The organism is Streptomyces sp. NRRL F-4489 (genome assembly GCF_001509485.1).
Lineage (GTDB): Bacteria > Actinomycetota > Actinomycetes > Streptomycetales > Streptomycetaceae > Streptomyces.
Genome location: NZ_LLZI01000239.1, coordinates 1 through 47771 on the forward strand (window position 1 = coordinate 1; position 47771 = coordinate 47771).

Genomic DNA, 47771 nt, shown 5'->3' on the forward strand with positions numbered 1-47771 from the left:
CCCCGGGGTGGGGCCGGGGGGCGTGGGTGTACGGGGCGGTGGGGTGGCGGGGCGCTATGGGGGTCGTGGCGCGCTACAGGGGCGGCGGGCTCGTAGCCCTACGGACGGCCGGACCGGGGCTGGGGCCGGGGCCGGGCGCGGGCGTCAGCGTCCGGCAACCGCTTCACCCCTCAGAAGCCCCCGCCGAACCCCCCGTCGCCACCCCCGCCCCCGAAGCCGCCGCCGTCACCGAAACCGCCCCCGTCGCCGAAGCCGCCGCCGAACGCGCCGGGGTCGAAGTCCGCGCCGGTGACGTCGCCGCCGTCCGGGGCGCCGTAGCCGCCGAAGTCGGCGCCGTAGGCCGGGGTGGTGAGCATCATGTGGCCGAGCAGGGTGCCGGCCAGGAGGCCGGGGAGCACACCGCCGCCGAAGTAGCCGCCGGCCCAGGGGGCGTAGGCGGGGCCGGCGTCCCAGTAGGGGCGGTCGCCGTAGGGGGTGCGGACCGTACGGGCCAGCGGCTCGCGGCCGTCGTCCAGGCGGGCCTGGTCGGCGGCGCAGACCGGGACGGTGCGCGCGGCGCCGCCGGGCGGGGCCCAGGCCGCGTCGGTGACCGAGGGGCCGTGCCGGGGGTCGAAGAAGCACGGCGGGCGGCGTTCCGGCAGCGGTTGGCCGGTGCGGCGCGCGGCGAGGGTGGCGAGCGCGAAGCGGCCCTCCTCCAGTTGGCTGGTCACGGCCCGTACGTCGCCGGGGTGACGGGCGGCGGCCATCGCGGACTTGGCCTCCTCGTAGGCGTCCAGGGCGCGGGCGTAGTCGGCGCGCATCGCGTCGTCGGCGCCGGGTTCGGCCGGGCTGAAGTCCAGCCGGTCCAGTTCCTCGCCGAAGGCGGTGATGTCCTCGTCGACCACCACCCGCAGCTCCTCCAGGGCGGCGCGCTCCTCCTCGGCGCGGCGGCGGCGGTTGCGGCGGGCGAGGGCGTAGGCGCCGCCGCCCCCGACGACGATCAGCACGCCGACGCCGATGGCGGTGCCGGTGCCGAAGCCGCCGCCGGTGCCGCCCCAGGAGGCCGGGGCGCGGCCGCGGGCCTCGGTGAGCGCGGTGTCGACGAAGCTGTTGAGCCGGGCGGAGACGGTCGGGTACTGCGAGCGTTTGACGGCGCCGACGAGGTTCTGGACGGCGGTGCGCGACATGACGCGCGGGTCGGCGCCGGCGTTGAAGCCGTCGCCGAGTTCGACGGCGTAGACGCCGCTGATGCCGACCTTGGTGCGCAGATCGCGCAGGAGGGTGCTGGGCGGGTAGTCGGGGGTGCGGGGCAGGACGGCGACGAAGACCGGTTTGCCGGCATCCCTGATCTTCCGGGCCAGCGCGTCCGCCTGACTGGCCGAAAACTGACCCGACGCGCGGGGGTCGACGTAGACGGGTCCCTTGCGCAGGGCGGCGGCCGCCTCGTCCAGTCCGCCCACGGCGTGCGCCCGGGGAGCGGCCACCGCGGCCAGCGCGAGGAGGGCCGCCAGGAGCAGCAGCACCGGTCCGATCAGCACACGGCGGGTCGCGGTCGTCATGGCTCCGACGCTACCTGAACCGCACTTTCCGGACACCCTCGGAGCTTTGCGGATTTTTTACCGCCGGTACGGGTGCGGCGCCGAGTATCCGCCCGCGCGGCGGCCCTGTCGCGGCGGGGCTGGCCATGCAGGTGGTCACCGGGCGCGGCTTTTTGATGATCAAGGTCGCCGGGGATGTTCCGGCTCGTCCCTCCCCCGAGGAAAGGAGGACGCGATGGGCAGGGTCGCCGAGACGGCCAACTCCCTCGCCATCGCCGTCGCCGCCACCGCGGTCGGCTGCACGCTGGTCCTCGAACTGGCCCCCACCCACCCCTCCGGCTCCGAGCAGGCCGCCGCGCCCGCCACTTCCCCCGCCGTCGCCGCCGGTCCGGCCGCCGCGGGCCGTCCCGCGGACGCCCGCTCCGGCCCCGGGCGGCCCGCCGGCCCGGCCGCGCGCGCCGCGATCAGCGCGCTGGGCTCCGGCCCGGCCCGCGCCCAGGGGTCACGGCCCGGTGCGGCGCTCCCCCGGCCCGGCGGCCGGACCGCGCCCGGCCGGATCCGGGTCAACGGCCCGGCCGGCCCGGTGAGCCTCCGGGCCAACGGCAGCTTCCCGGTGGCCTGGACCAACACCACCGGCACCGATGTGGACGTCTGGCTGAACGCGGCCGCCGGCCGGGGCCGCATACAGCGGCTGGCGCTGGTCTCCCCGCGGGCCGGCGCCGGGCGGGCCGGTGAGGCGATCGTGACGCTGCCGGCGGTACCGCCCGGCCCCGCGTACGCGCTGGAGGTGGCGGCCGGCGACGGCACCACGCACGCCTTCAGCCGGCCGTTCGCGGTCACCGGCTGAGCCGGGCGGCTCGCCCCCTGCACCCCACCAGTCGGCCCGGCGCGCCACCGGGCCACGGCCCCGTGCCCCGGATCACGGCACCGGGCCGCGCCCCGCCTACGCCCCCGCCGGACCCGCCGAACCGACCGGACCCGCCAGCCCCACCGGCCCCGCCAGCGCCTCCCGGTGGCGGCCCGGCGTACCCAGGGCGAGTTCATCGCTCTTGGCCCGCTTGAGGTAGAGGTGGAGCGGGTGCTCCCAGGTCATGCCGATGCCGCCGTGCAGCTGGAGGCACTCCTCGGCGGCCCGCACCGCCACCGGCGCGCCGTACGCCTGGGCCACCGCGACCGCCACCGGCGCGTCCGGTGAGTCGGCGGCGAGCGCGTCGGCGGCGTTGCGGGCGGTCGCCCGGGCCGAGGCGATGTCCAGCCACAGCGCGGCCATCCGGTGCTTGAGCGCCTGGAACGAGCCGACCGGGCGGCCGAATTGAGTGCGCTCGCGGGTGTACCGCACGGTTTCGGCCAGGCACCATTCGGCGAGGCCGAGCTGTTCGGAGGCGAGCAGTCCGGCGCCGGTGAGCAGGGCGCGGTCCACGGCGGCCAAGGCCCGGTCCCCGACGGCCAGCAGGCGGCCGGGCGCGCCGTCGAGGACGACGTGGGCCAGCGGCCGGGTCAGGTCGAGCGGGGTGACCGGCTCGGTGCGCACCCCGTCCGCCGCGGCGTCCACCGCGTACAGCGCCGGGTCGCCGTCCGGGCCGCGGGCCGGGACGAGCAGCAGACCGGCGCCGGCCGCGTCGGCGACCGAAGTGATCCGGCCGGTGAGCGCGCCTGTGGCGTCCGCGCGGACGGTGGGCGGGGCGGCCGCGCCGGGCGCGGTGGTCAGCGGGACGGCGAGCGCGCCGGTGGTACGGCCGGCGGCGAGCGCGGCCAGCGGTTCGGCGGTCTCGGGCCGGGCGGTGTCGCAGCCGAGCAGCGCGGTGACCGCGAGGACCGCGCTGGTCAGATAGGGCACCGGCGCGACCGCGCGGCCCAGTTCCTCCAGGACGACGGCGGTCTCGCGGGGTCCTGCGCCCTGGCCGCCGAGGCGTTCGGGCACCAGCAGCCCGGCGGCGCCGATCTCCCCGGCCAGCGCCCGCCACAGCTCGGCGTCGTAGGGCCGGCCGGACTCCGCGGACGCGAGGACGGTGGCCGGATCGCAGCGGTCGGCGAGCAGGGAGCGTACGGCGGCGCGCAGGGCCTCCTCGTCGTCGGAGTAGAGGAGGTCGGGTTCGGCGGCCGGGGGTGTGCGGGTCATCGGGGGAGGTCCTTCCAGGCGGCGTCCTTGTCGGTGCGCGGCTCGGACGGCAGGCCCAGGACGCGCTCGGCGACGATGTTGAGCAGCACTTCGGAGGTGCCGCCCTCGATGGAGTTGCCCTTGGCGCGCAGATAGCGGTATCCGGCCTCGCGGCCGGTGAAGTCGACGCCTTCGGGGCGGCGCAGCGTCCAGTCGTCGTAGGTGAGCCCGGCCTCGCCGCGGAACTCCACCTCCCAGCCGCTGATCCGCTGCGCGAGCCGGGCGAACGCCAGCTTCATGCCGCTGCCTTCGGGTCCTGGCTGGCCCTGGGCGAGCTGCTGGCGCAGCCGTTCGCCGGTGAGCCGGGTGGCCTCGGCCTCCACCCAGAGTTTCAGCAGCCGCTGGTGCAGGTCGTGGGTGCGCAGTCCGGGGTGGTCGCGCCAGGCGGCCGCGGCCACGCCGATCATGCCGCCCTCGCGGGGCAGGCGGGCGCCGCCGATGGCGACGCGTTCGTTCATCAGGGTGGTCCGGGCGACCTGCCAGCCGTCGCCGACCGGGCCGAGGCGGTGCGCGTCGGGGATCCGCACGCCGGTCAGGAAGACCTCGTTGAACTCGGCCTCGCCGGTGATCTGGCGCAGCGGCCGCACCTCGACGCCGGGCGCGGTCATATCGCACACGAAGTAGGTCAGTCCGCGGTGCTTGGGGACGTCCGGATCGGTGCGGGCGAGGAGGATCGCCCAGCGCGCCAGGTGGGCGCTGGACGTCCACACCTTCTGCCCGTCCACGGTCCAGTCCCCGTCGCCGTCGCGGGCCGCGCGGGTGGCGAGCGCGGCCAGGTCGGAGCCGGCGCCCGGTTCGCTGAAGAGCTGGCACCAGACCTCCTCGCCGGTCCACAGCGGCCGCAGGAAGCGCCGCTTCTGCGCGTCGGTGCCGTAGCGGAGGACGGTCGGGGCGGCCATGCCGAGGCCGATGCCGATCCGGCCGGGGTCGTTGTCCGGGGCGCCGGCGGCGGCGAGTTCGGCGTCCACGACGGCCTGGAGGGCGCGCGGGGCGTCCAGGCCGCCGAGGCCGGCGGGGAAGTGCACCCAGGCCAGGCCGGCGTCGAAGCGGGCGCGCAGGAAGTCGAGCCGGCCGGTGGTGGCCGGCGGGTGCGCGGCGAGGAGGGCGGCGGTGCGGCGGCGCAGCTCGGCGGCGTCGGTCATCGGGCCTCCCCCGCGCCGGGGAGGACGACGAGGCGCCCGGTGGAGTCGCCGTCGGCGACCCGCTGCACGGCGTCGGCCGCGCCGTCCAGCGGGACCCGGCCGCCGATCAGCGGCTTGATGGCGCCCTGGGCGGCGAGCTTGGTCAGTTCCTCGTGGCAGGCGTCCACGGCGGCCGGGTCGTGGGTGGTGTAGAGGCCCCAGTGGAGGCCGAGGATGGCGTAGTTCTTGACCAGGGCGTGGTTGAGGGCGGGGGTGGGGATGGTCCCGCCGGCGAAGCCGACGACGACGATCCGGCCCTCGAACGCCACGCACTTGGTGGACTTGGTGTACGCGTCGCCGCCCACGGGGTCGTAGACGACATCGGCGCCGCGGCCGCCGGTGGCGTCCTTGACGGCCGCGACGAGGTCGTCGGTGCGCCGGTCCAGGACGAGGTCGCAGCCCAGTTCGCGGGCGGTGCGGGCCTTTTCGGGGCCGCCGACGACGCCGATCACCCGGGCGCCGGCGGCCTTGCCGAGCTGGACGGCGGCGCTGCCGACGCCGCCCGCCGCGGCGTGCACCAGCAGTGTCTCGCCGGGCTGGACGCGGGCCCGGCGGTGCAGGCCGAACCACCCGGTCTGGTAGCCGATGTGGAGCGCGGCGGCCCCGGCGTCGTCCAGCGCCTCGGGGGCCGGGCGGACGGTGTGGGCGTCGGCGAGCGCGAACTCGGCGAAACCGCCGCCCGGCAGCGGCGGTTGGGCCAGGACCCGGGTGCCCGGGACGGCGTCCGTACCCTCCCCACCGGCCACGACCTCACCGCAGATCTCCACGCCGGGGGTGAACGGGAGCGGCGGCCGGACCTGGTACGTGCCGCGGCACAGCAGCGCGTCGGGGAAGTTGACGTTCGCGGCGCGCACCCGCAGCAGCAGCTGGCCGGGCCCTGGCTCCGGGTCCGGGACCTCCTCCAGCCGCATCACCGCGCGCGGTTCGCCGTTCTCGTGTACCCGCCATGCCTTCACCTGGTGCCTCCACGGACTCGCGTCGTACGGGCGGTGCGGGGCCGGTCCCGGCCCTCGCCACGCGGCATACTAAGCGGTCGGTATCCGCCACGGAACAGTTCCGGCCGCCGGGTGTCCCGACCGCCGGCGCACGCTCCGCCCGACAGCCCGCACACAGCCGGGACGCGGCCCCCGCGCACGACCCGGCCGCCGGACCCTGCCACGCCGGCAAGCCGGATCCTGCCAACGCCAGGGACAGGCAACCGGCCCGCCCCATGGCGCACACTGGCAGCCATGGACACCACCGACAACGGCCCCTCCGCACTGGGGGACTTCCTGCGCACCCGCCGCGCCCGGCTCCAGCCGGAGGACGTCGGCCTGGCCTCCTACGGGGCGCGCCGCCGGGTCCCCGGACTGCGGCGCGAGGAGCTCGCGCAGCTCGCCGGCGTCAGCGTCGCCTACTACACCCGCCTGGAGCAGGGCCAGAGCCACAACGCCTCGGAGGGCGTGCTGGACGCGCTGGCCCGGGCGCTCCGGCTCACCCCCGACGAGCAGACCCATCTGCGCCAGCTGGCCCGCCCCACCCGGGCCAGGCGCCGCCCCGCGGTCCGCCCGGAGAAGGCCCGGCCCGGCGTGCGGCAGCTGCTCACCGCCATCGAGGGCGTCCCCGCCCTCGCCCTCGGGCCGCGCTTCGAGATCCTGGCGTGGAACCGCCTCGGCCACGCCCTGGTCGCCGGCCACCTCGACCCCGAGAGTCCGAACCGCCCCCTGGACCGGCCCAACGCCCAGCGGCTGCTCTTCCTCGACCCGCACACCCGCGAGCTGTACCCGGACCGCGACGAGGAGACCCGGCGCGCCGTGGCCGCGCTGCGGGTGGCCGCCGGGCAGCGCCCCGACGATCAGCAACTGGCCGAGCTGATCGGCGAGTTGTCCATGAAGAGCACCGAGTTCAGCGCGCTGTGGTCCCGCCACACGGTCGGCTTCTGCACCTTCGGCACCAAGCGGTTCCACCATCCGCTGGTCGGCGAACTGACCCTGGACTTCGAGATGATGCAGACCCCCGACGGCTCCGGCCAGGGCGTGATGATCTACACCGCACCCGAAGACTCACCCTCCGCCGCCGCCCTCCGCCTGCTCGCCGCCGAACGCACCCCGGACGCCCGGATCCTCGCACCCGAGCGGCCTTAGCCCCGCCCCCGTTCTCCGCCCGCCCGCGCGCTACCCCGCCCCGTCGAGCCGCCGCAGCAGCCGGCGGGCCTGCCGTTCGGCCGTACCGGGCGGATTGCGCGGGTGCGCGGGGTCGTCGCCGGCCAGGAGGGAGAGCCAGACCAGCGCGAGCAGGATCCGGCACTCCCGGAGGCGGGCGGATTCGGCCGGGGTGAGCGGGAAGCGCCGCAGGAACGCGGCCGTGTCGAAGGGGCGCGGCACCCAGGCGGAGACATGCTCGACGATCTCGGCGAGTTCGTAGGCGCGGTCGCTGCGGCCGGATTCCTCCAGATCGACGACGCGGACCCGGTGGCCGTCCCAGAGGTAGTTGGCGGAGTTGCCGTCACCGGCGCCGAACACGGCCGGGACGTCCGGCGGGATGCCGGGCGGGGCGTCCGGCGCGCCGGGCACGGAGGCGTCCAGCCAGTCCATACCGGCCCGCAGGGCGTACCGCACCGCCGGGGCGAGCCGGCGCTCCGCCGTCCGCGCGTACCAGGCGCGCAGCCGCCGCACGGTCTCGGCCTGGTGTCCGTGGCGCAGCGGCAGCCGGGCCAGTCCGGCGGGCGGGAGCGCGGCGTGGACGCGGCGGACGGTGGCCGCCCAGGCGGCCAACTCCCTTTCACCAAGCGGGAGTTCGCATAGCGGCGCGCCAGGGAGTCGGGACATCGCCAAGGTGAGCGGGGCATCCGCCCAGGACCGGGCGGCCGCCGGTCGATGGTCACGGCACGGACCGTGCCACGGGGCGCGGGCGGCGGCAAGTCCCCGCGTCACCCCGGCGCAAGCGCCGCCCCCGGGTGCTCGTCCGGGTCCGTGCGGGCGGCGCGGCCGGCGGTGAGGGCCTCGGTGAGGGTGAGGCGGTCCTCGGCGAGGGCGGTGCAGGTGGCGGTGTCCATGCGCAGGACGGCGTCGGGGTGGGGGGCGGGGCCGTCGGCGTAGTGGGGGTCGGTGGGGTCGAGGACGAGGTGGAAGGTGCCCTCGTCCAGGACGATGTCGAGGACGCGGACCGGTTCGCCGGCGAAGTGGCGGGCCAGCCGGGTCATCAGGGGGACCGCGAACCAGTGGGCGCGTACGGCGTCGGTGGGGCGCCGTTCGGCGAGGGCGGGGGCGCCCCAGTCGGCGAGGGCGGTCAGCGCGGGGAGCAGGGCGCGGCCGCGGGGGGTGAGGTCGTAGACGGAGGCGGCGGGCCGGGCGAGGCGGCGGCGGGTGAGCAGGCCGTCGCGTTCCATGTCCTTCAGGCGGGTGGCGAGCATGTCGGTGCTGACGCCCGGCAGGTCGGCGTGGAGGTCGCTGTAGCGGCGGGGGCCGCCGAGCAGCTCCCGGACGATCAGCAGGGTCCAGCGGTCGCCGACGGCGTCCAGGGCCCGGGCGACGGCGCAGTACTGGTCATAACTTCGGCGCGGCATGACACCAGCATAGATGTGTGGTTGGATTTTCCAAGTAGGAAGTGGGGAAATCCAAGTAGCCTGTTCGGGCGCTGCCGCGGTCCGCGGCGGACGAGTCAAGTGGGAGGTGGCCGCGTGCAGTTCAAGCAGTCCGGCAAGATGGCCGACGTCTGTTACGAGATCCGCGGGCCGGTGATCGAGCACGCGGACGCGCTGGAGGAGGCCGGCCACAGCGTGCTGCGGCTGAACACCGGCAACCCCGCGCTGTTCGGCTTCGAGTGCCCCGAGGACATCCTCCAGGACGTGATGCGCAACCTCTCCCGCGCGCACGGCTACACCGAGTCCCGCGGCATCCTCTCGGCCCGCCGCGCGGTGGCCCAGCGCTATCAGGAGGCCGGTCTGGCGGACGTCGGCGTGGATGACGTCTACCTCGGCAACGGCGTCTCCGAGCTGATCTCCATGGCCGTGCAGGCGCTGCTGGACGACGGGGACGAAGTCCTCATCCCGGCGCCCGACTTCCCGTTGTGGACGGCCGTGACCAGCCTGGCCGGCGGCAAGCCGGTGCACTACCTGTGCGACGAGTCCGCGGACTGGCTGCCGGACCTGGACGACCTCGCCTCTAAGATCACCGACCGGACCCGCGCACTGGTCATCATCAACCCCAACAACCCCACCGGCGCGGTCTACCCGCGCGAACTGCTGGAAGGGATGCTCGACCTCGCCCGCCGCCACCAGCTGATGGTGTTCGCGGACGAGATCTACGACCGGATCCTCTACGACGACGCGGTCCACCACCACGCCGCGGTGCTCGCCCCGGACCTGGTGTGCCTGACGTTCAGCGGGCTGTCCAAGGCGTACCGGGTGGCCGGGTTCCGCTCGGGCTGGCTGGTGGTCTCCGGCCCCAAGGAGCACGCCGCGGACTATCTGGAGGGCCTGGGCACCCTGGCGTCCATGCGGCTGTGCCCCAACGCCCCGGCGCAGTACGCGATCCAGGCGGCGCTCGGCGGCCGGCAGTCCATCACGGACCTGGTGCTGCCCGGCGGCCGGCTGCGCGAGCAGCGCGACCGGGCCTGGGAGCGGCTCAACGAGATCCCGGGCGTCTCGTGTGTCAAGCCCAAGGGCGCGCTGTACGCGTTCCCGCGCCTGGATCCGGCGGTGCACAGGATCCACGACGACGAGAAGTTCGTCCTGGACCTGCTGCTGCGGGAGAAGATCCAGGTGGTGCAGGGCACCGGCTTCAACTGGCCGCGCCCGGACCACTTCCGCATCCTGACCCTGCCGTACGCCGACGACCTCGACGCGGCGATCAGCCGGATCGGGCGCTTCCTGGCCGGTTACCGCCAGTAGGGCCGGCGGCCGGGGCCGGGCCGGACGCCGCCGGGCGGGCCGGACGCGGCCCCGGCCACCCGAACGGGCGTATCGATTTTTCCCGCTCCCCTCCCCCGTCCCACCTGCCCGGTCCCGGCCCCCGGGCACTCCGCCGCGGCCCGGCGCCCTTGAGCCGGGCGCCGGCAGCCGCTTAGGTGGAGGGCGGCCGTTCCAGCCGCCCCGAGGGGAGTGCGCAGCGATGCCCGTACGCCCGCCGATATCAGAAGCCGAACTCGAAGCCCATCTGCGCGGTATCTGCTTCAAGACCGGACCACCGCGCCGGACCGGCGTCGAGATCGAGCTGCTGGTCCACGACGCCCGCAACCCCCGATGTCCGGTCGACGCCGACCGGATGCGGACCGCGGCGGCCGCCCTGCGCGCCCTGCCGCTCACCTCCGCCCTCACCTTCGAACCCGGCGGCCAGCTGGAGCTCAGCTCGCTGCCCGCCCCGACCCTCAACGCCTGCGTGGCGGCCGTCCGCGCCGATCTCGCCCGGGTCCGGCCCGTCCTGCGGGAGCTGGGCCTCGGCCTCGCCGGCCACGGCCACAACCCCTGGCACCCCCCGCGGCGGGTGCTCACCGCCCCGCGCTACGACGCCATGGAGGCGTACTTCGACCGGCGCGGCCCGGACGGCCGGCACATGATGTGCGGTACCGCCTCGGTGCAGGTGTGCCTGGACGCCGGGCACGAGGAGCCGGGTCCGCTGGGGCTGGGCCGGCGCTGGCTGCTGGCGCATCTGCTGGGCGCGGTGCTGGCCGCCGCGTTCGCCAACTCCCCGCTCGCCGAGGGCCGCCCGACCGGCTACCGCACCACCCGCCAGGCGATTTGGACGCGCATCGACCCGGGCCGCACCCTGGCCCCGCCCGCCGGCCCCGATCCGCGCGCCGCCTGGGCCCGCTACGCGCTGGACGCCCCGGTGATGTGCGTGCGGCGCCCCGACGGGCCCTGGGACGCGCCGGAGGGCCTGACGTTCCGGGAGTGGGTGCGTACCGGCGCGCCCCGGCCGCCGGACCGGGCGGACCTGGACTACCACGTGACCACCCTCTTCCCGCCGGTCCGGCCGCGCGGCCATCTGGAGCTGCGGATGATCGACGCGCAGCCGGGCGAGGACGGGTGGATCGTGCCGCTGGCCGTCACGGCCGCGCTCTTCGACGACCCGGAGGCCGCCGAGTACGCCTACCGGGCCGTCAAGCCGCTGGCGGAGACCGCCGGCCGCGACCCCGCGCCGGACAACCCGCTGTGGCGGACCGCGGCCCGCGACGGCCTTGCCGACCCCGAGCTGCGCGCCGCCGCGGCCGCCTGCTTCGCCGCCGCGCGGGAGGCGCTGCCCCGGCTGGGCGCCGCGCCCGCGATCCGGGACGCGGTCGCGGAGTTCACCGCGCGCTACGTGGACCGCGGCCGGTGCCCCGCCGACGACCAGCTCGACGCCCTGCGCGCGGCCCAGCGGGCGGCCGGCCCGCCGCCGGCCCCCGGGCCCGGCACCGCCGCCGGGGGCCCTCTCACCGTTGGGAAGGACGCTTAAGTGACCACCGATCCCGAGCCGGTCCGGGAGCGGGCCGCCGCCGCGCTGCTCGCCGCCCGCGACCGCACCCGCCTGCTGACCACGTGCGTCGAGGAGCCGGACCTGGTCGCCCAGCACTCCCCGCTGATGTCGCCCCTGGTGTGGGACCTGGCGCACATCGGCAACCAGGAGGAGCAGTGGCTGCTGCGCACCGTGGGCGGCCGCGACCCGCTGCGCCCCGATATCGACTCCGTCTACGACGCGTTCGCGCATCCGCGCGCCGCGCGCCCGTCGCTGCCGCTGCTCGGCCCGGCCGAGGCGCACGGCTACGCCGCCGAGGTGCGCGGCCGGGTGCTGGACGTCCTGGAACGCAGTCCGCTGCGCGGCGGGCCGCTGCTGGACGCCGGCTTCGCCTTCGGCATGATCGCCCAGCACGAGCAGCAGCACGACGAGACCATGCTGATCACCCACCAGCTGCGCAAGGGCCCGCCGGTCCTGACCGCGCCCGAGCCGCCGCCCGCGCCGCCCGGCCCGCTGCCGCCCGAAGTGCTGGTGCCCGGCGGGCCGTTCGTGATGGGCACCTCCACCGAGCCGTGGGCGCTGGACAACGAACGGCCCGCGCACCGGCGCACGGTCGCGCCGTTCTTCCTCGACACCACCCCCGTCACCAACGCCGCGTATCAGCGTTTCGTCGACGACGGCGGCTACGAGGAGCCGCGCTGGTGGGCCCCGGAGGGCTGGGCGCAGGTGCGCGAACACCGGCTGCGGGCGCCGCTGTTCTGGCGCCGCGAGGGCGGGCAGTGGCTGCGCCGCCGCTTCGGGGTGGTCGAGCCGGTGCCGCCGGACGAGCCGGTGCTGCACGTCAGCTGGTACGAGGCGGACGCGTACGCGCGCTGGGCCGGGCGCCGGCTGCCCACCGAGGCCGAGTGGGAGAAGGCGGCCCGCCACGACCCGGCGACCGGCCGGGACCGGCGCTACCCGTGGGGTGACGCGGACCCCGGCCCGCACCACGCCAACCTCGGCCAGCGCCATCTGCGCCCGGCGCCGGCCGGCGCCTACCCCGAGGGCGCCTCGCCGCTCGGCATCCGCCAGCTGATCGGCGATGTGTGGGAGTGGACGGCCGACGACTTCCTGCCCTACCCGGGCTTCGCGGCGTTCCCGTACCGCGAATACTCCGAGGTGTTCTTCGGCAGCGCGCACAAGGTGCTGCGCGGCGGCTCGTTCGCCGTGGACCCGGTCGCCTGCCGGGGCACGTTCCGCAACTGGGACCTTCCGGTGCGGCGGCAGATCTTCGCCGGGTTCCGCACCGCCCGGGACGCCGCACCGGACGTGAACTGATGTGCCGTCATCTGGCGTACGTGGGGCCGGAGGTGCCGTTCGGGCAGGTGGTGCTGGCGCCGCCGCACGGTCTGTACCGGCAGTCGTGGGCGCCGCGCCACCAGCGGCACGGCACGGTCAACGCGGACGGTTTCGGCGTCGGCTGGTACGCGCCCGGCGACCCGGTGCCGGCCCGCTACCGCCGGGCCGGGCCGATCTGGGCCGATGAGCAGCTGCCCGACCTGGGCCGGGTGATCCGGACGGGGGCGCTGCTGGCCGCCGTCCGGGACGCCACGGTGTGCGGCGCGGACGCCGAGGCGGCCGCCGCGCCGTTCGCCACCGGGCGGTACCTCTTCAGCCACAACGGCGCGGTGGCCGGCTGGCCGGACAGCATGGCGCCGCTCGCCGCCGCGCTGCCCGCCGGGGAGCTGCTGCGGCTGGCGGCGCGCTCCGACACCGCGTTCCTGTGGGCGCTGGTCCACCACCGGCTGGCGGCCGGCGCCGAACCGGGCGACGCGCTGGCCGGCACCGTCGAGGACGCCGCCGCGGCCGCGCCCGGCTCCCGGCTCAACCTCCTGCTGACCGACGGCACCACCATCGCCGCCACCACCTGGGGCGACACCCTCTACCACCTGGCCGTGCCCGGCGGCGGCCGGGTCGTCGCCTCCGAGCCCTACGACACCTCCCCCCACTGGACCGAGGTGCCCGACCGCACCCTGCTGCGCGCCACCCGCACCGAGGTCACCCTCACCCCGCTCAAGGAGCCCGCCACGTGAGCCCGCTCAGCCTCACCCGCACCCTGCCCGCCGACGCCACCGCCGCCGCCCTGCGCGCCGACGTGGCCGAGGGCCTGTCCCGTACGCCCAAGCAGCTGCCGCCGAAGTGGTTCTACGACGCCCGCGGCAGCGAGCTGTTCGAAGAGATCACCACCCTGCCCGCCTACTACCCCACCCGCGCCGAACGCGAGATCCTGACCGCCACCGCCGGCCGGATCGCCGCCGCCACCGGCGCCCGCACCCTGATCGAGCTGGGCTCGGGGTCGTCCGAGAAGACCCGGCTGCTGCTGCGCGCGCTGACCGGGCTGCGCACCTACGTCCCGGTGGACGTCAGCGAGTCCGCGCTGCGGGCGGCCGGCGAGGCGCTGCTGACCGAGCACCCCGGGCTGACCGTGCACGCCCTGGTCGCCGACTTCCAGCAGGGCCTGACGCTGCCGGAGGCGCCCGGGCCGCGGCTGCTGGCGTTCCTCGGCGGCACCCTCGGCAACCTCCTCCCCGGCGAACGGGCCGCGTTCCTGCGGTCCGTGCACGGTCTGCTGGCGCCCGGGGACGCCCTGCTGCTCGGCACCGACCTGGTCAAGGACGAGGCCACGCTGATCGCCGCGTACGACGACGACCAGGGGGTGACGGCCGCGTTCAACAAGAACGTGCTGGAGGTCATCAACCGCGAGCTGGGCGCCGACTTCGACCCGGCGGACTTCGACCACGTCGCGCGCTGGGACGCCGCCGAGGAGTGGATCGAGATGCGGCTGCGGGCCCGGCGGGAGCTGACCGTGAAGATCCCGGACCTCGATCTGGTGGTGCCGTTCGCGGCCGGCGAGGAGCTGCGCACGGAGGTCTCCGCGAAGTTCCGCGAGGACCGGGTACGGGCCGAACTCGCCGCCGCGGGGCTTGAGTTGGCCGAGTGGTGGACGGACCGCGCCGGGCGGTTCGCGCTGTCGCTGGCCGTGCGGACCTGACCGGCGGCGGGCGCCCCGCGCACACGGGGTGCCCGCCGGCCCGCCGGTGTGGTTCGATGCCCCGGTCGTACACCCGTGCCCGCGGACCGGCGGGCGCGGACGGACCGGAACGGACACGGACAAGGGGCGGGGCATGGGGACGGGTACGGGGACGGCGCTGGACCGGCGGGGGTTCCTCAGGGGCGCGGCGGGGCTGACCGCCGCCGGGGTGCTGACCGGCCTGGGCGGGGCGGGCGCGGCTATCGCCGTACCGCGCCCCCGGACCGCCCGCACGGCGGTCACCACCGCGGACTGGATGGCGGCGCTGGACGACGCCACGCCCGTGCGGCGGCTGACGATCCCCGGCACCCACGACTCCGGCGCGCGGTTCGGCGGGCCCTGGGTGGCCTGCCAGGACACCACCGTGGCCGAGCAGCTGGCGTCCGGTATCCGCTTCCTGGACGTGCGCTGCCGGGCCATCGACGACGTCTTCGCGATCCACCACGGCGCGTTCTACCAGGAGCTGATGTTCGGCGATGTGCTCAACGCCTGCCGCGACTTCCTGCGGGCGCACCCGTCCGAGACCGTGCTGATGCGGGTCAAGCAGGAGTATTCGGAGGTCTCCGCCGAGGAGTTCCGCCGGATCTTCGGCATCTACCTCGACGCCAAGGGCTACCGCCCGCTGTTCCGGCTGGACCCGGGGCTGCCGCGGCTGGGCGAGGCGCGGGGCCGGGTGGTGCTGCTGGCGGACGCGGACGGGCTGGGCGGGGTGCGGTACGCCGATCCGGCGCTGTTCGACATCCAGGACGCCTACATGACCGAACCGCTCGGGAAGTTCCCCAAGGTCGAGGCGCAGTTCCGCAAGGCGGTCGCCGAGCCCGGCAAGCTCTTCGTCAACTACGTCTCGACCGCGGCGCTGCTCCCGCCGCGCTCCAACGCCGACCGGCTCAACCCGCGTGTGAAGAGCCTGCTGGCGGGCGAGGGCGCCGCCTGGCAGGGCCTGGGCATCGTCCCGATGGACTTCCCCAGCGCGTACGGGATGGCGCCGGAGCTGATCCGGCACAACCTCGCCGGGCGCGGTGTCACCCTGGCGGCGCAGCGGGTCAGGTGATCGGCCGCCGGAGCCAACCCCGGCGGGCCGGTGTGCATCAGACTGGTGGGAATGTCTGTTTCCGGCGCCGCCCCGCCCCGTACGCCGCCGTACGGCCGGGCCGGCGCCGGCTGATGCGCGAGGCGGCACCTGGTGGAGACGAGCGAACGCGGCCCCGGGCCGGCGGAGGACGCGCCGGGCGGGCGCGGGACGGCCGGGGCGGCGGGGCCCGGCCCGGCGCCCGGGTGGCCGGAGCCGGGCGGCCCGGTGCGCACCGGCCGGGCCCGCGCCGGGGTGCCGCTGCGGGTGACGCTGGCGCTGGGCGCGCTGACGGTCGTGGTGGGCGGTTCGGCGCTGGTCCTCAAAGCGGCGCGGCAGGACGCGTACGTGGCGCCCGGCGACCCGGTGAACGGAACGTACCGGGCGTCCCGGGCGGCCGGTGACCGGGCGGCCGCGGCGGTGCTGGCCGGCGGGTACCGCGAGCGGCCCGCCCCGCCGGCGGCGGCCGTCCGCCGGGCCGGCGAGGGCACGGCGCCGCTGCCGGAGTCCCGGCCCCTGGTGGCCACCGCCGCACCGCCCTCGCCTCCGGTCGGCGCGCTCTTCTCCCCGGAGGACGACGAGGGCGCCGGCCACTACTGCACCGCGAGCGTGGTGCACTCCCCCGGCGGCAACCTCCTCGCCACCGCCGCGCACTGTGTCCACGACGGCGGCTTCCGCACCCGGCTGGTCTTCGCGCCCGGCCTGCACGACGGGATCGCGCCGTACGGGCTGTGGGTGCCGACCCGGGTCGACGTGGACCCGCGGTGGATCAGCGACCGGGACCCGGACCACGACGTGGCGTTCGTCCGGGTGCGCCGGCACGGCGGCACCGACCAGCGGATCGAGGACGTCACCGGTGCCGAGCGGATCCGGTTCGACGCGCCGCCCGGCCGCCCGGCCCAGCTGACCGGCTATCCGGGTGACAGCGACACCCCGGTGGTGTGCCGGCACACCGCGGACGCCGAGGGTTCCGGCCAGCTGCGCTTCCCGTGCGAGGGCTTCCCGGCCGGGACCAGCGGCGGCCCGATGCTCACCGACGTCGACCCGGCCACCGGCACCGGTTCCCTGATCGGGGTGATCGGCGGGCAGGACGAGGGCGGCGACGACACCACCTCGTACAGCAGCCGGTTCGGGGCGGATATCGCGGCGCTGTACCGGCGGGCCGCGCTGGGCTGACCGGGCGGGCCGGGTGGCCCGGTCAGGTGCCCGGGCGGGCGGCGCCGCGCGGCACCACCGTGCGCAGCACGTCCGGCAGCGGGTACCAGTCGGCGGTGGCGAAGCTGGCGTGCGCGGCGGCCAGCAGACCGACCCGGGCGCGGGCCTCGGCCTCGGTGGGACGGGTGGCGTCCAGGGCCGGCGGGACCTTGTGCGCGTCGGTCATGACGAGCAGGTAGTGGCGGGTGTCGTACCAGGCGGTGTCGATGGCGCCGCCCAGGTAGGTCGCGGCGTCGCCGTCGAAGACGACGAACCACGGGCGCAGGGTGGCGTCGGCGTAGCGCTCGCGGGGGTCGCCGGGCGCGGCGCCGTGCACGGCGGGGAAGGCGGTGGCCCGGCCCAACTGCCCTTGCGCGGCGAGGGACTTGAGGTGGGTGGCGTACTCGACGTCCGTCCACAGCCGGTCGAGCGGGTTGTGCTCCTCGACCGTGCCCGGTATGAGCTCGAAGAGGAACTTCCCGGCCAGGTCGGCGCGGGACGGCCAGCCGCCCGCCCGGACCGCCTCGTCCAGGGTGGCGTGGCCGGCCGCGAGGTCGCCGGGCCCGTAGACCGCGTCGCCGAGCTTCTGCCGTACCAGCGCGTCGAATTCGGCCGGTCCGCGGCCCTTCTTCGCGTTGAAACCGTCCTTCAGCTCGACCTTGACGAGGATCGGGCGGTGCCCGGGGTGCGCGTCGTGCCAGGCCCGCATATCGGCCAGGCAGCCCGCGAAGTCCTGGTTGCGGTCCTTGGCCCGCAGGTCGGCGGCGGTGGCCGCGCCCACGCAATTGCTGTTGTTCCCCAGCGGGTTGCTGTGCGAGACCCGCCAGGAGGCGCCCAGCCCGTTGGTCCACACGTCCACCTCGACCAGCGCGGCCCCGGAGTCCAGGGCGTCGGCGAAGTACGGGTACTTGGCCTTGTCGTACGCGTTGTGGACACCGACCGCGGTGGTGGTGTCGTATGTCGTGGTGGGCGTCGTGGCGGCCGTCCCGGCCTGCGCCGGTCCGGTCGCCGCGATCACCGCCGCCGCCGCGACGGCGACCGTCCCCGCGCACCGCTTGCTCGTCATCTGCCCCGTTGTCCCCTCGTCGGTCCGGCCGGTCGGGCAGCAGCGTACGGGAGTTGGCGTACGGCGGGCGGTGCGGGAACGGGCCGGGCGCGGACGGCGGGATGAACGGTCCGGCTACGGAAGAGGAGTTGGGGTGCGCGGGACGCGGGAGGCGGCGGGCGGCGGACTGTCGTGGGCGGCGGTGGTACTGACCGGGATCGTGGCGCTCTACATGGCGCTGGTCGCGTTCGGCAACATCACCGACTTCGGCACCAACCAGCAGTACGTCCGCCATGTCCTGGCGATGGACACCACCTTCCGCGACCCGGACCTGATGTGGCGGGCCGTCACCTCCCGCCGGGTGCAGGACGCGGCGTATATCGCGGTGATCGCCTGGGAGTCGGTGGCGGCGCTGGTGCTGGTGGCGGCCACGCTGGTGGGCGCGGTGCGCGGGCGGGCCGGGCGCGGGCGCGGGCTGGCGACGGCCGGGCTGGTGATGGTGGTGCTGCTGTTCGGCGCCGGGTTCTGGGCGATCGGCGGCGAGTGGTTCGCGATGTGGCAGTCGAAGCAGTGGAACGGCGTCGAGGCGGCGGTGCGGAACGTCACCGTGGCGGGGCTGGCCCTGGTGGTCGTACGGCTGCCGGGCGCGGCCGGGCGGTCTCCTCGGGGCGCGGACGGCGCGGAGCGGGAGGAGTGGGCGGCGGGCGCGGGCCTGGCGGACGGCTAGCGGCACCGGACCGCACGGAAAGGCGGGCGGCGGGCGCGCTTGTCGTAGCCGCGCCCGCCGCCCGCTTTACGGGCCCGGTCAGCCCGCCGCGTAGACATCCTCCACATAGCGTCCGGACGCGGTCAGTTCGCGCAGCCACGCCTCCGCCTCCTGCTCGGACGCGCCGGTGCAGGTGCGGTGCACCGTACGGAACGCGTCCCGGACGCCCGGCGCCATCCGGCTGCCGTCGCCGCACACATACACCCGGGCCCCGGCCCGCAGCAGCTCCCACACCTCGCGCGCCTCGGCGGCGATGCGGTGCTGGACGAAGCGGTGGCCGTGCTCCGGGCGGGCGCTGAAGACCGGGTGGACGGTGAGCGCGCCGGCCCGTTCGGCGGCGGCGAACTCCGCGGCGTGCAGGAAGTCGCCGTCCGGGTCGTCGCAGCCGAAGTAGAGCCGCGCGGGCGTGGTCGCCCCGGCCGCGACGCGGTCCGCGACGGCGCCGCGGAACGGCGCCAGGCCGGTGCCGGCGGCGACCATGATGACCGGCGCCTCGTCGGCCGGGTCGAGGCGGAACGCCTCCCGGCAGGGCTGCACCCGCGCCAGCACGCTGTCACCGGGCCGCAGGGTGTGCAGATACGTCGAGCCGGTGCCGCCGGGCAGCAGCGAGACCATCAGCTCGGCGTGGCGCGGGTCGGCGGCGGGCGACGAGGAGAGCGAGTAGTGCCGGACGCGCAGCGGCGGCAGCAGCTCCAGCAGCACCGGCCAGGGCAGCGCGCCGCGCAGCGCCGGATGGGCCTCGATCAGCTCCAGGACGGTGCGCGGGTCGTCGTCGGGGAGGTTTTCCAGAGCCTGCCGCTCGGGCGGGCAGGGGTTGTGCGCGGCGAGCAGGGCGCGCTGCTCACGGTCCGGGCGGGCGCCCAGTTCCAGGTGGCGGGTGAGGAGCTGACGCACCGTCAGGGGACGGTCGACGGGGAGGGTGTCGCGGCCCGGGCGGCCGGCCGGCGGGCGCAGCGCCAGCACGGTGTCCAGGTCGACGCCCAGCACTTGGGCGGCGCGGTCCACCGCCTCCGGGGTGTTGGCGGGCAGTACGGCCAGGTGGTCGGCGGTGCGGTAGGTGACGCCGTCGGGCAGGGCCAGGCGCAGGAAGCGCTTGGGGCGCGGCCAGCCCTCGGCGGTCAGGTCGTACGCCTCGGTGACGGTCATCGGGACGAGGCCGTGCCGGTCGGCGAGCGCGTCCAGCGGGCCGCCGGTGAGCGCGGTGACGGTGTAGCCGGTGTCGGCGGGGGCGTCCGGGGCGGCGCCGGCGGTGGCCGGGTCGCCGTAGCGGGTGAGGAGTTCGGTGCGCAGCGCGGCGCCGAACTCCTTGACGGCGGTGGCCAGTTCGCCGGACGCGTCGGCCTCGGCACGGGGCAGCAGCCGCTCGCCGCCGAGCGCGGCCAGCCGGTCGTCGAGCAGGGTGGGGACCTGCTGGTAGGTGGCGGACCAGTTGCGGTCGCCGACGCCGAGCACCGCGTAGCGGACGCCGTGCGCGGCGCCCTCGGGGGCGGTGCCGAGCCAGGCGGTGAAGGCCGCGGCGTCGTCGGTGGGCCGGCCGTTGTAGGAGGCGGCGACGATGACGAGCGGGCGGTCGGTGGGCAGCGCGCCCGTACGGGCGTCGAGCGGGGCGACCTCCGGGGCGAAGCCCAGCGCCGCGGCCTCGTCGGCGAGCCGCTCGGCGAACTCCCGGCAGGTGCCGTAGTTGGAGCCGTGCAGCAGGAGCAGCCCGGTGTCCTGGGGGACGCGGGTGGGCAGCCCCTCGTCGGGCGCGTCGCCGGGGCCGGCGGATCCGGCGGCGGCGCCGGGCAGCACGGCCAGCGCGGCGCGGACCGCGGCCCGGTCGGCGGGGGTGCGCGGGGCCAGCGCCAGGGTGAAGCCGTCCGGCTTGAGGGTGAGGGTCTCCTTGACCCGCAGCCGGTATCCGGCGTGGTCGACCAGCCGGTAGCGGTGCACCAGCAGCGCCAGCAGCATGGTGGCCTCGTGCAGCGCGAACTGCCGCCCGATGCAGGCGCGTTCACCGGTGCCGAAGGGCTTGTAGGCGTGCGGGGAGCGGGCCGCCTCGGCCTCCGGGCTGAAGCGGAACGGATCGAACGCCTCGGGGTTGTCGCCCCACACCGGGTCGCGGTGCAGCATCGGGGTGAGCACGGTGACCAGTTCGCCGGCGGCGACCGGATAGCGGCCGGCGAGCACGGTGTCGGTACGGGCCTGGCGGGAGAAGGCGGCGGCGGTCGGCCACAGCCGCAGCGCCTCGTTGAGCACCTGGCGGGTGAACGGGAGCCGGCCGATGTCCTCGAAGGACGGGTCCGGGTCGGGGTCGTCGCCCCACAGCTCGTCCGCCTCCCGCTGCGCCAGCCGCAGCGCCAGCGGGTCCTTCATCAGGTGGTACAGGGCGAAGGAGAGCGCGCCGGAGGTGGTCTCGTGGCCGGCGATCAGGAAGGTGATGACCTGGTTGCGGATATTGGCGAGGTCCAGCACCGGGCCGGGCCGGGCGGCGTCCTCGCCGGTGGCGGCCAGCATCAGGCCCAGCAGGTCGTCGTCGCGCCGCTCCCCGCTCGCGGTGCGGGCGGCGATCACCTCGTCCACGACCGAGGCGAGGTAGTCGGCGTCCGCGCGGAACGCCGCGTCGGCCGCCGAGTGGTCCGCGCCGGGATCGCGGGCGAACTTCGTCATGCTCCACTGCAGGCAGCGCACCATCGCCTCGACGAACGGGTGCGGGGTGTCCCGGGAGAACGACTCGAAGTCGAAACCGAAACCGGCCAGCCCGATGGTGTCCAGGGTCATCCGGGTCATGTCCTCGGCGACCTCGACCGGGCGGCCCTCGGCCATCCGCCGGTCCCAGGCGGCCATCACCCGGCGGGCGACCTTGAGCATCGCCGGGTGGTACGTACGCATCGAGCCCAGCGCGAAGGCCGGCATCAGCACCTCGTGCGCCGTGGCCCAGTTCGGCTCGTCGTTGTAGGCGGTGAACAGACCGTCACCGGCGAACTCCCGCACGTTCTCCAGGACCACCGACACGCCCTTGGCGAAGCGGGTCTCGTCGGACACCTCGGTGACCAGGTCGACCGAGGACAGGAACAGCGTCTCGCGGTCACCGAACTTCCGCCGGAAGAGCGGGCCGTGGGTGCGGGCCAGGTCCATGGCCTGCTGGATGGGCGTGCCGCTGATCCCGGTCGCCGTGAGATCGGCGACCGGCACACCGGCGTCGGTGGCGCTTCCGCCCTGCTGGGGCGCGATGGTGTCGGTCATGGTTCCAGCGTGACCGGCCCGGTGCCCCGCTCCGGCCCCGGGAACTGCATGATTGTGCAGTGGTTTGTCGCCGGCCGGTCTTGCGCGGACGGCGCGGATGCGGCAGGGGCCGCCGGCGGCACGGGAGAAAGGGCGGAAACGGGGCGATGCGCGAGGCGGCGGACGGCGGCGCGCCGGGCGGAGACCCGGCGGACAGCGGCATGCCGGAGAGCAACGCGGCGGGCGCGGACCGGGAGCGGCCGGGGCCCGCCGGCCTGCCGGGCCCCGCCGGCCTGCCGTCCGGTTGCGCCGTCAGCCCGTACCGTGACTACTTCCTCATGCTGCTCGACCGCATCCCCATCCCGATCGCGGTGTGCCGGGCCGACGGCGAGGTGCTGATCGCCAATCCGGCGATGGCCGCGCAGTGGGGCGCCGTCCCCGGCCAGCTCCGCGGCCGGAATCTGCTGGACCGCTTCCGGCCCCGCGACCCGGCCCAGATCGCCCGCATCATGGACGCGCTGCGGCTGGGCCGCCGCTCCCGCTACCCGGTACGGGTCGACTGGCGGACCGCGCCCGGGGAAGCGGAACGCACCGGCGAGCTGACGATCGATCCGGTCGGCGACCCGTCCGCCTCCCCGCCCGCGCTGCTGGCCCTGCTCCGCGAGGACACTCCGGCGGCACCCGCCGCGCCGCCCGGGCCGCCCGCCGCGAGCCCGGTGGAGGCCCGGATCCTGGCGCTGGCGGCCGGCGGGGCGACCACCGCCGCGATCGGCGGCGCCCTCGGCCTGACCGTCGACGGGGTCAACTACCACCTCACCCGGCTCTCCCGCCGCTGGCGCGTCCAGGGCCGCACCGCCCTGGTCGCCAAGGCGTACGTCCTGGGCGTGCTCGCCCCGGACCGCTGGCCGCCCGCGCCCGCGCTGCACGGGGACGCCGGGGCGCGGTCGCCCGGCCCCTGACCCCACCGGGCACAGATGTGCGGATAACCTCCCTGGTGTGGAGGACTACGGTGTGGAGGACAACGCAGCGGCCGCGCGGTTCGAACGCGGCACGGACGGCCCGAAGGTCATCGTCGTCGGCGTCGACGGCTCCGACTCGTCCTGGCGCGCCGCGGCCTACGCGGCCGGGCTGGCCCGCCGCCAGGGCTCGAAGCTGGTCATGGTCTACGTCCAGCCGGTGCTGGCCACCGGGGCGGCGATGGGCGCGCCGGTGCTCGACACCACCGGCGAGGTCGCCGAGGAGCTGATGGCCGAGATCCGCAAGGCCACCGAGCGGATGGACGGGATATACCACCTGCGCTGGGAGTTCCACACGCTGCGCGGCGACCCGTACAACGGCATGGTGCGGATGGCCGACGAGCTCAAGGCCGACGCGGTGGTGGTCGGCGCCTCGGAGTCCGCCGGACACCGCATCATGGGCTCGGTCGCGGTCCGCCTGGTGAAGGCCGGGCGGTGGCCGGTGACGGTCGTCCCCTGAAGCCGGCACGCCCCTTCACCTCATGGCTGAGGACCAGCCCGCTGCCTAGCCGCTGGATTCCTCCAGGCGGAAGCCGACCTTCAGGCCGACCTGGACGTGGGCGAGGTGTCCGTCCTCGATGTGGCCGCGGATCTCGGTGACCTCGAACCAATCAACCTGGCGGAGGCTTTCGCAGGCACGGTTGATGCCGTTCCGGATAGCCGGGTCGATCCCTTCGGCGGATGATCCAACGATCTCGGTGACCCGGTAGACGTGGTCTCCCATGTCGTCCGCTCCTTCGTTCCGATGCAATCCACGATGCATGGCGGACAGGCCCTACGCGACTCGGCGCACGGCGTTCGGCCCGCCCGCCGGAGCGGAGGTACAGCCCCACCGTGCTCCTGGAGGCCGGCGGGAACGGCACTGTGCTGGCCACCGGGGTCAAGGAGCCGCATGGGCCTCCACCCGCGCGCAGGTGACCACCCTGGGTCCGTCGCCCCCGTACTCGGGGAACGTCAGCACCACTTTGTCCTTGCCGCCGCCGACCTGCATCGTCGAGTAGCCCGCGTCCTGGCCGTCGATGAGTCCCCCCGACAGGGTGTACTCGCCCCCGAGCCTTCCCTCCCTGCCTCTGCCCTGTGTACCGAGTGCCCCCGGGACCGCTCACACCAGCCCTTTGACCTGCGGCTTCAGGCGGGCGGCAACTCACTGATCCACCCCCCGCGCCCACGCTGGTCCGGCATGATCTGGGCATGGACGAATGGAAGTACACACTTCTCAACGGCGTGATATCCACGGTCGGCTCGCTCGTCGTAGGAGCCCTGGCATTCGTCGCGGCATCCCGGGCCGCATCAAAGGGAATCGACGCCGCCGTCACCGCGGCGGTCACGAGCAACGCGGGTCAGCAGGATCTCACCCTGTGGAAGGGGCGACGGGACACCTACGCCGCGCTGCTGTCTGCCGTTGCCGCCTTCGTGGCCCTCATCAAGACGCCGGAGGGCTCCATCCGCGCCCGTACGGTGGAGGAGCTTGAAGCGCCTCTCCACGCGGCCCTCGCCGATGTGGAACAGCACGCCAATCTGGCACGGCTCGAAGGCCCGCGGGACGAGATCGAGATTCCGGTCAGATCCGTCGTTGCGTTCGCCCGTGACGCGGGGGACCACTACTTGTCCTGGGTCCGCGTTCTCCACGATCTTCCAGCCTGGCCGCCGGTCAGTCGTGAATCGCTCCTCCTGACTCAACAGCAACTTGTCGCGACCCAGCGGCAGCTGGTGGACGCCCTGTACGCGGTCCTCCACCCGCAGGCGCCTGCGAGCCGCTTGAGCTGATCGTGAAAAGTCCCGATTTCCTGTGCCCTTCAGATGGCCGGCTTCCGCGCTATGTCGGTCGGGCAGCAGGTAGACCTCACGTGGGAAGCCCCCGGCTGCAAACAAGACGGTTACGACTACCGCGCGGTGAGCATCGTGCCTCTGCCGGCCTGAGTGCCTGGCGCCGCCACCTTGGGACTGACCCCCGGGGGGCCGATCGGGGCCCCGCCGCCGCGCCGCCTTCGCCCGGCGCTCCCCGCGGACCATGATGATCCGCCGTCGCACCACGGCGGCGACGTACCGAGCGTACGGAGGATCATCCATGGCACGCCTGCTGCGCCCCGGCGAGGGCGTCTGGCGCCGCAAGCCCATCGAGCACATCGAGCAGCCGGAGGGCACCGCGGGCCAGCGGCTCACCCGCGAACTGGGCCTGTGGCAGCTGACCGCGATCGGCGTCGGCGGGATCATCGGCGCCGGCATCTTCACACTGGCCGGCACCGTCGCCAACGGGACGGCCGGCCCCGCGGTCCTGGTGTCCTTCCTCATCGCGGGCGTGGCCAGCGCCGCCGCGGCGTTCTCGTACGCGGAGTTCGCCGGGCTGATCCCGAAGGCCGGGTCGGCCTACACCTACGGCTACGCGGTCCTGGGTGAACTGGCCGGCTGGTTCATCGGCTGGGACCTGCTGCTGGAGTACACCGCGATCGTGGCGGTGGTGGCGATCGGCATCTCCGGCTACTTCTCCTTCCTCCTCGGCGAACTGGGCGTGCGGCTGCCGGCCTGGATGCTCGGCGCGCCCGGCACCGGCCCCGGGCACCGGGTGGACCTCTTCGCGGCGGTGCTCTGCCTGCTGATCGCCTATCTGCTCACCCTGGGCATCCGCAACGCGGCCCGCTTCGAGACGCTGGTGGTGGGGCTGAAGGTGCTGGTGGTGCTGGTGGTCGTCGGCGTCGGCTTCTTCCACCTCGACACCGCCAACTACCGGCCCTTCTTCCCGTTCGGGGTGAGCGGCGCGTTCACCGGCGCGGCGACGGTCTTCTTCGCGGTCTTCGGTTACGACGCGATGAGCACCGCCGCCGAGGAGTCCAAGGACGCCCAGCGCCACATGCCCCGGGCGATCCTGTACTCGCTGGCCGTCTCGATGGTGCTGTACGTGCTGGCCTGCCTGGTGCTGACGGGGATGGAGAACTACCGGCGGATCGACCCGGAGAGCGGTTTCTCGTCGGCGTTCAAGTCGGTGGGACTGGACGCGCTGGCGGACGTGATCGCGGTCGGCGCGATCATCGGCATCCTGACGGTGATGTTCACGTTCATGCTGGGTGTGACCCGGGTCTGGTACGCGATGAGCAGGGACGGGCTGCTGCCGCGGTGGTTCGCCAAGACCAGCGCCACCCACCACGTGCCGGTGCGGGTCACCTGGATCGCGGGGTGCGCGTCCGCGCTGATCGCCGGCTTCCTGCCGATCGGCGAGGCGGCCGAACTCACCAATATCGGCATCCTGCTGGCGTTCGTGGTGGTCTGCGTCTCGGTGATCGTGCTGCGCTACAAGCGGCCGGACCTGCCGCGCACCTTCCGCACGCCGGGCATGCCGGTGGTCCCGGCGCTCGGGGTGTGCTTCTCGCTGTGGCTGGTGACGTTCCTGGCCTGGCAGACCTGGGTGCGGTTCGCGGTGTGGTTCGTGGTCGGCCTGGTCGTGTACTTCTCGTACTCCTACCGCCGGTCGGCGCTGGCGGCGGCGGAGGGGACGGGTGCGGGCGACGGGCGGTGACGGGCCCGCGCGCCGATGCCGCGGCAGGGCCGTCTGACGGCTGGCCGGTTCCTTTCCCGCGGTGGTCCGCCCACCGCCGCGTCCTCTTGACGGGTCGTCAGGCCGGGCCAAGAATGACCCCGCCTCCGACAACGTTGTCGGCCCTCTGGAGGTCTTCTCATGCCCTGGACCGGACGTGACCGGCCCCGTCTCGCGGGCGCGGCGCTGGCGGTGGTGCTGCTGGCGGGCGCGCTCACCGTGCCCGCCGCGCAGGCCGCCCCGAACTCGCGGACCGGCCCGGCCGCGCCGGAGCGGGCCGGTGAGCGCCTCACCGATCTGGTCAACCCCTTCATCGGCACGCGCGACGAGGGCAACACCTTCCCCGGGGCGGCGGTGCCGTTCGGCATGGTGCAGCTCTCCCCCGACACCGGGCACAGCACCGGCTACGACTACGACGACCACCGGATCCGCGGGTTCGGGGCGGTGCACCTCTCCGGCGTGGGCTGCGGGCTCGGCGGCGACCTGCCCGTCCTGCCGACCACCGGCCGGATCACCGCGACCGACAACGCCGCCTACGCCGCCGCCTTCACCCATGACGGCGAGCGGGCCCGCCCCGGCTACTACCGGGTGCGGCTGACCTCGTACGGCGGGATCACCGCCGAGCTGACCGCGACCGCCCGCACCGGCCGGCAGCGGTACACCTTCCCGGCCACCGACCAGGCCAATGTGCTGATCAACGCCGGCCAGTCGCTGCACCGGACGGTCTCCACCCGCGTCGAGGTACTGGACAACCGCACCGTCCGCACCGCGCTCACCGGCCGCGGCTTCTGCCAGGACACCCGGCCGTACACCCTCTACACCGTCACCCGCTTCAGCCGCCCGTTCACCGCGTACGGGACCTGGCGCGGTGACACCGTGACGCCCGGGTCGCGGGACTCCACCGCGCCCGGCCGGCACGGCGCGTACGTCCGCTTCGACACCCGCCGGGACCGCGTGGTCGAGGCGACCACCGCGCTGAGCTACGTGGACGCGGCGGGCGCGGCGGGCAACCTCCGGGCGGAGGGCGGGAGTTCGTTCGCCGCGGCCCGGGCGGCGGCGGACGCGGCGTGGGAGCGGCGGCTGCGGCTGGTGCGCGTCAGCGGCGGCGACCGGACGCTGCGGCGGACCTTCTACTCGTCGCTCTACCGCGCGTTCCTGGCGCCCAATATCGGCGGCGACGCGGACGGGCGGTACACCGGCTGGGACGGGCGGCCGCACCGCGCCCAGGGCTTCACCTACTACCAGAACTGGTCGCTGTGGGACACCTACCGCACCCAGACCCAGCTGCTGTCGCTGCTCGCGCCGCGCGAGGCGCGGGACATGGCGCTGTCGGTGCTGCGGATCGACCGGGAGGGCGGCTGGCTGCCCAAATGGGGCTACGGCACGGTCGAGACGAATGTGATGACCGGCGACCCGGTGACGCCGTTCCTCACCAACGCGCTCCGGCAGGGGCTGCTGGCGGGGCACGAGGAGGAGGCGTACGCGGCGCTGCGGAAGAACGCCGACGGGGTGCCGCCCGCGGCGTCCCCGGCGGTCGGCCGGGAGGGCAATCCGGAGTACTTGAAGGGCGGTTACGTCCCGTTCGTGAAGGGAAGGCCGCACCGCAAGCCGGGTGATTCGGACTACGACCACGGGGCCTCGGCGACGCTGGAGTACGCGCTGTCGGACGCGATGCTGGCGCGGGTGGCGGCGGATCTGGGCCATCGCGCGGACGCGGACCGCTATGCCGCGCGGGCGCTGAACTACCGGCGGATCTTCGACCGTTCGACCGGCTTCTTCCGGGCCCGGGACGCGGCGGGCGCGTTCACCGGGCCCGCGGATCCGGCGAAGGGCGAGGGCTTCCACGAGGGCACGGCCTGGCAGTACCAGTGGCTGGTGCCGCAGGACCTGCCCGGGATGCTGGCGCTGCTGGGCGGCAGGGAGAAGGCGGCGGAGCGGCTGGACGCCTTCTTCGCCTATCCGCGGCTGCTGAAGGATCCGGCGCGGACCGCCCGCGAGGTGTGGGTGCACGGGCCGTACGACTACTACAACGCGGACAAGTACAACCCGCAGAACGAGCCGGACCTGATCGCCCCGTACACCTATCTCTCGACCGGCCACCCCTGGAAGACGACGGATGTGGTGCACGCCGCGCTGACGCTCTTCACCGACAGCCCGTCCGGGATGACCGGCAACGACGATCTGGGGACGATGTCGGCGTGGATGGTGCTGTCGTCGATCGGGCTGTTCCCCGTGCAGCCGGGGACCGATACCTGGGGGCTGAGCACACCGGTCTTCGACCGGGTGGAACTGACGCTGGACCGCCGGTACTTCCCGGCGGGCCGTCTCACCGTCACGGCGCCCGGCACCTCGTCCGCCCACCGCTACATCCAAGCGGTGCGGTTCGGCGGCGCCCCGCTGGACCGGACCTACCTCACCACCGCCGACCTGCGCACCGGGCGCCAACTGGCCTTCGCTGTCGGCCCGGAGCCGTCCCGCTGGGGCACCGGCGCGCAGGCGGCCCCGCCCCCGGTGGGCACGCCCGCGTCGCTCGCCCGGGCGGCGCGGCAGCCGGGCGGCGGCGGGCGCTGAGGGCGCGCGGCGGTACGCGGAGTACGCGGGCGGGGCCGGTGGCGGGGCGTGCGCCCGCGGGCGGGGCCGGCGGCTCCGGCCCGCGGGCCGGGCCGCGGCGGGGCTCAGCCCTGGATGGAGCGCCAGAACTCGTCGAAGGACATCAGGCCGTCGCCGTCGGTGTCCTTGGCGTTGATGACCGCCTCGGCCATCGGGCCGGTGACCAGCGGGTCGCCCATCTCGGCCATGGCGCGCTTGAACTCGTCCGGCGTGACCCGGCCGTCGCCGTCCGCGTCGAACCGCGCGAACGTCGCCCTGGCCTGCTCTATGTCTGCCACGGGTGGTGCCCCTTCGTCGTGCCGCGGCCGTCGCGTGCCGGCCGCGGGGTGAACTGACCCGCGTACAGTAGCGGACCGCCGGGGACCGAGCCGTCGTGCGGCTGCCGGGGGCGGCAGCCCCGGGAGCGGGTGCCCCCGGGGCCGGCCGGTCAAGCGCGCCCGCCAGGTGCCCCGGGTCAGGCGGCGGCGGTGGCGGCCTGGACCTTGGCGCGGGCCTCCTCCCAGGGGACGGGCGTGGCGACCACCGCGCGCAGGGCGCGTATCTGACGGGGCGGCAGGGCGGCGGCGAGCACCCCGACCGCCCGGCCGTCGCGGCCGAAGAGGGCCACGGCGCGGCGGGCGTCGCGGTCCAGGACGGTGGTCTCCACCTCGTCGGCGCCGGTGGTCAGGCCGTACGCCTGGAGCTTGAGGGCGTACTGGTCGGACCAGAAGTACGGCACCGGGGCGAACGGCCGGCGCTCCGGGGGCTCCGCGCCCTCGGCGGCGCCCGGCAGGGCCCCCTCGGCGGCGAGCTCGGCGACGAGGTTGCGGGCGGCGGCCATGGCCTGCTCGGTGGCGTTCATCCGGTGCTCGAAGCGGAGCGGGCGGCCGTGCACCGGGTGGTCCCAGCGGGCCACGTCGCCCGCGGCGTAGATGCCGGGGGCGGCGGCGCAGTAGGCGTCGCAGCGCAGGCCGTCGGTGGTGTCCAGGGCCGGGTCGGTCAGCCAGCCCACGGCGGGCGCGGAGCCGATGGCGAGCAGCACCAGGTCGGCGGGCAGCAGTTCGCCGCCGGCCAGCCGGACGCCGCCGACCCGGGCCGGCGCGTCCGCACCGGCCGTCGTGGCGGCCGTCTCGAACCCGGCCACTTCTCCCGTCAGCAGCCGGACGCCGCGCGCCCGGTGCTCCTCGGCGAGCAGTTCCCCGATCCCGCTGCCGACCGCGGCGGCCATCGGGACCGGTTCCCGGCCGACGAGGGTGACGTCGTGGCCCAGCTCCCGGGCCACCGCGGCGGCCTCGCAGCCGAGGACGCCGTTGCCGACCACGACCAGGCGGCGGGGGCCGCCGGCCAGGTCGCCGCGCAGGGCGAGGGCGTCGTCCAGGGTGCGCAGGGTGAAGACGCCGGCCAGGCCGTCGGCGGCGGGCAGGGTGCGGGCCGCCACCCCGGTCGCCACGATCACGCCGGCGCAGGCCAGGCGCTCCCCGCCGTCCAGGGTGAGGGTGCGGGTGGCGACGTCGAGGCCGGTGGCGCGGGTGCCGAGCCGCAGGTCGAGGCCGAGCGGGTCCAGCTGCTCGCCGGTGCGCAGCCGCAGCCGCTCCGGCTCCCAGGCGCCGTGCAGCAGCTGCTTGGACAGCGGCGGCCGGTCGTACGGGAGGTGGGGTTCGTCGCCGATCAGGGTCAGCAGGCCCGTCCAGCCGGCCCGGCGCAGGGCCTCGGCGGCGGTGATACCGGCCGCCGAGGCCCCGACGACGGCGATCGGGAGGGCGGTCATTCCTGGACCTCGATGACGGCGGCCGGGCAGATGGCGGCCGCCTCGCGGACCGCGGCGTGCTGCTCGGCGGGCGGTTCGGCGTCGAGCAGGACGACCACGCCGTCCTCGTCCCGCTGGTCGAAGACCTCGGGGGCGATCAGCACGCACTGACCGGCGGCACAGCACTTGTCGGCGTCAAGGGTGATCTTCATGGTGGTGGCTCCGTGGGGGATGCGAACTGCGGGTTGCGCGTTGCGAGTTGTTGCGGATTGCGGGTAGCGGGTTGGTGCTTCCGTACGGGTCGTTCCGGTGAGGATCATGCCGTACGGGTGGTGGGCGCGGGCGGGCCGGCGGCAAACCGGCCACCGCGGGCCCGGGTCACCAGACGACGGGCAGGGAGTGGCAGCCGTAGATGGCCATGTCCGTGCGGAACGGGATCTCCTCGACGGGCACGGCGGGCCGCATCGCGGGGAAGCGCCGCAGCAGGGTGGCTATGACGACCTGGAGCTCGACCCGGGCCAGGGCCTGGCCGAGGCACTGGTGGATGCCGTAGCCGAAGGCGACGTGGTGCTGGGCGTTGGGCCGGCGGACGTCGAGGCGGTCGGGGTCGGCGAAGACGGTCTCGTCGCGGTTGGCGGACGGGACGGCGACCACCACGCCCTCACCGGCCCTGATGAGCTGCCCGCCGATCTCGATGTCGGCGGTGGCGACCCGGCGGGGGCCGTTGCGGATGATGCTGTGGAAGCGCAGCAGCTCCTCGACGGCGCCGCGGATCAGGGACGGGTCCTGGCGCAGCTGCTCGGCGGCCTCCGGGTCGCGCATCAGCGTCAGGGCGCTCAGGCCGATCATGTTGGCGGTGGTCTCGTGCCCGGCGATCAGCAGCAGGGCGGCGAACGCGGTGACGTCGTCGTGGCCGATCTCGCCGGTGCGCTGCTGCTCGGTGATCAGCCGGCCGAGGATGTCGTCGCCCGGCTCCTTCTCCTTCGCGGTGACCAGCGCGTCGAGGTACTCGCGCAGCTCGACCCGGGCGGCCTCGCGCGCGTCCTCGGCGATGGTGCGGGAGAGCAGCTTGCCGGTGAGGTGCTGGAAGACGTCGTGGTCCTCGTACGGGACGCCGAGCAGCAGGCTGATCACCAGCGAGGGAACGGGCAGCGCCAGCGCCTCGACCAGATCGACCGGCTCGCCGGACCGGCGCTCCATGGCGTCGCACAGCTCGTCGGTCAGGCGCTGGATCTCCGGGCGCAGCGCCTCGACGCGCTTGACCATGAACTCCCGGGTGACCATCCGGCGCAGCCGGGTGTGCTCGGGCGGGTCCATGCGGATGAAGCCGCGGTGCTGGGTGCTGCCGCCGCCGGTCATGCCGCTGAGGGGGTAGCCGGGGACGGTGGTGTCGGAGCTGAAGCGGGTGTCGCCGAGGATCGCGCGGATGTCGGCGTAGCGGGTCGCGAGCCAGGCGCGGCTGCCGTCGGGGAGCGAGATCGGGGAGATCGGCGCCTCGGTGCGCAGGGTGCCGAACTCGGCAGGGGGGTCGAAGGGGCAGCCGGCCGGGGGCTGGACGGGCAGCGGCCCCGGGGCGGCGGGAACTGTCGTGTCGATCATGTCGGTCATCTCGCTCCTCGCGCGCACACCGGTGGGTGTGCGCCATGCGTCGATCCTTCGCCTAACAAGCGTAAACTTACATGCGTAATGAGCGGGTAAACGCCGAGGGTCCCGAGCGGAAAGTGACGGAAGGAACAGACGGGCGGGGGCGGAGGACCCACAGGCCAGGCGCACAGGCCCGGGGCGCAGGTCCCGGCAGCGGGCATGCCGAAGGCCCCGCAACAGGTACGCGAAAGGCCCCGGCCGTATACGAACGACCGGGGCCTTGGGGCGCTCCCGCTCAGCGCTCCAGCAGCAGTTGAAGGATCTCGTCCACGAACCGGTCCAGCCGGCCGGTGTCCTTGCGGCTGGGCATGACCTGCCAGATCATCACCCGGCCGTGCACCGCCGACCACAGCAGGTACGGCGCCTCGGCGCGCGAACCGCGCACCCGCCAGCCCGCCTCCTCGCAGGCGGTCAGCGCGTGGTGCCAGCTGCGCACCAGCAGCCCGGCCGGGTGCCCGGCGAGCCGTTCGGGGTCGACCGGGCTCTGCCGGGTCTCGTAGAGCAGCCGGTAGTTGGCCGGGTGCGCTATGGCGTAGCGGCAGTAGGCGCGGAGCTGGGCGCGCAGCCGCTCCACCGGATCGTCCTCGTCGGCGCGCTCGGCGGCGTCGGTCATGGCGTGCGCCAGCCGCTCGTAGCTGATCTCCAGCGTGGCCCAGACCAGCTCGGTCTTGTCGGCGAAGTGCCGGTAGATGCTCGGCGCGGCGACCCCGGCCTCGCGGGCCACCGCGCGCAGCGACAGCGCGTCCTCGCTGCCGACCTCCTCCAGGAGGCGCTCGGTCGCCCGCAGCAGCTCCTCCCGCAGGCGCTCGCCCTGGCCGCGGGGGTTGCGGGGCCGGACGGCCGCACTCTCGCTCACTGCCCTCCGGCTCCTTTCCTGCCTGGCCGATCCGGTGGTCGGCGGGTCCGCGTCTCCACAAGGGTTTCACATCGCGGCGGCGTTCCGTACGGGAGGACCGCCGCCGGCCCGCGGGCGCCGCCGGTCAGCGCCCCCGTACGAGCCCGTCGTCCGCCGCGCCGCGGCTGAGCACCGCCCGGCGGATCTCGGCCCGTGCGTCCTCGTACCCGGGGGTCCGGCCGAGGTCGAGGACGCGTACGGGCGGGCCGGTGTCGGTCAGCAGCGGTACGTACTCGGCGCGGGCGACCCGCCAGCGCTCCCCGGGGCGCGCGGGCGGCACGAAGCGGAACCGCGCGGCCGTCCCCCAGTCCCCGCGCTCCTGGCTCATCGCCCCGGCGAGCTGGTCGCCGAGCCCGTAGACGACCCAGGTGCCGTTGACCTTCTCGAACGGCTGCGGGGTGTGGGCGCGGCCGCCGCCGACGATCAGGTCGATGGCAGGGCGGCCGCCGGCGCGGGCGGCGGTGAGGGTGCGGGCGAGGCGGAGCTGCCGGGTATCCGGGGCGGTGCGGTACTCGGTGCCCCAGTAGGGGCTGACGACCACCACATCGGCACCGGCGCGGCGGGCCGCCCGGGCGTCGGCGAGGACGCGCCGCGGGTCGAGCGGGGCGATCGCCCAGGGCGCGTCCTCCGGGGGCCGGTCGCCGTCGGTGGCGTAGGCGTAGGCGAGGTGGGCGACCAGGGCGCCGCCGGGGGTGCGCAGCAGGGCCGGGCGGGCGGCCTCGGCGGCGTCCCGGGCGGTGCCGGTGTGCCGCAGGCCCACGGTGTCCAGCGCGTCGAGGGTCCGGCGGACGCCGTCCGGGCCCTGGTCGAGGGCGTGGTGGGAGGCGGTGGCGCAGGAGTCGAAGCCGGTCGCCTTGAGGGCGGCGGCGATCTGCGGCGGGGCCTGGAGCGCCGGGTAGCCGGTGAACGGGCCGTCCAGCGGGCCGAGCGGGGCCTGGAGGTGGCAGAGGGCGAGTCCGGCGCCGGAGATCAGGGGCCGGATGCCGCGCAGCATCGGCCGGAAGTCGTAGCCGCCGGCCACCGGTGCGTCGTCCCGCGCGGTGTCGAGGACGTCGGGGTGGGTGGGGATGACGTCACCGGAGGCGATCAGGGTGAACGGGCGGGCGGCCGGAGCGCCGGCCCGGTGGTGCGGGACGGGCCGGGCGGCGCGCTGCGCGGGGTGCGGCGCGGCGGGCCGCCGGGCGCCGGACCCCGGTGCGTCGGCCGGTGGGGCATCCGGCCCGGCGCCGCAGCCGGTGGCCAGTGCGGCCAGAGCCGCGAGGACGGGGAGCAGGGCGGCCGCTGCGTACCGGGAGAACGCGCTCATATCCGACAGATACCAGTCGTTCGATGACGGAAATCGACCGTATGCGGCGGTGTCCGCCGCTGTCCCCCGGACGGCCCTGGCGCCCCGGGACCGCCCCCGGCCCGCGCCCCCTCAGGCCACCTCGATCCCGAAGTCGGCCACCAGGGCGGCCAGGCCGCCCGGATAGCCCTTGCCGCCCAGGACGAATTCCCAGTCGCCGCCGGCGCGGCGGCGGAACGAGCCGAGGACCAGCGCGCGTTCGCCGGGCCGTCCGTCCGAGACCGGCAGCTGGTCCAGTTCCCCGCCGGCGGCGTCCAGGAGGCGGATCCGGGCGTCGGCGAAGCCGCCGAGGTGGCCGTCCGGGTCGGTCTCCGGGTCCACGGCGGCGACCAGCACCAGCCGGTCGGCGGCCGGCGGCAGTTCGCCGAAGCCGACCCGCAGCGCGGCCCGGTCCTCGGTGACGCCGGGCAGCATCCGCACCGAACCGTCCGGTGTGGCGGGGTTGTTGAAGAAGACGAAGTGGTCCTCGCCGAGGACCGTGCCGCCCGCGCAGACCAGGGCGCAGATGTCCAGGGCGGCCGGGCCCGACCAGTTCAGGGCGAGGACGTTGTGGTCACCACCGGGCGGGCCGGCGGGCGGTGCGGGGGCGTCGCCGCCGGGGCCGAGGCGGCCGCGCAGCCCGTGGCGGCCGAGCAGGTCGACGAGTTCCGGCCCGGCTATCAGGGTGAGCGGCTTCCCCTGGGCGAAGCTGTGCGCGCCCGGCCCGAACTGCGAAGTGGTCACCAGCACGCCCTTGTTGGCGCCCTCGGACTGGACGGTGCCGTACAGGTCGCGGACGGCGGTCGGCGGGACGGTGGCGCGGTAGCGCTTGACCTGGACGACGATCTTGCCGCCGCGGACCGGGTCCGGGTCGAGGGCGTCCACGTCGATCCCGCCGTCGCCGGAGCGCTGGGTGGTGACCGCCTGCATGCCCATGGCGCGGAACAGCTCGGCGATCAGCTGCTCGAAGGCGAGCGGGTCCATGGCGTACAGGTCCGGTTCGCCCTCGGTGCCGTGGGAGACCACCGCGCTGCCGCCCGATATGTCGTCCGGACGGCGGCCGGGGCGTACCGGGGCGCGCTGGTCGGGGCGGGCGGAGAGCTGTCCGCGCAGGCCCTCGGTCAGGCACTCGGGGGCGCTGACCTTGTCCAGGTGGAAGGAGGCGAAGGCGTCGCGGGTGGCGAGCACGGTGGCCAGGACGATCTTCGCGGGGCGGCCGGTGACCGGGTCGACGTCGTCGACGAAGCCGTTGAGGGCCACCGAGTCCAGGGCGCCGTGCGGGTCGGCGGCGAACAGGTCGCGCAGCACCAGCAGGACGCTCTGGGCGAGCACGTCGCGGTACAGGGCGCGGCGCTGGGCGGCCGGGCGGGCGGTCTCCCGCTCCTCGTCGGGGGTGGGGAGGTAGCGGACGGCCTTGGCGGCGGGGACGGTGTCGTAGCCGGGCAGTTCCCAGTCCAGGACGAGCTGGCGGGCGGCGGTGTCATAGCCGGCGCTGAGCTGGCGGGGGAAGCCCTCGGGCCAGGAGGTGCCGGAGTACAGGGCGGCGGAGAAGTATTCGACGACCGCGTCCGGTTCGCCGGCGCGCAGGCCGGCGAGGAGTTCCGCGACACCGGCGTTGTGCTGCCGGATCTCCGCGAGCGCGGCGGCCGCCCACTGGTCGTACTGCTGCCGGTAGGCGGCGAGCCGGGCCTGCCGCTGGGCCTCGGCGGCCTGGGCCGCGTACCAGTCCTGCTCGAAGCGGGCGCGGGCCTCCTGCTGGGCGCGGTCCCGGCGGGCGCCGAACTGCATTCCGCCGGCGTGCGCCTGGTAGCGCGCCGGGTCGGGCATCGCCACCGGGGTGGCCAGGGCGCCGGGGGCGAACGGCTCGACGCGTTCGGGGCGGAGCAGGGCGTCGGCGGTGAAGGCGGGCGCCCGGCAGCCGGCGGCGAGCAGGCCGGTGAGGGCCTCGACCCGGGCGTCGAGCTCCTCGGTGCGGCGCTGGGCGTCGGCCTCGCGCTGCCGGCGGTAGGCGGTCTGCCGTTCGCGGTGCATCCGCGCCATGGCGCGTTCGGCGGCGCGGGCCTGGCGCTCCTGGTCGCGCTGCTGCTGCGCGCGGGCGCGGTGTTCGGCCTCCGCCCGGCGCTGCTGCTGGCGCTGCGCCTCGGCCCAGATGCCGAGTAATCCCTGGGAACGGCGGCTCATCTCGCGGTTCGTCCTCCCCCCGGGGCAGCCCCCGGTTCCCGTGGCAGCCGCGTGTCTGTGCCGGTCTGCCCTGGTCTGCTGTGGTGCCGACTGTATCGGGGGCCATGGCGGCGGTGGACGGGGGCGGCGAACGGAGCGATCGGTTCCGCGTTGCCTTCGTACGGGTGTGCCCGTACGGTGGGCGCCGTGACTACCGGGTCGGCCTTGGGCCACGCACGAGTTGGGCACCCGGTCACTCAGTGACCGCGCGGCGGGTACGCGACCCGCCCCTGCCCCTTCCCCCTCACTTCCTTCCGCTTCTCCGCGCACCCGCACCGCGCCGCCGGCACCGCCGCGCGCGGCCGCCCGGCGCGCCCTCTTCCACCCGCACCACCGACGCCGCCGTGCCGCGCGCCCTGCCGCGCCGCCGCCGTCGGGTGGGCGCTTCACCCTGCCCTGGCGGCGGTCCCGCCCCGGGCTTCTCATCCCTGGAGACGCACCCCTTCATGCCCCTTGACTTCAACCAGCAGGTCATCAACGAGTTCCGGGCCAACAACGGCCGGGTCGGCGGCCCCTTCGAGGGCGGCCGGCTGCTGCTGCTCACCACCACCGGAGCCCGGACCGGCGCCCGGCACACCACGCCGGTCGGCTATCTCCCCGACGGCGAGCGGGTGTTCGTGATCGCCTCGGCCGGCGGCTCCCCGCGCCACCCGCAGTGGTTCCGCAACCTCGTCGCCCATCCCCGGGTGACGGTGGAGAACGGGATCTTCACCTACGAGGCGGAGGCCACCGTCCTGGCCGGCGCGGAGCGCGACGAGGTGTTCGCCCGCGCCGTGGAGGCCGATCCGGGCTGGGCCGCCTGCCAGGAGAAGACCCGGCGGACCATCCCGGTGGTGGCGCTGACCCCGGCGCAGGCCGGTCCGCCGCGGTTCGCCGGGGCGACGCCGGGCGAGACGATGGGCCTCGTGCACGAGGCGCTCCGCCGGGAACTGGCCCTGATCCGCCGGGAACTGACCGCCACCGGGACGGTCCTGGGCGCCCAGCTGCGCGTCAACTGCCTGACGCTGTGCCAGGGCCTGGACAACCACCACAAGGGCGAGGAGCTGATGATGTTCCCGGCGCTCCGCCGCCAGCGGCCGGATCTGGCGCCCGTCCTGGACCGGCTCGACGAGGAGCACCGGAGCATCGCGGCGCTCCTCACCGCGCTGCGGGAGGTGCTGGCCGCGCCGGCCGCGGATCCCGGCGCGGTCCGCGCCGAGGTCGAGCGGCTGACGGATGAGCTGGAGGAGCATCTCACTTATGAGGAGCGGGAGTTGATTCCGGTGCTGGACGCGGCGGTGGGCTGAGCGGGGGACGCGCGGCGGCCGCCGGGGTCATATCCGGCGGCCGTGGCCGTCCCAGTACGGGTCCCGCAGGCGGCGTTTGAAGAGCTTGCCGGACTCGTCCCGGGGGAGCCGCTCCTCGAAGACGACCGTGCGCGGCACCTTGTAGCCGGCCAGCCGCCCGGCGACATGGGCGCGGACCGCGGCGGCGGTGAGCCGCACCCGGGGGTCGGTCTCCAGGTGGGCGGCGAGCGCCTCGCCGTACTCCTCGTCGGGGACGCCGAACACCGCGGCGTCCCGCACCCCGTCCAGGGCGAGCAGGCAGCCCTCGATCTCCGCCGGGTAGATGTTGACGCCGCCGGAGATGACCAGGTCGGCGCGGCGGTCGCTGAGGTAGAGGTAGCCGTCCTCGTCGAGGTGGCCGAGGTCGCCGAGGGTGACGTATCCGGGCAGCCCGGGGGCCTCCATGGCGGCGCGGGCGTCCGGGTGGCCGAGGTAGCTGAAGCGGGGCCAGAGGTCGGCGGGCCGGACGTAGACCTCGCCGGTGGCGCCGGGCGGCAGCACCTGCCCCTCGGGGCCGAGGACGGCGACCGCGCAGGTGCCCTGGGCGCGGCCGACGGTGCCCGGGCGGGCCAGCCACTCGGCGCTGTCGCACCAGGTCACCGCGCCGGTCTCGCTGCCGCCGTAGTACTCCCGCAGGACCGGTCCCAGCCAGTCGATCATGGCGTGTTTGATATGCGGCGGGCAGGGCGCGGCGGCGTGCACCACGGAGGTCAGCGAGGACAGGTCGTAGCGCTCGCGGACCTCCTTGGGCAGCCGCAGCAGCCGGACGAACATGGTGGGGACCATCTGCGTCTGCTGGATGCCGTACCGCTCGACCAGCCGCAGGAACTCCTCGGCGTCGAACCGCGGCATCAGCGTGATGTCCAGTCCGGCCGCCAGCGCCAGCGCCGCGTGCTGGCTGGGCGCGGCGTGGTAGAGGGGCGCCGGGATCAGCGTCCGGCCGCCGGGCGGGACCGCGAAGTATTCGAGGAAGCCCGCGACCGCCTCGGCGAGCCGCTCCGGGCCGACCGGTTCGCGCAGCACCCCTTTGGGGCGGCCGGTGGTGCCGGAGCTGTAGATGACGGTGGGCGGGCGGTCCTCGACGGGGCGGGCCAGCGGCGGATGCTCCGTCAGCCAGGTGTCGAGGAGCGGGTGGCGGCCGGTGGCGGGCGGGGCGGGCAGGCCGCAGGCGACGGCCACCCCGGGCGGTACGGGGACCTCGACGACCGGGACGCCCTCGGGCAGCACGGCGGTCACCGCGGGCAGCAGATCGGTGTGCGCGAAGACCACCGCGCTGCCGCTGTCGGTGAGCACATGGCGCAGGTCGTCCTGGTGGAAGTGCCAGTTGACGGGGACCGCGCAGGCGCCGAGCTGGGCGGCCGCGGCGGTGATCTCCAGGTGCGCGGGTTCGTTGCGCAGCACGACCGCGACCCGGTCGCCGGGCCCGACTCCCAGCTCGGACAGGCCCGTTGCGATCCGGGCGGCGCGGTCGAGGAGTTCCGGATAGCCGCGCTCGTGGCCGGCGCAGCGCACGGCGGGGGCGGCGGCGGGCGGTGCGGCGGGTTCCATGGTGCCTCCAGGGGGAGCGGCCAGGACCGGCGCACACCGGTCCGGCTCATTGAACAGCCAACCGCCGGGCGCCCACCAGAGCGCCCCGCGCCATCCCGCCCCGGTGCTCCGATCGCCCCGCACCGGGCGCCGCCGCCGGTGCCCGCTCCTATTCTCGACACCATGAACGACAACGCGATCCTGCGCGCCCACGGCGAGGCGTTGGCCCTCTTCGGTACCCGGGTGCACGCCGTCCGGGAGGACCAGTGGGAGGCGCCCACCCCGTGCACCGAGTGGTCGGTGTTCGACCTGGTCAACCATCTGACCGCGGAGCAGCTGTGGGTGCCGCGCCTGGTGCGGGACGGCGCCACGATCGCCGAGTTGGACGGGGACTTCGACGGCGACCAGCTGGGCGAGGACCCGGTGGGCGCCTGGGACCGGGCGGCCGCGGCGGCGCACGCGGCGTTCGCCGGGCCGGGCGCGCTGCGCCGCTCCGTCCACCTCTCCTACGGCACGACCCCGGCCGACGCGTACTGCACGCAGATGACCGCGGACGCGGTGGTGCACACCTGGGACCTGTCGCGGGCGATCGGCGCGGACGAGCGGCTGCCGGCGGAGCTGGTGTCGGCCGCGCTGCGGGAGGTCGAGCCGTACGCCGGGGCGCTGGCGGGCACCGGGCTGTTCGCGCCGCCGGTGAAGCCGCCGCGGGGCGCGGACGAGCTGACCCGGCTGCTGTGCCTGCTGGGCCGCCGGCCCTGAAGCCGGGCGCGCGGACCGGATGCTGAACGGCCGCCGGCCCCGGCCCCACCGCGGGGGCCGGGGCCGGCGCCGGCGTTCCGGTCGGCCGGGGTCAGTCGATACCGCGGACGATATGGGTTTCGCCCGGATCCTCCTCGCAGCCCGCCAGGCGCACCGGGGCGCCGCGGTCCCACGCTTCGAGGTTGCGGACTTCCTTGATCCGCCCGGGGCGCTCGCCCTGCTTCAGCCGGGGCTGCTTGGGTTGAGCCTTGTGCACTGCCACCACGCACTCCTTCTTCGAGGTATCGGTCCGACGCGGTGGCGCCATGGGTCACAAACCGGGAGGTCGGCCAGGGTTTGCGGCGTTCCCGCGACGGGCCAATGGTGTTGGCGTCTCCCAGGAGGGTCGTCCGTCACCTGCCAGGATATCGGCGCGACCGGCGGACCGCTCGGCGATTTCCGGTGGCTGCGGCGGGTCGTCGGGGGGCCGGAAAGCCGCCCGGCGCTCCGGCCCGCTCCGGGGCGCTCCCGGGCGCGCCGCCACGCTCCGTCATTCACCCCACCGGCCGTCAGCCCGCCTCGCCGGCCCCCGTCCGCGCGGCGTCCGGGGCACCCCGGTTGCCGCCGCCGGGCCGCTCCGTAGCCTGGGAAGGTAGCGCGTATGCGCGAGCGGAGTCCGCCCGCGCGCCGTGCCCGGTGCGCCGGTGGCCGCGGTGCTACCCATGGGCGGGTGGAATGGTTCGCGGATCCTGGTTCTTGGCTCGGGCGGCTGGTCTTCCAGCGGATGCTCGCGGTGCTCTATCTGGTCGCGTTCACGGCGGCGGCCCGGCAGTTCCGGGCGCTGCTGGGCGAGCGGGGGCTGCTGCCGATCCCCGCCTTCACCGCGCGGGTGCCGTTCCGGGTCTCCCCCTCGGTGTTCCACCTGCACTACTCGGACCGCTTCTTCGCGGGCTGGGCGTGGGGCGGGGCGGCGCTGGCGGCGGCGGTCGCGGCGGGGGCGGCGGACGCGGTGCCGCTGTGGGCGGCGATGGCGATGTGGGCCGTGCTGTGGGCGATGTACCTCTCCGTCGTCAACGTCGGGCAGACGTGGTACGGCTTCGGGTGGGAGACGCTGCTGCTGGAGGCGGGGGTGCTGGCGGTCTTCCTGGGCAACGCCGCCACCGCTCCCCCGGTGCTGACCATGTGGCTGCTGCGCTGGCTGCTGTTCCGGGTGGAGTTCGGCGCCGGGCTGATCAAACTGCGCGGCGACCCCTGCTGGCGCGATCTGACCTGCCTGTACTACCACCACGAGACGCAGCCGATGCCCGGCCCGCTGAGCTGGTTCTTCCACCGCCTGCCCAAGCCGCTGCACCGGGTCGAGACGGCCGCCAACCACGTCGCCCAACTCGTGCTGCCGGTGCTGCTGTTCACCCCGCAGCCGGTGGCCGGGTGGGCGGCGCTGGGCATGGCGGTCACCCAGCTGTGGCTGGTGCTGTCCGGCAACTTCGCCTGGCTGAACTGGATCACCATCGCGCTGGCGCTGTCGGCGGCGGCCCCGCTGTGGGGCGGTCCGCCGGCCGGGCCGGGCGCCGCGCCGGTGTGGTTCGAGGCGCTGGTGATCGCCGCCGCGGCCGGCGTCATCGGCCTGAGCTACCGCCCGGCACGCAACCTCATCACCCGGGGCCAGCTGATGAACACCTCCTACGAACCGCTGCGGCTGGTCAACTCCTACGGCGCGTTCGGCAGCATCACCCGCGTCCGCCGGGAGATCGTCATCGAGGGCACGGCGGACGCGGTCTCCGGTCCGGGAACGACCTGGGAGGCGTACGAGTTCCACGGCAAGCCGGGCGAGACGGGCCGGCTGCCGCGCCAGTTCGCGCCGTACCACCTGCGGCTGGACTGGCTGATGTGGTTCGCGGCGCTGTCGCCGGCCTACGCCCGGCCGTGGTTCGGGCCGCTGGTGTCCCGGCTGCTGGAGAACGACCGGGACATCCTGCGGCTGCTGCGCCGCAATCCGTTCCCGGACGTGCCGCCGGCCCGGGTGCGGGCGCGGGTGTTCCGCTACCGCTTCACGACCTGGCGGGAACTGCGGGAGACCGGCGAGTGGTGGCACCGGAGCGCGGAGCGGGAGTTCCTGCCGCCGGTGTCGCGGTCAGCTCCGCGCGGAAGGCGATGACCGCCTCGCGGGCGTGGCGCAGCCCGATGCGGGCGACCTCCCGCTCCAGGGCGTCGAGTTCGGCGAGGGTCGCGGCGCGGTCGCGGCCCAGCCGGGCGCGGGACTTGGCCAGCCCCAGCCGGGACAGCGCCTGGCCGCGCGGCTCCCGCATCTCCTGGAACTCCCCCAGCGCCAGCGCGTAGGTGTCGCGGGCGGCGGCGTAGCGTCCTGCGCGGTAGAGGACGTTGCCGCGCATCTTGTGGTTGTAGGCGAGCGCGCCGGCCAGGTCCATGGTGCGGCACAGCGTCTCGGCCTCGGAGAGCAGGGCCAGCGCCCGGTCCGGCTCGCCGCGGAGCGAGAGCACATCGGCCACCCCGCGCAGCGACCAGGCCCGGCCCCGGTGGTCGGCGGCCCCCTCGGCGATCCGCGCGGACTCCTCGAAGAGCTCCAGGGCCTTGGCGTGGTCGCCGGTGTTGCGGTGCATCTGGGCTATGCCGGACATCGCCCAGACCATGTGGCGGGCCTCGCCGTGCTTCCGGGCCTGGGCGAGGAGTTCCTCGTGGAGGGCGGCGACGGCGGCGTAGTCGCCCTGGATGCGGCCGGTCTCGGCGAGGCCGGCCAGCGCGTAGCCGTGGGCCAGGCGGTCGCCGCCGGTCTCGGCCAGCGCCACCGCGTGCCCGAGCAGCCGGCGGGCCAGCGGCAGGGTGCCGCACTGGCGGGCCAGGGTGCCGCCGCTCCACAGCGCCCAGGCCATGGCGGCCGGGTCGCCGGCGGTGCGGGCGGCGCGGTAGGCGGCCCGCCAGGCGGTGCCGGCCGCCTCGACGCGGCCCAGCCGCCGGTTGGCCTCGGCGACGGCGAGCTGGGCTCTGGAGCGGGCGAGCGGGGTGGTAGCGGCGGCCAGGGCGCGGTGCGCGGTGGCCAGGACCTCCTCGTACGAGGAGTTCACGCTCAGTGCCGCGCCCAGTTCGCCCTGGTACTCCGGGGCGAATGCCTTGCCGTACATCGTTCTGGCCTCTCGCTCATCCGTTTGCGGTGATCACGAACGAACGTACGGAAGGCGGGGGGTGCGGCGAATCCGTCCGGGTATGGGTTGTGGCGTACGACTGGAGTGCTACGCGCGGGGCCGGTGGTCATCACCGGGACGTACGGGGTTCCTGAGGGTAGCCAGGCTGACGGTTCATCAATTCAGTTATGCAGCAGGGGTGGTGGGGTGGATGAGGGAGACAGGGTCCGGGGTGCGGGGCGGGGTCGGGCGGCGGCGGTTCGTTGCGGCGGCCGGGGCGGTGGCGGCGGGCGCGGCCGGGGTGGCGGCGGGGCCTGCCGGGGCGCGGCGGGAGCGGCGGCTGTTCCTGGGGACGTACACCTCGCGGCCGGGCGGCGGCAGCGGCATCGGGCTGGCCGGCTACGACCCGGCGACCGGGGCGCTCACCGCGCGCGGGGTGGTGGCCGGGGTCGCCGACCCGTCGTATCTGGCGCTCGCGCCGGACCGCCGCACGCTGTACGCGGTCGACGAGCGGACGGACGGCGCGGTGACGGCGGTGGCGCTGCCGCGCGGCGGCGACCCGGTGGTGCTGGGCAGCCGCTCCACGGGCGGGGACGGGCCGTGCCACCTGTCCGTGCATCCGGGCGGGCGGTGGCTGCTGAGCGCCAACTACGTCTCCGGGAGCGTGGCGGTGCACCCCATCGACCCGGCCACCGGGGCGCTGGGGCCGCGTACGGACCTGGTGGCGCACGCCTTCCCGCCGCCCGGCCCCGGGCAGACCGGGCCGCACGCGCACCAGATCACCACGGCCCCGGACAGCCGCCACGTCCTGGCGGTGGACCTGGGCAACGACACCGTCTACACCTACCGCCTCGACCGGCGGGCCGGGACGCTGGCACCGGTGGCGTACGCGGTGCTGCCGCCCGGCTCCGGCCCGCGGCACCTGACGTTCCACCCCTCGGGGGCGTACGCCTATCTGGCCAACGAGGTCGGCAACACCGTCGCGGTGTGCCGCTACGACCCGGGCAGCGGGCGGCTGGTGCCCGGGGAGCCGCAGTCCACCGGGACCGGCCCCGGGGTGAGCTATCCGGCGCAGCTCCTGGTCACCCGGAACGGGCGGTTCGCGTTCCTGGCCAACCGCGGCCACAACAGCCTCACCCGCTACGCGGTGGCGGACGGCGGCGCCCGGCTGCGGCTGCTGGACACCGTCCCGGTGGGCGGGGATTTCCCCCGGCAGCTGGCCTTCTCACCGGACCAGCGGTGGCTGTTCGCGGCGAACCAGAAGTCCGGGACGGTGACGGTGTTCGCGGTGGACGCCCGGAGCGGGGCGCTGACCCGGACCGGTGCGCCGTTCCCCGCGCCGATGGCGGTGTGCGCGCTGCCCTGCTGAGCGGCAGCGGCTGCAACACTGCGGCAACAGCGCCGCAGGATTGGCGCGTTAGCGTCGCGCCCCATGAGTACGGGAACCACACCCTCCGGCGCCGAGACCGCGCCGGACACCGGGCCGCCGCGGCCGGCCCCGTCCGGGACCGCCGCGGACCCCGCCGGCGGCGGCCTGCGGCAGGGCCTCAAACGCCGCCATATGTCGCTGATCGCGCTGGGCGGGGTGATCGGCGCCGGGCTGTTCGTCGGCAGCGGGGTGGTGATCCGGTCCACCGGGCCCGCCGCGGTGCTGTCGTTCCTGGCGGCCGGCGGACTGACCGTCCTGATCATGCGGATGCTCGCCGAGATGACGGTGGCCCGCCCGGCGCTCGGGTCGTTCTACGCGCATGTGCGGGAGACCCTCGGGCGCCGGGCCGGCTTCGCGGTGGGCTGGCTGTACTGGTACTTCTTCGTGATCGTGGTGGCCGTGGAGGCGGTGGCGGGCGGCCGGATCGTCCGGCTGTGGCTGCCCGGCGCCCCGCTGTGGGCGGTGAGCCTGGTGCTGATGGCGCTGCTGACCGCGACGAACCTGGTCTCGGCCCGCTCCTACGGCGAGTTCGAGTACTGGTTCTCGTCGGTCAAGGTCGTGGCGATCGCGGTGTTCCTGTTCCTCGGCGGGCTGTATGTGCTCGGGCTGTGGCCGGGCTCGTCCGGCGGGCTGGGCCTGCTCACCGCGCACGGCGGTTTCGCGCCGGCCGGTATCGGCGCGGTACTGGCCGCCGTCGTGCCGTGCGTCGGCTTCTTCACCGGCGCGGAGATCGTCACCATCGCGGCCGCCGAATCGGCCGAGCCGGAGCGGGCGGTGGCGGGCGCCATCCGGTCGATCGTGCTGCGCGTGGTGGCGTTCTACGTGCTGTCGGTCCTCGTGGTGGTCGCGGTGGTGCCGTGGACAGCGCGGGCGATCGAGGTCAGTCCGTACGCGGCGGTGCTGGACCGGCTGGCGGTGCCGGCGGCCGGGACGGTGATGAACGCCCTGGTGCTGATCGCGGTGCTGTCCTGCCTGAATTCCGCGCTCTACACCTCGTCCCGGATGCTCTTCGCGCTCACCCGCAACGGGGACGCGCCGCGCGGCTTCACCCGGGTCAGCGCGAGCGGCGTACCGCGGCGGGCGCTGCTGGCCGGGACGTCGGCCGGTTATCTGTCGGTGATCGCGGCCTGGATCTCGCCCGATGTCGTCTTCGCCTTCCTCATCAACTCCTACGGTGCGATCGCGCTGTTCGTGTATCTGGCGATCGCGGTGGCGCAGCTGCGGATGCGGCGCCGTCTGGAGCGCGAGGAGCCGGAGCTGCTGACCCTGCGGATGTGGGGCTTTCCATGGCTGAGCCGGCTGACGATCGCGCTGATGGCGCTGGTGATCGGGGCGATGGCGGTACTGCCGGACAGCCGGGCGCAGTTCTGGCTGAGCCTGCTCACGCTGGGTGTGGTGCTGGCCGCCTACGAGGTGCGGCGGCGGGTCGGGCGGGACTGAGCCAACGCGCGCGGCAGGCCGTCCGCGGCGCCCCGGACGGCCTGCTCTCCCCCTCACGCGCCGGTTTCCGCGGTCCTCCGGAAAGCCCGGGGAATTCCGGGCGGGGACGTGTGCACCCGTCCCCGGGAATTCCGCTCACTTTTCCGTGGATTGCCTCTTCCGGCGGTTCACTTCACTGGGCCGGGTCCACCTGCCGTCATTCCGTACCGGAACGGTGGACGGTCAGCCGGGTGCCCGGGTAGATGAGATTCGGATCGGCGCCGATAACCTGGCGGTTCTGCCGGTAGATTTCCTCCCAGGGCTTTCCGTGGACGGCGCCGATTCCGCTGAGCGTATCGCCGGTGTTGACCACCACGGTGCCGCCGGAATCGCGGTGCCGCGGCTTTTCGTACGGGGTGCGGTGGGGCTTCTGCCGGGCCGTGCGCGGGTGCGCGGGCGCGGCCTTCCGGGGGGCCGGGAGGGTGGGTGTGCCGCCGCCGCGGGGGATGCCGCGCAGGCCCAGGGAGGCCGCGCAGGCCGGCCAGGCGCCCCAGCCCTGGCGGGCCAGGACCCGCTCGGCGACCTGGATCTGCTGCGCGCGGCTGGCCCGGGAGGCGCGCGGCGCGTAGGCCCGGCCGCCGAAGGAATGCCAGGTCGAGTGGCCGAACTGCAGCCCGCCGGAGAATCCGTTGCCGGTGTCGGTACGCCAGTTGCCGCCGCTCTCGCACTGGGCCAGGCGGTCCCAGGTGGTGCCGCTCACCGCCTCGGCCGGTTCCTCGGAGACCACGCCCAGCGCGCCGGCCGCCAGCAGGACGGCGGCCGCGGTGACGCTGCGGGCGCCCCGGCCGCGGACCGCCTCGGCGCGGGCGGCCCGGCCGGCCGGCGGGTGCTCCGCGGCCCGGTTCTCCTGCGTTTCCGGCGATTCCTGGGCTTCCGGTACGGCTTGCGTTTCCATGTGCGTACTCCCGTCGCGTGTGCTGTTCCTGTTCGAATGGCGCCCGTTTCCGGATTTCCGGCAGGCCGGGCCGGGCGGGCGCGCGAAGTTGTCAGCGATGTCGGCGAGTTCTGGGATTTCGGATCGTCGGGTGGTTTCTCCGGGTGGTCGAATTCGACGGGCAAGAGACAACCATGGCCGGGTCGGCACGGGCAGAGCGCGCGGTAGCGCTTTCGGCGGGCGCTCTGCCCCCTCGCCGCCGGAAGGGGTGCGGAATCCTCCGCATGGTGCACGGGGCCGGGGGGTAGGGGCGCACCCCTCGTGCCCCGGGGGACGGCCCCGCCGACTATCGGGCGCGCGTTCGATTCCCGCGGGTTACGCGCTGTGCCTCCGCCGGCCTCGGGGCATACGCGCGGCGGGGGGCCGCACGGACCGCGCACGGCCACCGGGGCGGTGCGACCGCCCGCCGCGCACCGGGACGCGGCGGGGCTCTCCCCGCCCTTCGGGCGGGCGCCGGGGGGGCCGCCGCCCGCGGGGCCCCCCCCCCCCGCCAACCGGCCCCCCGCCCGGGGGCCCCGGCCCCCCCCGCCGACCGCTTCACCGCCGCCGCGGCCGTCCTCCGCCACCTCGTCACCGACCCGCTGCTGCCGGACCCGCTGCTCCCCGCCGACTGGCCCGGCG

Annotated in this window: 40 protein-coding genes and 1 pseudogene; 21 read left to right on the plus strand and 20 right to left on the minus strand. The window is 75.3% G+C overall.

Translation table 11 applies throughout. From position 1 onward, the window contains the following. Positions 1–170 precede the first annotated feature (170 nt). A complete protein-coding gene (locus ADL22_RS22235) occupies positions 171–1538 on the minus strand; it encodes a hypothetical protein (RefSeq protein ID WP_066982535.1) in 1368 nt (455 codons plus the stop codon). Positions 1539–1752: 214 nt separating this feature from the next. Here ADL22_RS22235 and ADL22_RS22240 point away from each other — a divergent pair, with 214 nt between their 5' ends. Continuing rightward, positions 1753–2364 carry a hypothetical protein gene (locus ADL22_RS22240; protein WP_066982539.1) on the plus strand — a complete coding sequence of 204 codons (612 nt, stop codon included), beginning with the start codon at positions 1753–1755 and terminating at the stop codon, positions 2362–2364. Between the two features lie 96 nt (positions 2365–2460). On the opposite strand, the gene ADL22_RS22245 is transcribed toward ADL22_RS22240, so the two are convergent. Genes ADL22_RS22245 through ADL22_RS22255 form a run of 3 tightly spaced genes read right to left on the minus strand, consistent with a single transcriptional unit; the run spans position 2461 to position 5812 of the window. After that, a complete protein-coding gene (locus ADL22_RS22245; protein ID WP_066982542.1) occupies positions 2461–3636 on the minus strand; it encodes an acyl-CoA dehydrogenase family protein in 1176 nt (391 codons plus the stop codon). After that, a complete protein-coding gene (locus tag ADL22_RS22250; protein ID WP_066982544.1) occupies positions 3633–4817 on the minus strand; it encodes an acyl-CoA dehydrogenase family protein in 1185 nt (394 codons plus the stop codon). The genes ADL22_RS22245 and ADL22_RS22250 overlap by 4 nt, the downstream gene beginning before the upstream one ends. Further along, a complete protein-coding gene (locus ADL22_RS22255; protein WP_066982547.1) occupies positions 4814–5812 on the minus strand; it encodes an NADPH:quinone oxidoreductase family protein in 999 nt (332 codons plus the stop codon). Before ADL22_RS22255 ends, ADL22_RS22250 begins: the two co-directional genes overlap by 4 nt. 273 nt (positions 5813–6085) lie before the next feature. Between ADL22_RS22255 and ADL22_RS22260 the strand changes: the two genes are divergently transcribed. Further along, a complete protein-coding gene (locus ADL22_RS22260) occupies positions 6086–6979 on the plus strand; it encodes a helix-turn-helix transcriptional regulator (protein WP_066982550.1) in 894 nt (297 codons plus the stop codon). A 30-nt stretch (positions 6980–7009) separates the two neighbouring features. On the opposite strand, the gene ADL22_RS22265 is transcribed toward ADL22_RS22260, so the two are convergent. Together ADL22_RS22265 and ADL22_RS22270 are read right to left on the minus strand one after the other, a co-directional pair. Then, the gene (locus ADL22_RS22265; RefSeq protein ID WP_234430808.1) at positions 7010–7609 is read right to left on the minus strand and encodes a phosphotransferase; all 600 of its coding nucleotides are present in this window, start codon (positions 7607–7609) and stop codon (positions 7010–7012) included. Between the two features lie 155 nt (positions 7610–7764). Continuing rightward, complete coding sequence (locus ADL22_RS22270) at positions 7765–8400, minus strand: winged helix-turn-helix transcriptional regulator (protein WP_066982553.1); 636 nt, start codon at positions 8398–8400, stop codon at positions 7765–7767. A 114-nt stretch (positions 8401–8514) separates the two neighbouring features. On the opposite strand from ADL22_RS22270, the gene ADL22_RS22275 reads away from it, so the two are divergent. The 7 genes from ADL22_RS22275 (at position 8515) to ADL22_RS22305 (ending at position 16584) form a co-directional block, all read left to right on the plus strand. After that, a complete protein-coding gene (locus ADL22_RS22275) occupies positions 8515–9726 on the plus strand; it encodes a pyridoxal phosphate-dependent aminotransferase (protein ID WP_066982556.1) in 1212 nt (403 codons plus the stop codon). A gap of 220 nt (positions 9727–9946) precedes the next feature. Continuing rightward, the gene (egtA, locus tag ADL22_RS22280) at positions 9947–11269 is read left to right on the plus strand and encodes an ergothioneine biosynthesis glutamate--cysteine ligase EgtA (protein WP_066982559.1); all 1323 of its coding nucleotides are present in this window, start codon (positions 9947–9949) and stop codon (positions 11267–11269) included. Beyond that, the gene (gene egtB / locus ADL22_RS22285; protein WP_066982562.1) at positions 11270–12586 is read left to right on the plus strand and encodes an ergothioneine biosynthesis protein EgtB; all 1317 of its coding nucleotides are present in this window, start codon (positions 11270–11272) and stop codon (positions 12584–12586) included. Continuing rightward, positions 12586–13341, plus strand: coding sequence for an ergothioneine biosynthesis protein EgtC (gene egtC, locus ADL22_RS22290; protein ID WP_066982564.1), 756 nt, complete (start codon positions 12586–12588; stop codon positions 13339–13341). The genes egtB and egtC overlap by 1 nt, the downstream gene beginning before the upstream one ends. Then, on the plus strand, positions 13338–14300 hold the full coding sequence (gene egtD, locus ADL22_RS22295; protein WP_066982566.1) for an L-histidine N(alpha)-methyltransferase: 963 nt from the start codon (positions 13338–13340) through the stop codon (positions 14298–14300). The genes egtC and egtD overlap by 4 nt, the downstream gene beginning before the upstream one ends. A gap of 133 nt (positions 14301–14433) precedes the next feature. After that, positions 14434–15390 (plus strand): phosphatidylinositol-specific phospholipase C, encoded by a 957-nt coding sequence (locus tag ADL22_RS22300; protein ID WP_066982569.1) that lies wholly within the window; start codon positions 14434–14436, stop codon positions 15388–15390. Between the two features lie 132 nt (positions 15391–15522). Further along, on the plus strand, positions 15523–16584 hold the full coding sequence (locus tag ADL22_RS22305; RefSeq protein ID WP_066982572.1) for a trypsin-like serine peptidase: 1062 nt from the start codon (positions 15523–15525) through the stop codon (positions 16582–16584). 22 nt (positions 16585–16606) lie between these two features. On the opposite strand, the gene ADL22_RS22310 is transcribed toward ADL22_RS22305, so the two are convergent. Beyond that, on the minus strand, positions 16607–17668 hold the full coding sequence (locus tag ADL22_RS22310; RefSeq protein WP_066982575.1) for a phosphatidylinositol-specific phospholipase C domain-containing protein: 1062 nt from the start codon (positions 17666–17668) through the stop codon (positions 16607–16609). 133 nt (positions 17669–17801) lie between these two features. Here ADL22_RS22310 and ADL22_RS22315 point away from each other — a divergent pair, with 133 nt between their 5' ends. After that, positions 17802–18374, plus strand: a complete 573-nt coding sequence (locus ADL22_RS22315; protein ID WP_066982577.1) for a DUF2165 domain-containing protein — start codon at positions 17802–17804, stop codon at positions 18372–18374. 78 nt (positions 18375–18452) lie between these two features. Here ADL22_RS22315 and ADL22_RS22320 read toward each other — a convergent pair whose 3' ends face one another. After that, a complete protein-coding gene (locus ADL22_RS22320) occupies positions 18453–21638 on the minus strand; it encodes a cytochrome P450 (protein ID WP_066982580.1) in 3186 nt (1061 codons plus the stop codon). A gap of 146 nt (positions 21639–21784) precedes the next feature. On the opposite strand from ADL22_RS22320, the gene ADL22_RS22325 reads away from it, so the two are divergent. Together ADL22_RS22325 and ADL22_RS22330 are read left to right on the plus strand one after the other, a co-directional pair. Next, positions 21785–22576 (plus strand): PAS domain-containing protein, encoded by a 792-nt coding sequence (locus ADL22_RS22325; protein ID WP_079064340.1) that lies wholly within the window; start codon positions 21785–21787, stop codon positions 22574–22576. Positions 22577–22628: 52 nt separating this feature from the next. After that, a complete protein-coding gene (locus ADL22_RS22330; RefSeq protein ID WP_066982637.1) occupies positions 22629–23093 on the plus strand; it encodes a universal stress protein in 465 nt (154 codons plus the stop codon). Positions 23094–23138: 45 nt separating this feature from the next. Here the strand turns inward: ADL22_RS22330 and ADL22_RS22335 are convergent, their stop codons facing one another. Beyond that, positions 23139–23357: a dodecin gene (locus tag ADL22_RS22335; protein WP_066982583.1), complete on the minus strand. Its 219-nt coding sequence runs from the start codon at positions 23355–23357 to the stop codon at positions 23139–23141. Positions 23358–23824: 467 nt separating this feature from the next. On the opposite strand from ADL22_RS22335, the gene ADL22_RS22340 reads away from it, so the two are divergent. The 4 genes and pseudogenes from ADL22_RS22340 to ADL22_RS22350 all read left to right on the plus strand — a co-directional run bounded on the left by ADL22_RS22340 (position 23825) and on the right by ADL22_RS22350 (position 28733). After that, entirely contained in the window at positions 23825–24400 is a 576-nt protein-coding gene (locus ADL22_RS22340; protein WP_066982585.1) for a hypothetical protein, read from the plus strand. A 27-nt stretch (positions 24401–24427) separates the two neighbouring features. Next, a pseudogene (locus ADL22_RS36345) lies at positions 24428–24553 on the plus strand (cold shock domain-containing protein); the annotation flags it as partial. A gap of 148 nt (positions 24554–24701) precedes the next feature. Further along, on the plus strand, positions 24702–26144 hold the full coding sequence (locus ADL22_RS22345) for an amino acid permease (RefSeq protein ID WP_066982588.1): 1443 nt from the start codon (positions 24702–24704) through the stop codon (positions 26142–26144). Between the two features lie 159 nt (positions 26145–26303). Beyond that, entirely contained in the window at positions 26304–28733 is a 2430-nt protein-coding gene (locus ADL22_RS22350; protein WP_107116362.1) for a GH92 family glycosyl hydrolase, read from the plus strand. 104 nt (positions 28734–28837) lie between these two features. Here ADL22_RS22350 and ADL22_RS22355 read toward each other — a convergent pair whose 3' ends face one another. From ADL22_RS22355 to ADL22_RS22385, 7 genes are all read right to left on the minus strand, one after another. Next, positions 28838–29050, minus strand: coding sequence for an EF-hand domain-containing protein (locus ADL22_RS22355; RefSeq protein ID WP_066982591.1), 213 nt, complete (start codon positions 29048–29050; stop codon positions 28838–28840). A 176-nt stretch (positions 29051–29226) separates the two neighbouring features. Next, positions 29227–30519: an NAD(P)/FAD-dependent oxidoreductase gene (locus ADL22_RS22360; protein WP_066982594.1), complete on the minus strand. Its 1293-nt coding sequence runs from the start codon at positions 30517–30519 to the stop codon at positions 29227–29229. Next, positions 30516–30710, minus strand: coding sequence for a ferredoxin (locus ADL22_RS22365; RefSeq protein WP_066982597.1), 195 nt, complete (start codon positions 30708–30710; stop codon positions 30516–30518). The genes ADL22_RS22360 and ADL22_RS22365 overlap by 4 nt, the downstream gene beginning before the upstream one ends. 166 nt (positions 30711–30876) lie before the next feature. Then, positions 30877–32106: a cytochrome P450 gene (locus tag ADL22_RS22370; RefSeq protein ID WP_066982600.1), complete on the minus strand. Its 1230-nt coding sequence runs from the start codon at positions 32104–32106 to the stop codon at positions 30877–30879. Between the two features lie 271 nt (positions 32107–32377). Beyond that, positions 32378–32998: a TetR/AcrR family transcriptional regulator gene (locus tag ADL22_RS22375; protein WP_066982603.1), complete on the minus strand. Its 621-nt coding sequence runs from the start codon at positions 32996–32998 to the stop codon at positions 32378–32380. A 124-nt stretch (positions 32999–33122) separates the two neighbouring features. After that, positions 33123–34343, minus strand: coding sequence for a CapA family protein (locus tag ADL22_RS22380; RefSeq protein ID WP_066982605.1), 1221 nt, complete (start codon positions 34341–34343; stop codon positions 33123–33125). A 111-nt stretch (positions 34344–34454) separates the two neighbouring features. Next, the gene (locus tag ADL22_RS22385) at positions 34455–36542 is read right to left on the minus strand and encodes a restriction endonuclease (RefSeq protein WP_066982608.1); all 2088 of its coding nucleotides are present in this window, start codon (positions 36540–36542) and stop codon (positions 34455–34457) included. Between the two features lie 485 nt (positions 36543–37027). Here ADL22_RS22385 and ADL22_RS22390 point away from each other — a divergent pair, with 485 nt between their 5' ends. Next, the gene (locus ADL22_RS22390) at positions 37028–37867 is read left to right on the plus strand and encodes a nitroreductase/quinone reductase family protein (RefSeq protein ID WP_066982611.1); all 840 of its coding nucleotides are present in this window, start codon (positions 37028–37030) and stop codon (positions 37865–37867) included. A gap of 27 nt (positions 37868–37894) precedes the next feature. Here ADL22_RS22390 and ADL22_RS22395 read toward each other — a convergent pair whose 3' ends face one another. Beyond that, positions 37895–39454 carry an AMP-binding protein gene (locus ADL22_RS22395; RefSeq protein ID WP_066982614.1) on the minus strand — a complete coding sequence of 520 codons (1560 nt, stop codon included), beginning with the start codon at positions 39452–39454 and terminating at the stop codon, positions 37895–37897. Positions 39455–39616: 162 nt separating this feature from the next. Here ADL22_RS22395 and ADL22_RS22400 point away from each other — a divergent pair, with 162 nt between their 5' ends. Further along, on the plus strand, positions 39617–40192 hold the full coding sequence (locus ADL22_RS22400) for a TIGR03086 family metal-binding protein (RefSeq protein WP_066982616.1): 576 nt from the start codon (positions 39617–39619) through the stop codon (positions 40190–40192). A 91-nt stretch (positions 40193–40283) separates the two neighbouring features. Here ADL22_RS22400 and ADL22_RS35475 read toward each other — a convergent pair whose 3' ends face one another. Beyond that, complete coding sequence (locus tag ADL22_RS35475; RefSeq protein WP_159048710.1) at positions 40284–40454, minus strand: hypothetical protein; 171 nt, start codon at positions 40452–40454, stop codon at positions 40284–40286. Positions 40455–40901: 447 nt separating this feature from the next. On the opposite strand from ADL22_RS35475, the gene ADL22_RS22405 reads away from it, so the two are divergent. Beyond that, a complete protein-coding gene (locus tag ADL22_RS22405) occupies positions 40902–42326 on the plus strand; it encodes a lipase maturation factor family protein (RefSeq protein WP_066982619.1) in 1425 nt (474 codons plus the stop codon). On the opposite strand, the gene ADL22_RS22410 is transcribed toward ADL22_RS22405, so the two are convergent. Further along, the gene (locus ADL22_RS22410) at positions 42220–43308 is read right to left on the minus strand and encodes a tetratricopeptide repeat protein (RefSeq protein ID WP_066982622.1); all 1089 of its coding nucleotides are present in this window, start codon (positions 43306–43308) and stop codon (positions 42220–42222) included. The two genes, ADL22_RS22405 and ADL22_RS22410, sit on opposite strands and share 107 nt — an antisense overlap. A 211-nt stretch (positions 43309–43519) precedes the next feature. Here ADL22_RS22410 and ADL22_RS22415 point away from each other — a divergent pair, with 211 nt between their 5' ends. Both ADL22_RS22415 and ADL22_RS22420 read left to right on the plus strand, forming a co-directional pair. Next, complete coding sequence (locus ADL22_RS22415; protein ID WP_066982625.1) at positions 43520–44677, plus strand: lactonase family protein; 1158 nt, start codon at positions 43520–43522, stop codon at positions 44675–44677. A 63-nt stretch (positions 44678–44740) separates the two neighbouring features. Beyond that, positions 44741–46177, plus strand: a complete 1437-nt coding sequence (locus ADL22_RS22420; protein ID WP_079064341.1) for an amino acid permease — start codon at positions 44741–44743, stop codon at positions 46175–46177. Between the two features lie 196 nt (positions 46178–46373). Here the strand turns inward: ADL22_RS22420 and ADL22_RS36855 are convergent, their stop codons facing one another. Beyond that, positions 46374–47111: a transglycosylase family protein gene (locus tag ADL22_RS36855; protein WP_066982628.1), complete on the minus strand. Its 738-nt coding sequence runs from the start codon at positions 47109–47111 to the stop codon at positions 46374–46376. Positions 47112–47771 lie beyond the last annotated feature (660 nt).

Coding starts and splice junctions, on each gene's coding strand:
- ADL22_RS22370 (WP_066982600.1), bottom strand. CDS start 32,106: ATGACCGACATGATCGACACGACAGTTCCCGCCGCCCCGGGGCCGCTG.
- ADL22_RS22320 (WP_066982580.1), bottom strand. CDS start 21,638: ATGACCGACACCATCGCGCCCCAGCAGGGCGGAAGCGCCACCGACGCC.
- ADL22_RS22245 (WP_066982542.1), bottom strand. CDS start 3,636: ATGACCCGCACACCCCCGGCCGCCGAACCCGACCTCCTCTACTCCGAC.
- ADL22_RS22410 (WP_066982622.1), bottom strand. CDS start 43,308: ATGTACGGCAAGGCATTCGCCCCGGAGTACCAGGGCGAACTGGGCGCG.
- ADL22_RS36855 (WP_066982628.1), bottom strand. CDS start 47,111: ATGGAAACGCAAGCCGTACCGGAAGCCCAGGAATCGCCGGAAACGCAG.
- ADL22_RS22420 (WP_079064341.1), top strand. CDS start 44,741: ATGAGTACGGGAACCACACCCTCCGGCGCCGAGACCGCGCCGGACACC.
- ADL22_RS22400 (WP_066982616.1), top strand. CDS start 39,617: ATGAACGACAACGCGATCCTGCGCGCCCACGGCGAGGCGTTGGCCCTC.
- ADL22_RS22260 (WP_066982550.1), top strand. CDS start 6,086: ATGGACACCACCGACAACGGCCCCTCCGCACTGGGGGACTTCCTGCGC.
- ADL22_RS22240 (WP_066982539.1), top strand. CDS start 1,753: ATGGGCAGGGTCGCCGAGACGGCCAACTCCCTCGCCATCGCCGTCGCC.
- ADL22_RS22350 (WP_107116362.1), top strand. CDS start 26,304: ATGCCCTGGACCGGACGTGACCGGCCCCGTCTCGCGGGCGCGGCGCTG.
- egtC (WP_066982564.1), top strand. CDS start 12,586: ATGTGCCGTCATCTGGCGTACGTGGGGCCGGAGGTGCCGTTCGGGCAG.
- ADL22_RS22380 (WP_066982605.1), bottom strand. CDS start 34,343: ATGAGCGCGTTCTCCCGGTACGCAGCGGCCGCCCTGCTCCCCGTCCTC.
- ADL22_RS22385 (WP_066982608.1), bottom strand. CDS start 36,542: ATGAGCCGCCGTTCCCAGGGATTACTCGGCATCTGGGCCGAGGCGCAG.
- ADL22_RS22345 (WP_066982588.1), top strand. CDS start 24,702: ATGGCACGCCTGCTGCGCCCCGGCGAGGGCGTCTGGCGCCGCAAGCCC.
- ADL22_RS22250 (WP_066982544.1), bottom strand. CDS start 4,817: ATGACCGACGCCGCCGAGCTGCGCCGCCGCACCGCCGCCCTCCTCGCC.
- ADL22_RS22300 (WP_066982569.1), top strand. CDS start 14,434: ATGGGGACGGGTACGGGGACGGCGCTGGACCGGCGGGGGTTCCTCAGG.
- ADL22_RS22270 (WP_066982553.1), bottom strand. CDS start 8,400: ATGCCGCGCCGAAGTTATGACCAGTACTGCGCCGTCGCCCGGGCCCTG.
- ADL22_RS22390 (WP_066982611.1), top strand. CDS start 37,028: ATGCCCCTTGACTTCAACCAGCAGGTCATCAACGAGTTCCGGGCCAAC.
- ADL22_RS22360 (WP_066982594.1), bottom strand. CDS start 30,519: ATGACCGCCCTCCCGATCGCCGTCGTCGGGGCCTCGGCGGCCGGTATC.
- ADL22_RS22395 (WP_066982614.1), bottom strand. CDS start 39,454: ATGGAACCCGCCGCACCGCCCGCCGCCGCCCCCGCCGTGCGCTGCGCC.
- ADL22_RS22310 (WP_066982575.1), bottom strand. CDS start 17,668: ATGACGAGCAAGCGGTGCGCGGGGACGGTCGCCGTCGCGGCGGCGGCG.
- ADL22_RS22325 (WP_079064340.1), top strand. CDS start 21,785: ATGCGCGAGGCGGCGGACGGCGGCGCGCCGGGCGGAGACCCGGCGGAC.
- ADL22_RS22415 (WP_066982625.1), top strand. CDS start 43,520: ATGAGGGAGACAGGGTCCGGGGTGCGGGGCGGGGTCGGGCGGCGGCGG.
- ADL22_RS22235 (WP_066982535.1), bottom strand. CDS start 1,538: ATGACGACCGCGACCCGCCGTGTGCTGATCGGACCGGTGCTGCTGCTC.
- ADL22_RS22340 (WP_066982585.1), top strand. CDS start 23,825: ATGGACGAATGGAAGTACACACTTCTCAACGGCGTGATATCCACGGTC.
- ADL22_RS22335 (WP_066982583.1), bottom strand. CDS start 23,357: ATGGGAGACCACGTCTACCGGGTCACCGAGATCGTTGGATCATCCGCC.
- egtA (WP_066982559.1), top strand. CDS start 9,947: ATGCCCGTACGCCCGCCGATATCAGAAGCCGAACTCGAAGCCCATCTG.
- ADL22_RS22365 (WP_066982597.1), bottom strand. CDS start 30,710: ATGAAGATCACCCTTGACGCCGACAAGTGCTGTGCCGCCGGTCAGTGC.